Origin of the sequence: Mycolicibacterium tusciae (assembly GCF_002086795.1) — a bacterium.
Classification (GTDB): domain Bacteria; phylum Actinomycetota; class Actinomycetes; order Mycobacteriales; family Mycobacteriaceae; genus Mycobacterium; species Mycobacterium tusciae.
Window position 1 is genome coordinate 57312 of the sequence record NZ_MVIM01000019.1, and the last position, 49731, is coordinate 107042.

The 49731-nt window shown below is 63.4% G+C and carries 51 protein-coding genes and 1 other RNA gene; 43 read left to right on the forward strand and 9 right to left on the reverse strand.

Annotated features, from left to right (window positions below; genetic code table 11):
* Positions 1-24 precede the first annotated feature (24 nt).
* Entirely contained in the window at positions 25-801 is a 777-nt protein-coding gene (gene hisN, locus BST47_RS25670) for a histidinol-phosphatase (protein ID WP_083128588.1), read from the reverse strand.
* Positions 802-839: 38 nt separating this feature from the next.
* On the opposite strand from hisN, the gene BST47_RS25675 reads away from it, so the two are divergent.
* A complete protein-coding gene (locus tag BST47_RS25675) occupies positions 840-1187 on the forward strand; it encodes a hypothetical protein (RefSeq protein WP_083128727.1) in 348 nt (115 codons plus the stop codon).
* Positions 1188-1192: 5 nt separating this feature from the next.
* Here the strand turns inward: BST47_RS25675 and BST47_RS25680 are convergent, their stop codons facing one another.
* Positions 1193-2569 (reverse strand): FAD-dependent oxidoreductase, encoded by a 1377-nt coding sequence (locus tag BST47_RS25680; protein WP_083128590.1) that lies wholly within the window; start codon positions 2567-2569, stop codon positions 1193-1195.
* Between the two features lie 162 nt (positions 2570-2731).
* Here BST47_RS25680 and prfB point away from each other — a divergent pair, with 162 nt between their 5' ends.
* From prfB to BST47_RS25720, 8 genes are read left to right on the forward strand one after another with little or no spacing between them, the layout of a single operon-like run.
* Entirely contained in the window at positions 2732-3847 is a 1116-nt protein-coding gene (prfB, locus tag BST47_RS25685; RefSeq protein WP_083128593.1) for a peptide chain release factor 2, read from the forward strand.
* The gene (locus tag BST47_RS25690) at positions 3837-4814 is read left to right on the forward strand and encodes a mechanosensitive ion channel family protein (protein WP_083128596.1); all 978 of its coding nucleotides are present in this window, start codon (positions 3837-3839) and stop codon (positions 4812-4814) included. Before prfB ends, BST47_RS25690 begins: the two co-directional genes overlap by 11 nt.
* Positions 4811-5275, forward strand: a complete 465-nt coding sequence (locus tag BST47_RS25695; RefSeq protein ID WP_083128598.1) for an Rv3103c family proline-rich protein — start codon at positions 4811-4813, stop codon at positions 5273-5275. The genes BST47_RS25690 and BST47_RS25695 overlap by 4 nt, the downstream gene beginning before the upstream one ends.
* Before the next feature lie 36 nt (positions 5276-5311).
* Entirely contained in the window at positions 5312-6001 is a 690-nt protein-coding gene (ftsE, locus tag BST47_RS25700; RefSeq protein ID WP_083128601.1) for a cell division ATP-binding protein FtsE, read from the forward strand.
* Positions 6001-6897, forward strand: coding sequence for a permease-like cell division protein FtsX (gene ftsX, locus BST47_RS25705; RefSeq protein WP_083128604.1), 897 nt, complete (start codon positions 6001-6003; stop codon positions 6895-6897). The genes ftsE and ftsX overlap by 1 nt, the downstream gene beginning before the upstream one ends.
* Positions 6898-6899: 2 nt before the next feature.
* A complete protein-coding gene (gene smpB, locus BST47_RS25710) occupies positions 6900-7394 on the forward strand; it encodes an SsrA-binding protein SmpB (protein ID WP_083128607.1) in 495 nt (164 codons plus the stop codon).
* A 20-nt stretch (positions 7395-7414) separates the two neighbouring features.
* On the forward strand, positions 7415-8236 hold the full coding sequence (locus tag BST47_RS25715; RefSeq protein ID WP_083128610.1) for an EamA family transporter: 822 nt from the start codon (positions 7415-7417) through the stop codon (positions 8234-8236).
* Positions 8237-8285: 49 nt separating this feature from the next.
* Positions 8286-10568 carry a putative bifunctional diguanylate cyclase/phosphodiesterase gene (locus tag BST47_RS25720; protein WP_234809859.1) on the forward strand — a complete coding sequence of 761 codons (2283 nt, stop codon included), beginning with the start codon at positions 8286-8288 and terminating at the stop codon, positions 10566-10568.
* A gap of 97 nt (positions 10569-10665) precedes the next feature.
* Here BST47_RS25720 and BST47_RS25725 read toward each other — a convergent pair whose 3' ends face one another.
* On the reverse strand, positions 10666-11427 hold the full coding sequence (locus BST47_RS25725; RefSeq protein ID WP_234809865.1) for a MerR family transcriptional regulator: 762 nt from the start codon (positions 11425-11427) through the stop codon (positions 10666-10668).
* 56 nt (positions 11428-11483) lie between these two features.
* Between BST47_RS25725 and BST47_RS25730 the strand changes: the two genes are divergently transcribed.
* The 4 genes from BST47_RS25730 (at position 11484) to BST47_RS25745 (ending at position 16029) form a co-directional block, all read left to right on the forward strand.
* The gene (locus tag BST47_RS25730; protein ID WP_083128612.1) at positions 11484-13376 is read left to right on the forward strand and encodes a S9 family peptidase; all 1893 of its coding nucleotides are present in this window, start codon (positions 11484-11486) and stop codon (positions 13374-13376) included.
* Positions 13373-14032 carry a DUF3159 domain-containing protein gene (locus BST47_RS25735; RefSeq protein WP_083128626.1) on the forward strand — a complete coding sequence of 220 codons (660 nt, stop codon included), beginning with the start codon at positions 13373-13375 and terminating at the stop codon, positions 14030-14032. Before BST47_RS25730 ends, BST47_RS25735 begins: the two co-directional genes overlap by 4 nt.
* A gap of 149 nt (positions 14033-14181) precedes the next feature.
* Entirely contained in the window at positions 14182-15168 is a 987-nt protein-coding gene (locus tag BST47_RS25740; RefSeq protein WP_234809860.1) for an SGNH/GDSL hydrolase family protein, read from the forward strand.
* A gap of 51 nt (positions 15169-15219) precedes the next feature.
* Positions 15220-16029 carry a thioesterase family protein gene (locus tag BST47_RS25745; RefSeq protein WP_083128635.1) on the forward strand — a complete coding sequence of 270 codons (810 nt, stop codon included), beginning with the start codon at positions 15220-15222 and terminating at the stop codon, positions 16027-16029.
* A gap of 48 nt (positions 16030-16077) precedes the next feature.
* Here the strand turns inward: BST47_RS25745 and BST47_RS25750 are convergent, their stop codons facing one another.
* Entirely contained in the window at positions 16078-16545 is a 468-nt protein-coding gene (locus tag BST47_RS25750; protein WP_083128638.1) for a hypothetical protein, read from the reverse strand.
* A gap of 210 nt (positions 16546-16755) precedes the next feature.
* Between BST47_RS25750 and BST47_RS25755 the strand changes: the two genes are divergently transcribed.
* The 8 genes from BST47_RS25755 to ssrA all read left to right on the forward strand — a co-directional run bounded on the left by BST47_RS25755 (position 16756) and on the right by ssrA (position 24352).
* Positions 16756-17949, forward strand: a complete 1194-nt coding sequence (locus BST47_RS25755) for an acyl-CoA dehydrogenase family protein (RefSeq protein ID WP_083128641.1) — start codon at positions 16756-16758, stop codon at positions 17947-17949.
* Complete coding sequence (locus tag BST47_RS25760) at positions 17942-19096, forward strand: acyl-CoA dehydrogenase family protein (protein WP_083128652.1); 1155 nt, start codon at positions 17942-17944, stop codon at positions 19094-19096. The genes BST47_RS25755 and BST47_RS25760 overlap by 8 nt, the downstream gene beginning before the upstream one ends.
* 124 nt (positions 19097-19220) lie before the next feature.
* Complete coding sequence (locus BST47_RS25765) at positions 19221-20072, forward strand: maleylpyruvate isomerase family mycothiol-dependent enzyme (protein WP_083128655.1); 852 nt, start codon at positions 19221-19223, stop codon at positions 20070-20072.
* A 192-nt stretch (positions 20073-20264) separates the two neighbouring features.
* On the forward strand, positions 20265-20912 hold the full coding sequence (locus BST47_RS25770; protein WP_083128657.1) for an ABC transporter permease: 648 nt from the start codon (positions 20265-20267) through the stop codon (positions 20910-20912).
* Positions 20905-22110, forward strand: coding sequence for an ABC transporter ATP-binding protein (locus BST47_RS25775; protein ID WP_272937648.1), 1206 nt, complete (start codon positions 20905-20907; stop codon positions 22108-22110). Before BST47_RS25770 ends, BST47_RS25775 begins: the two co-directional genes overlap by 8 nt.
* A gap of 17 nt (positions 22111-22127) precedes the next feature.
* On the forward strand, positions 22128-22892 hold the full coding sequence (locus BST47_RS25780) for an ABC transporter permease (RefSeq protein ID WP_107529098.1): 765 nt from the start codon (positions 22128-22130) through the stop codon (positions 22890-22892).
* Positions 22893-22897: 5 nt separating this feature from the next.
* Positions 22898-23866 carry a glycine betaine ABC transporter substrate-binding protein gene (locus tag BST47_RS25785; protein WP_083128662.1) on the forward strand — a complete coding sequence of 323 codons (969 nt, stop codon included), beginning with the start codon at positions 22898-22900 and terminating at the stop codon, positions 23864-23866.
* A 117-nt stretch (positions 23867-23983) separates the two neighbouring features.
* Positions 23984-24352, forward strand: a transfer-messenger RNA (tmRNA) gene (gene ssrA, locus BST47_RS25790).
* 90 nt (positions 24353-24442) lie between these two features.
* Here the strand turns inward: ssrA and BST47_RS31290 are convergent.
* Positions 24443-24769 (reverse strand): Arm DNA-binding domain-containing protein, encoded by a 327-nt coding sequence (locus BST47_RS31290; protein WP_234809861.1) that lies wholly within the window; start codon positions 24767-24769, stop codon positions 24443-24445.
* A 245-nt stretch (positions 24770-25014) separates the two neighbouring features.
* Here BST47_RS31290 and BST47_RS31550 point away from each other — a divergent pair, with 245 nt between their 5' ends.
* From BST47_RS31550 to BST47_RS25825, 6 genes are all read left to right on the forward strand, one after another.
* On the forward strand, positions 25015-25419 hold the full coding sequence (locus BST47_RS31550) for a ferredoxin (RefSeq protein ID WP_083128664.1): 405 nt from the start codon (positions 25015-25017) through the stop codon (positions 25417-25419).
* A gap of 16 nt (positions 25420-25435) precedes the next feature.
* Complete coding sequence (locus BST47_RS25805; RefSeq protein WP_207568703.1) at positions 25436-26155, forward strand: SDR family NAD(P)-dependent oxidoreductase; 720 nt, start codon at positions 25436-25438, stop codon at positions 26153-26155.
* Between the two features lie 337 nt (positions 26156-26492).
* Entirely contained in the window at positions 26493-27725 is a 1233-nt protein-coding gene (locus BST47_RS25810; protein WP_234809862.1) for an aromatic ring-hydroxylating dioxygenase subunit alpha, read from the forward strand.
* A 59-nt stretch (positions 27726-27784) separates the two neighbouring features.
* Positions 27785-27979: a hypothetical protein gene (locus BST47_RS25815; protein ID WP_207568704.1), complete on the forward strand. Its 195-nt coding sequence runs from the start codon at positions 27785-27787 to the stop codon at positions 27977-27979.
* Positions 27980-27990: 11 nt separating this feature from the next.
* Entirely contained in the window at positions 27991-28806 is an 816-nt protein-coding gene (locus tag BST47_RS25820) for a 3-methyl-2-oxobutanoate hydroxymethyltransferase (RefSeq protein ID WP_083128670.1), read from the forward strand.
* A gap of 8 nt (positions 28807-28814) precedes the next feature.
* On the forward strand, positions 28815-29669 hold the full coding sequence (locus BST47_RS25825) for an alpha/beta fold hydrolase (protein WP_234809868.1): 855 nt from the start codon (positions 28815-28817) through the stop codon (positions 29667-29669).
* Here the strand turns inward: BST47_RS25825 and BST47_RS25830 are convergent.
* Entirely contained in the window at positions 29655-30401 is a 747-nt protein-coding gene (locus tag BST47_RS25830; protein ID WP_083128675.1) for a FadR/GntR family transcriptional regulator, read from the reverse strand. The genes BST47_RS25825 and BST47_RS25830 overlap by 15 nt on opposite strands.
* A gap of 469 nt (positions 30402-30870) precedes the next feature.
* Between BST47_RS25830 and BST47_RS25835 the strand changes: the two genes are divergently transcribed.
* Together BST47_RS25835 and BST47_RS25840 are read left to right on the forward strand one after the other, a co-directional pair.
* Entirely contained in the window at positions 30871-31194 is a 324-nt protein-coding gene (locus tag BST47_RS25835) for a 2Fe-2S iron-sulfur cluster-binding protein (RefSeq protein WP_083128677.1), read from the forward strand.
* Positions 31195-31196: 2 nt separating this feature from the next.
* Positions 31197-32471, forward strand: coding sequence for an NAD(P)/FAD-dependent oxidoreductase (locus BST47_RS25840; protein WP_083128680.1), 1275 nt, complete (start codon positions 31197-31199; stop codon positions 32469-32471).
* Here BST47_RS25840 and BST47_RS25845 read toward each other — a convergent pair.
* Positions 32446-33369, reverse strand: a complete 924-nt coding sequence (locus BST47_RS25845; RefSeq protein WP_083128682.1) for a substrate-binding domain-containing protein — start codon at positions 33367-33369, stop codon at positions 32446-32448. The genes BST47_RS25840 and BST47_RS25845 overlap by 26 nt on opposite strands.
* 372 nt (positions 33370-33741) lie before the next feature.
* On the opposite strand from BST47_RS25845, the gene BST47_RS25850 reads away from it, so the two are divergent.
* The 6 genes from BST47_RS25850 (at position 33742) to BST47_RS25875 (ending at position 40240) form a co-directional block, all read left to right on the forward strand.
* Complete coding sequence (locus BST47_RS25850) at positions 33742-34866, forward strand: zinc-dependent alcohol dehydrogenase (protein WP_083128685.1); 1125 nt, start codon at positions 33742-33744, stop codon at positions 34864-34866.
* A 2-nt stretch (positions 34867-34868) separates the two neighbouring features.
* The gene (locus BST47_RS25855; protein WP_083128687.1) at positions 34869-35561 is read left to right on the forward strand and encodes a 4-carboxy-4-hydroxy-2-oxoadipate aldolase/oxaloacetate decarboxylase; all 693 of its coding nucleotides are present in this window, start codon (positions 34869-34871) and stop codon (positions 35559-35561) included.
* Positions 35558-36616 (forward strand): amidohydrolase family protein, encoded by a 1059-nt coding sequence (locus tag BST47_RS25860; RefSeq protein WP_083128690.1) that lies wholly within the window; start codon positions 35558-35560, stop codon positions 36614-36616. The genes BST47_RS25855 and BST47_RS25860 overlap by 4 nt, the downstream gene beginning before the upstream one ends.
* A 72-nt stretch (positions 36617-36688) precedes the next feature.
* The gene (locus BST47_RS25865) at positions 36689-37900 is read left to right on the forward strand and encodes a cytochrome P450 (protein ID WP_083128693.1); all 1212 of its coding nucleotides are present in this window, start codon (positions 36689-36691) and stop codon (positions 37898-37900) included.
* A complete protein-coding gene (locus BST47_RS25870; protein WP_083128696.1) occupies positions 37897-39348 on the forward strand; it encodes an aldehyde dehydrogenase family protein in 1452 nt (483 codons plus the stop codon). The genes BST47_RS25865 and BST47_RS25870 overlap by 4 nt, the downstream gene beginning before the upstream one ends.
* A gap of 88 nt (positions 39349-39436) precedes the next feature.
* Positions 39437-40240 carry a 2-keto-4-pentenoate hydratase gene (locus BST47_RS25875; RefSeq protein WP_083128698.1) on the forward strand — a complete coding sequence of 268 codons (804 nt, stop codon included), beginning with the start codon at positions 39437-39439 and terminating at the stop codon, positions 40238-40240.
* A 287-nt stretch (positions 40241-40527) separates the two neighbouring features.
* On the opposite strand, the gene BST47_RS25880 is transcribed toward BST47_RS25875, so the two are convergent.
* Both BST47_RS25880 and BST47_RS25885 read right to left on the reverse strand, forming a co-directional pair.
* Positions 40528-41031 carry a hypothetical protein gene (locus tag BST47_RS25880; RefSeq protein WP_083128701.1) on the reverse strand — a complete coding sequence of 168 codons (504 nt, stop codon included), beginning with the start codon at positions 41029-41031 and terminating at the stop codon, positions 40528-40530.
* Positions 41031-41831, reverse strand: coding sequence for an IclR family transcriptional regulator (locus BST47_RS25885; protein ID WP_083128738.1), 801 nt, complete (start codon positions 41829-41831; stop codon positions 41031-41033). Before BST47_RS25885 ends, BST47_RS25880 begins: the two co-directional genes overlap by 1 nt.
* 532 nt (positions 41832-42363) lie before the next feature.
* On the opposite strand from BST47_RS25885, the gene BST47_RS25890 reads away from it, so the two are divergent.
* The 8 genes from BST47_RS25890 (at position 42364) to BST47_RS25925 (ending at position 49639) form a co-directional block, all read left to right on the forward strand.
* Positions 42364-43818, forward strand: a complete 1455-nt coding sequence (locus BST47_RS25890) for an aromatic ring-hydroxylating dioxygenase subunit alpha (protein WP_083128740.1) — start codon at positions 42364-42366, stop codon at positions 43816-43818.
* A gap of 29 nt (positions 43819-43847) precedes the next feature.
* Positions 43848-44411, forward strand: a complete 564-nt coding sequence (locus BST47_RS25895) for a 3-phenylpropionate/cinnamic acid dioxygenase subunit beta (RefSeq protein WP_276068220.1) — start codon at positions 43848-43850, stop codon at positions 44409-44411.
* A complete protein-coding gene (locus BST47_RS25900) occupies positions 44408-44713 on the forward strand; it encodes a hypothetical protein (RefSeq protein WP_083128705.1) in 306 nt (101 codons plus the stop codon). Before BST47_RS25895 ends, BST47_RS25900 begins: the two co-directional genes overlap by 4 nt.
* The gene (gene hcaB, locus BST47_RS25905) at positions 44710-45513 is read left to right on the forward strand and encodes a 3-(cis-5,6-dihydroxycyclohexa-1,3-dien-1-yl)propanoate dehydrogenase (protein ID WP_083128707.1); all 804 of its coding nucleotides are present in this window, start codon (positions 44710-44712) and stop codon (positions 45511-45513) included. The genes BST47_RS25900 and hcaB overlap by 4 nt, the downstream gene beginning before the upstream one ends.
* Positions 45514-45541: 28 nt before the next feature.
* Positions 45542-45742, forward strand: a complete 201-nt coding sequence (locus BST47_RS25910) for a ferredoxin (protein ID WP_014211439.1) — start codon at positions 45542-45544, stop codon at positions 45740-45742.
* Entirely contained in the window at positions 45739-46980 is a 1242-nt protein-coding gene (locus tag BST47_RS25915; RefSeq protein ID WP_083128709.1) for an NAD(P)/FAD-dependent oxidoreductase, read from the forward strand. Before BST47_RS25910 ends, BST47_RS25915 begins: the two co-directional genes overlap by 4 nt.
* 550 nt (positions 46981-47530) lie before the next feature.
* Positions 47531-48616 carry a cupin domain-containing protein gene (locus BST47_RS25920; RefSeq protein WP_083128712.1) on the forward strand — a complete coding sequence of 362 codons (1086 nt, stop codon included), beginning with the start codon at positions 47531-47533 and terminating at the stop codon, positions 48614-48616.
* Positions 48617-48742: 126 nt separating this feature from the next.
* Positions 48743-49639 carry a dihydrodipicolinate synthase family protein gene (locus tag BST47_RS25925; protein ID WP_234809863.1) on the forward strand — a complete coding sequence of 299 codons (897 nt, stop codon included), beginning with the start codon at positions 48743-48745 and terminating at the stop codon, positions 49637-49639.
* Positions 49640-49731: the final 92 nt, after the last annotated feature.

Consider the following 49731-nt stretch of genomic DNA (forward strand, 5'->3'; position numbering starts at 1 on the left):
CGCCATTCGAACTCAGATATCGGGCTATCGGAGACGCGCGAGCACAGCGTCGTGCAGCTTCCCGTTGGTGGCGATAGCGCTTCCACCGTGAGGGCCCGGCTGCCCCGCGACGCTCGTGAACGTGCCGCCCGCCTCCCGCACCAGAATGTCGAGGGCGGCCAGGTCCCACAGCTTCACCTCCGGTTCGACGGCGATGTCCACGGCGCCCTCGGCGACCAAGCAGTAGGACCAGAAGTCGCCGTAGCCGCGAACCCGCCACACCTCGTCGGTGAGCTCCAGAAACCGTGGGCGCAATCCGTCCCACCCGGTGGTGAGATCGGAGTACGTCAGGCTCGCCGAGGCGATGTCGTCGACGCCGGACACCGAGATGCGCCGCGTCTGCCCGCCGAACGACGCGAACGCGCCCTCGCCGCCGCCGGCCCACCAGCGCCGGTGCAGCGCGGGAGCGCTGACGACACCCACCACGGGCACGCCGTCGTCGAGCAACGCGATCAACGTGGCCCACACCGGAACGCCGCGGACGAAGTTCTTCGTACCGTCGATGGGGTCGACGACCCACTGGCGGCCGCTGAAAACCGCTGTGCCGCCGAACTCTTCACCGAGCACGACGTCGTCCGGCCGGTGCGCCGCCAGCGCCTCGCGGACCAGCTCTTCGACCGAGCGATCGGCATCCGTCACGGGAGTGAGGTCCGGTTTCGTCTCGACCCGCAGATCCAGCGCGCCGAAACGAGCCAGCGTCTGCGCGTCGGCGGCGTCGGCCATCTGCAGCGCGAAGGCAAGGTCATCGCCAACGGTCGTCATGCAACACGTCCTACCATGTCGGTGTGTGGGAAATCGCGATGGTCCTGGTCATGCTCGGGGTGCTCGTCGCCATCGCCGCCCCCTGGATCATGAGACGGCGCGGGGCAGGCAGCGACTGGGTGCACGGCCAGCTGCTGGTCACCGGCGTCAGTCCGCGACCCGAGGACGTCACCGGCGAGCAGTTCGTGACGATCACCGGGGTCATCAACGGCCCGACGGTCAACGAGCATGTGATCTACCAGCGCATGGCGGTCGACGTCGACCAGTGGCCGACGATGTCTACGCTGTTTCCCGTCGTGTACTCGCCCAAGAACCCTGACAACTGGCGATTCGCGCCGACCGCGGCCCCGCCGCAGCCACCCCCGCCGGGGCCCGAGATCTACTAGCGGCTTCAGCCGTGGGCGATGCGCAGTAGCTCCGCGACGCTGGTCAGCTTCACCCGCGGCCGCCCGTGCGGCTCACCGGAGGTGCGCTCGTGTTCGTCGATCAGCTTCCAGTGGTCATCGGTGATCACCTTGGGCTGACGCTCGACCAGCCATTCCGCCAGCTGCTCGGCATGATCGCTGCCGAAGTCTGAGAGCGACGCCGACGACAGGTCGGCGACCAACGTGTCGACGGTTTCCTGCGAGTCGCTCTTGTTGCTCCCTATGACACCGGTGGGGCCGCGCTTGATCCAGCCGACGACGTACTCGTTGCGACGGCCTTCGATCCGGCCACCGGTGTGCGGAATCGTGCCGTTGCGCTCATGGAACGGCAGACCTTCCAGCTTCACCCCGCGGTAGCCGACCGCGCGCACCACCAACTGAGCCGGGACCTCCTCGCGTTCGCCGGTGTCTTTGGCGACGACGCGGCCATCCTCTTCGACCAGTTCGTTGCGGCCCAGCACGATGGACTCGACCTTGTCGGTGCCCTTGATCTCGATCGGCGACGTGCGGAACCGGAACACGATGCGGCGCTTGGCGCCCTTCGGTGTCTGCTCGCCGTATCCGCGCAACACCTTGATGTTGTTCTTGACGGTCTTGCCCGCGGCGTCCAGATCCTCGTCGGAGATATCGGCGAAGTCGGCGGGGTCGATGATCACGTCGACGTCGCCCAGGCCTTCGAGGTGGCCCAGTTCCCGCAGTTCCAGTGTGGTGAACGGGGCCTGCAGCGGACCGCGCCTGCCGATGATGAGGACCTCCTCGACCCCGCGGTCGTGCAGGGACTGCAGCGCATGGTCGGCGATGTCGGTGGCAGCCAGCACATCGGGGTCGGTCACCAAGATGCGCGCCACGTCCAGCGCGACGTTGCCGTTGCCGACCACCACGGCTCGCCCGGTCGACAGATCCGGTGCCATCTCCTCGAAGTGGGGGTGGGCGTTGTACCACCCCACGAAGTCGACGGCGGGCACGCTGCCGGGCAAATCCTCGCCGGGAATACCCAACGATCGATCGGACTGCGCACCGACGGCATAGATCACCGCGTCGTAGCGTTCGGCCAGCTCAGCAGCTTGCACGTGGTCGCCGACCACGATGTTGCCGAAGAACCGGAAACGGGGGTCCAGCGCGGTCTTCTCGAACTGGGCACTGATGGACTTGATCTTCGGGTGGTCGGGTGCGACGCCCGAGCGCACCAGCCCCCACGGCGTGGGCAGCATCTCCAGCATGTCGACGCGGACATCCGCGTCGACTCCCTCTTTTTGCGAGACGTCGGCGAATTTCAGGAGCGAAGCGGCGGCGAAGTAGCCCGAGGGGCCGGAGCCGACGATCGCCACGTGGTAGGGGCGCATGAATACCTTTTGTTGAAGGTTGTCGCTACCCGGCCGCACGCAAAGGGCTGTCGCGTCGCGGCAGGGCTGGTTGCCATCTCCGATGCTAAAGGCGAACCCTGCCGAATTGCCGCCAGTCAGGGATAACAGTGTCGGGATCTCTCACAGGTACCCTGAATTCCCGTGGATCCCGACCGGCAAGCCGATATCGCAGCACTTGACTCCACCCTGACGACAGTGGAGCGGGTGCTCGACGTCGAGGGCCTGCGTGTCCGGATCGAGAAGCTCGAACACGAGGCCTCCGACCCGAACCTGTGGGACGACCAGTCGCGGGCGCAGAAGGTCACCAGCGAGCTGTCCCACACCCAGGGCGAACTGCGCCGCGTCGAGGAACTCCGCCAGCGCCTCGACGACCTGCCCGTGCTCTACGAGATGGCCGCCGAAGAAGAGGGACCGGGCGCCGCGGAAGCCGCAGCCGAGGCCGACACCGAGCTCAAGAAGCTGCGCGAGGACCTCGAGGCCATGGAGGTCCGCACGCTGCTGTCCGGCGAGTACGACGCGCGTGAGGCGCTGGTCAACATCCGGTCCGGCGCGGGCGGGGTGGACGCAGCGGACTGGGCCGAGATGTTGATGCGCATGTACGTCCGCTGGGCCGAGCAGCACAACTACCCGGTCGAGGTGTTCGACACGTCCTATGCCGAAGAGGCGGGCATCAAGAGCGCGACCTTCGCGGTGCACGCGCCGTACGCGTACGGCACGTTGTCGGTGGAGCAGGGCACACACCGGCTGGTGCGGATCAGTCCGTTCGACAACCAGGGCAGGCGTCAAACATCTTTCGCCGAAGTGGAAGTGTTGCCCGTCACCGAAACCACCGACCACATAGACATTCCCGAGGCCGACGTGCGCGTCGACGTCTACCGATCCAGTGGACCGGGCGGTCAGTCGGTGAACACCACCGACTCGGCGGTTCGACTCACGCACATCCCGACCGGTATCGTGGTCACCTGCCAGAACGAGAAGTCGCAGTTGCAGAACAAGGTCTCGGCAATGCGGGTTCTTCAGGCAAAGCTGTTGGAACGCAAGCGTTTAGAGGAGCGCGCCGAAATGGATGCCCTGAAGGGCGACGGCGGAAGCTCGTGGGGAAATCAGATGCGTTCTTACGTTTTGCATCCGTATCAAATGGTAAAGGACTTGCGCACCGAGTATGAGGTCGGCAATCCGACCTCAGTGCTGGACGGAGACATCGACGGGTTCCTCGAGGCCGGAATCCGTTGGCGCAATAGACGAGATGACGAATAGCAACTTGATCGCATTCGCCTTGGGAGACCGGTGGACCGGTTTCTGGCAGGGCACAATCGGTGTCTGGATCCTCGAGCGCGGCGTGCCCATCGCGCTGTACCTGATCGGCGGCCTGCTGGCCGCTCGGTTCATCAATTGGGGCGCACGCCGGGTCGTGAAGCGCATCGACGCCGAATACCAGGAAAGCGACCAGCTGGTGCGCACCGAGAGCGCCAAGCACCGTCAGGCCGTCGCCTCGGTGATCTCCTGGGTGACGGTTGCCCTGCTGTTCGTCATCGTGATCATGCAGGTCACCTCGATCCTGGCGATCCCGGTCGGCTCGTTGGTCGCGCCCGCCGCGGTGCTGGGTGCGGCGCTCGGTTTCGGTGCGCAGCGGCTGGTGCAGGACCTGCTCTCGGGGTTCTTCATCATCACCGAAAAGCAGTACGGCTTCGGCGATCTGGTGTCACTCACCGTGGCCGGTATCGCGCTGCCCGCAGAGGGCACGGTGGAGGACGTCACGCTTCGCGTCACCAAGTTGCGCTCCAGTGAGGGCGAGATGTTCACCATCCCCAACGGTCAGATCGTCAAGACGGTCAACCTCTCCAAGGACTGGGCGCGTGCGGTCATCGACATCCCGGTGCCGACGGCGGCGGATCTCAACGTCGTCAACGATCTGCTGCACGGCGTCGCCGAAAAAGCGATGGAGGACCCCGGGCTGAACGCGCTCCTCCTCGACGCGCCTCAGCTGATGGGTGTGGAGAGCATCGAACTGGACACCGTCAATCTGCGGATGGTGGCCCGCACCCTGCCCGGCAAGCAGTTCGAGGTGGGCCGCCGCATACGTGTCCTCGTCGTGCGTGCGCTGCGGCGTGCCGGCATCGTGTCGCCCACCGATGGGGTACCGACGGTGGAGGCCCTCGTCCATCCGGCGACGTCGGTCGGCGCGGCGGACGAAACGCAAGGCCCGCCGGAGGACCGAAAATGACGTCCTGGCTCAAGTTCAAGCTCGGCGGCCGGATTCGGGTGTCGACGGCGGTGCTGCTCGTCGCTTTCTTCGCCCTGTTCTGGGTGTATCACAACGTCGAACCCGCTCCGAAGCCAGCGCCGCCCGCGCCTGCGGTCGTACCACCGGGCTTCGTGCCCGACCCCAACTACACGTGGGTGCCCCGCACCAACGTGAGACGGCCCAAGGAGACTTTCGAGTCCACGACCCCAACCACGACCACCACGACACCGACCACCACCAGCCCGACGGACACCACCAGTCCGACGTCGCCGACCTCACCGGCAGAAACCACCCCGACCACGCCGACGACCACCGTCGTGGATCCCGACGGATCCGGGCCGCTGCCGCCGACGACGCAGACGATCGTCACGCCGACCCAGGTGTCACCGGCACCGGCCGCGCCGGGTCCGGCACCCGCGACCACGGCTCCGCAGAGCTAGGCCCGAGGACTTCCCCCGCTACACTGGCGCTCCGTGATGATCTCCCTTGACCATGTCTCGAAGATGTATAAGTCGTCGGCGCGGCCCGCGCTCGACAATGTGTCGGTCAAGATCGACAAGGGTGAGTTCGTCTTCCTCATCGGCCCCTCGGGTTCGGGCAAGTCGACGTTCATGCGGCTACTGCTTGCCGAGGAGACACCTTCATCAGGGAACATCCGGGTGTCGAAGTTCCACGTCAACAAGCTGGCCGGTCGTCACATCCCGGGCCTGCGGCAGGTGCTGGGTTGTGTCTTCCAGGACTTCCGGCTGTTGCAGCAGAAGACGGTGTTCGAGAACGTTGCCTTCGCGCTGGAGGTCATCGGGAAGCGCTCAGAGGTGATCAATCGCGTGGTGCCCGACGTGTTGGAGATGGTCGGCCTGTCCGGCAAGGCCAACCGGTTGCCCACCGAACTGTCCGGTGGTGAACAGCAGCGGGTCGCGATCGCCCGGGCGTTCGTCAACCGGCCGCTGGTGCTGCTTGCCGACGAGCCCACCGGCAACCTCGACCCCGAGACCAGCAAGGACATCATGGACCTACTCGAGCGCATCAACCGCACCGGGACGACGGTGGTGATGGCCACTCACGACCACCACATCGTCGACTCGATGCGCCAGCGTGTCGTGGAGTTGGAATTGGGCAGGCTGGTTCGCGATGAGCAGCGCGGCGTCTACGGAATGGATCGCTAGTGCGCTTCGGATTCCTCATCAATGAGGTCCTCACCGGTTTTCGTCGCAATGTGACGATGACGATCGCGATGATTCTCACCACCGCGATCTCGATCGGCCTGTTCGGCGGCGGCCTGTTGGTAGTGCGACTCGCCGACCAGTCACGCGACATCTATCTGGATCGTGTCGAGAGCCAGGTCTTTCTGACCAACGACGTCTCCGCCAATGACCCCACCTGCGACGCCGATCCGTGCAAGGCGCTGCGACAGCAGATCGAGGACCGCGACGATGTGCGCTCGGTGCGGTTCCTCAACCGCGAAGAGGCGTATGCCGACGCCGTGAAAAAGTTCCCGGAGTTCAAGGAATTCGCCGGGCAGGACGCGTTCCCGTCGTCGTTCATCGTCAAACTCGACGACCCGGAACGGCATCAGGCGTTCGACGAGGCCATGGCCGGTCAGCCGGGGGTGCAGCAGGTTCTCAACCAAAAGGTGTTGATCGACCGGCTGTTCGCCGTCCTCGACGGCGTCAGGAACGCGGCGTTCGCCGTGGCGTTCGTTCAGGCGATCGGAGCAATTCTCCTGATCGCCAACATGGTTCAAGTCGCCGCCTACACCCGGCGGACAGAGATCGGCATCATGCGACTGGTCGGCGCCAGCCGGTGGTACACGCAGCTGCCGTTCCTGGTCGAAGCGATGCTGGCGGCGTTCGTCGGTGTGGTGATCGCGATCGTCGGGCTCATTCTGGTGCGCGCCTTGTTTCTGGAAAGCGCTCTCGACCAGTTCTATCGGGCCAATTTGATCGCCAAGGTCGACTATGCGGACGTCCTGTATTTCAGTGCGCCGTGGATGCTGTTTCTCGGTCTGGCAATGTCGGGTGTCACCGCGTACGTGACACTGCGGCTGTACGTCCGAAGATAGCCATGGCCAAAAAAGCTGACCCGACACGGTCTGCCAACAACAAGGTCGTCGCGACGAATCGTCGAGCGCGGCACAACTATTCGGTGCTCGAGACGTTCGAGGCCGGGGTGCAGTTGGTGGGTACCGAGGTGAAGAGCCTACGTGATGGGCAGGCCTCGCTGGCCGACGCGTTCGCCACCATCGATGACGGCGAGGTATGGCTGCGCAACCTGCACATCCCCGAGTATCACCACGGCAGCTGGACCAACCACACGCCGCGGCGCAATCGCAAGTTGTTGCTGCACCGCAGCCAGATTGACAATCTGATCGGCCGGATCCGCGACGGCAACCTCACTCTGGTGCCGCTGTCGCTCTACTTCTCCGACGGTAAGGTCAAGGTCGAGTTGGCGCTGGCACGCGGTAAGGAGGCCCGCGACAAACGGCAGGACCTGGCCAAGCGCGACGCGCAGCGGGAGATCACCCGGGAGCTCGGCCGCCGGGCCAAGGGCATGACCTGATCAGCTTCGTCACCGCGCTGATCGCAGCGTTCGGTTACGGCGTAAGCGATTTCGTGGGAGGTATCGCCTCGCGCCGGGTCGCCGCACTGCGCGTGGTGGTGATCTCCTACCCGGTGGCGCTGATCCTGCTGACGGTGATCGCCGTACCATTCGGAGGAGTGGTCTCGACCCCCGCGGTGGTGTGGGGGCTGGCCTCCGGTGTTGCGCAGGCATTCGGCGTCTGGTGGTTCTACGCCGCGCTGGGCGCAGGCCCGATCTCCGTCGTGTCGCCCCTCACGGCGATTCTGGTCGCGGGCATTCCCGTCGGCGTCGGGCTGGCCCTCGGAGAGCGGCCGGGCCCGCTGGCGATCGTCGGTGTCGTCGTGGCGTTGGTGGCGGTGGTGCTCGTCAGCCGGGATGCCACCGATGAGGACGACACGCGGCACAAGTTCACGGTGAAGGTCGCGTGGCTGACGGTGGGTTCCGGCGTGGCGTTCGGAATGAATTTCGTCCTGCTCGACCAGGTGCCCGTCGAGGCCAAGCTGTGGCCCCTGGTATTCGGCAGGCTCGCCGCGACGGCGATCGTGTTGCTGGCAGCGGTGCTCACCGCCAACCTGGCCATCGAACGGGGGGTGCCGTTGCGGCTTGCGCTCACCGCGGCGGCGCTCGACACCGTCGCCAATGTCGCTACGTTGCTGGCACTGCAGTCCGGAATGCTGTCGCTGGCCGGCGTGCTGATCGCGCTTTATCCTGCGGCGACCGTGGTGCTTGCAATTGTGGTGCTCCATGAGCGGGTATCTCGCTCGCAAACTGTCGGGATGGCGCTAGCGTTGGCGGCAGTCGCGATGATCGCTGCCGGTTAGCGGTCGTGTCCCTGCACTTCGGAACAGAGGTAAAGGGGGGAGGAGGCGCGTGGCAACAACCGCTATAAGGCCGCGTCTCGTCTTCCTCACCGCTATCGTCACAACGCTAGCGGTGCTCAACGCCATGGCCCCGTGGGGCGAGGCGACGGCGCGGCAGGTGCACTTTGCTCTGTTGACGACTGCCGGCATTGCGGTGCTGGTGACCGGTGCGGCGGTGGCGCGCCGGGTGACCGGCATCGCGCGGACGTGGCGGCTGCTGGGTGTTGCAACGATCTTGTGCAACCTGGTCGGCGACGCGATCTGGTGGTCGAATCGCGCAACACCGACCAATACCGCGCCGTGGCAGGCCGTCGCTGCGTACTTCCTGTCCGCGTTGTTGGCTCTGGGGGCACTCGGGCTGCTTGCGTTCGCCGGTGTCGGCACGACCGGCGGGCGCAGGGGCGCCGTGCCGACGACGCGGATTGTCACCGTCATCGACGGACTGGTGGCGGCTCTGGCATTCGCGATTCTGGCGGTATTCGCTGGAGTCGGTGCTTCGACGGGAACGTCGTTACCTCGATCCGGAAACACCGCGGTGGTGGTCGTGTACTCCGCGATCCAACTGCTGGTTGTCGTGGCTGCGGTCCTGATCGCGACGTGGTACCGGCGTGATCGCCCCTATCGTGCGAACTTTCTTCTGCTGGCCGCAGGCACAGTCATGCTGGTGAGTTCAGACAGGCTGGTCGCGTACCTGCGAACCGTGGGCCTCCAACGCGGCGAGCTGTGGGTTGGGATGGGATTCGTCCTCGGGCTTCTGCTGATCGCGTACGGAATGCTGGAGCTGAAACCACCACGGCCGATCGCGGTCAACCGCGACGCCATGGACTGGCTACGGCTCCTGTTGCCGTACGTGGGATTCGTGGGCACCGCGACGTTGTTTGCTTTCCACATCTCGATTGGACAGCGGCTCAACATGTTTCTCGCCTCCGGGGCCGTCGTGATGGTCGCACTCGTCGCTACCCGGCAGCTCATCGAGACGCGCGCGCAGTGGTTGTTGATCAAGCGCCTCTACGACGCGCAGCGTGGACTGGCCCACCAGCTGCATCACGACGCGTTGACCGGGCTGCCCAACCGGCTGTTGTTCACCGAGCGGCTCGACGACGCCATGCGCGGCGGCCGTTTCATGCTGATCTTCATCGACCTCGATGACTTCAAAGAGGTGAACGACCGCTTCGGTCACGCGGCGGGCGACGAATTGCTGTGCGCGATAGGGGAACGCCTCAAACGATGCGTGCGCGACACCGACACGCTGGCACGGATTGGCGGAGACGAGTTCGCGATATTGCTCGACGGCGAGTCCGACCAGCTGGAAGATGCCGCGGAGCGCCTGCGCGTCGCGCTGCGGGATCCCTTCGCGCTGCACGGTTCTGCGGTACGGGTCAAGGCCAGCATGGGGTTGGTCCGCCCGGGCGCCGACGGCGTGCCCCAAACGTCCGACGATCTGCTGAGGCAGGCCGACATCTCGATGTATGCCGGCAAGCGGCTCGGCAAGGACACCGCCGTGGTCTATCAACCGTCTTCCGGTTCGACCATCGATTTCCCGACGGCACTGCGGAATGCCGACGGCGAGGCCCCGCCCGGCTTCCGCCTCGTCTATCAAGTGGTAGTGCAGTTGCCCGAGGGCAACCCGGTCGCCGTCGAAGCTCTGGCCAGGTGGACCACACCGACCGGAATCGAGATATCACCCGAGACGTTCGTTGCCGCGGCGGAGGCGGCGGGGCTGGCGGCAGACCTCGATGCGCTGGTACTCGACACCGCATGTCGTGACGTCCAGCAGGCAGGCCTGGACCTCGACATCCACGTGAACATCGGCGCGGGCCGGCTGGGTAACCCCACCTTCGAGCAGCAGGTGCGACTGGCGCTGACGCGACATCACCTACCGCCGAACCGGCTGGTCGTGGAGATCACCGAGACGCTGCCGATCGTCGACCTCGCCCACGCCGCGGCGCAGATCAAGCGACTGAATGCGCTCGGCGTGAAGGTGGCGCTGGACGACTTCGGTGCGGGCTTCAATTCGTTGATGTACATGCACGCCCTGCCGGTGCAGATCGTCAAGCTCGACCGCGGCCTGGCCACCGCCGATCAGGCCCGGGACCTGACGCTGTATCGCTCGGTCATCGGACTGTGCGACGAGCTCGGATTGACCGTGATCGTCGAGGGCATCGAGTCTGCCGCGCAGTCCGACACGGTGTACCGCGCGGGCGGCCGCCTGGCCCAGGGGCATTTGTACGGGTATCCGGTGCCGATATCCGAACTGAGCTTGGCCCGGCCGGCGCGCGTCGGGCGGGTCTGAATTCGGACGCCGCAGTTTCCGCGAGCGGCCGTGTTTGTCCGCCGACACGCCGCCAATTGCGTGCATTTTGGGGTCGCTCGTCGCGGACCGAGTGTGTTCATTCGCCTGGATGGTCCTCTCGCGCACTGAGATTGCGCACGATCTCGCCCGCTCGGCGCAGCACGTCCAACTGCGCCGGGTTGTACAGGTCGACCATCGCGGCACCGATCGCCTCTTCTGCGAATCGTTCTCCTCGCGGTGCATCCGATCGGAACTCCGCGAGGTTGGGGTGCGCGTCGTTGATCGCCCGAATGTAAGGGGCGAGTCGTTCGGCGAGTTCGCGTCGCGTCGTCTCGTCGGCGTCGGCAGGCAGATTGTCCAACTCGGTCGCCGCGGGATCATCCGGTGTCTCGCGGATCATGTCCGCGTAGGTCGCCCTGCCTCGCGGTCCCAGCACACGGCTCAGTACGACGACGAGTTTGCGATCGGCATCGGTCATCTTGGCCGCGGTATGCGGCGCCACGAAGTCGGGGGGCAGATCCGTCGGCGCCGCGTGCTCCAAGAGCTCGCGCAGTTCCTCGCGGGCGCGCTGCAGACGGTCGATCGTCTCGGCCAGTTCGGCGTCTAGCTCGCGCAGCGCCTGTTCGGGATGATCGTCGGATTCGCCCATCGCGGCGATCTGGGGGAGGGAGAAGCCGAGCTCGGTCAGCCGTTTGATGCGCACCAACCGGACGAGGTGCGCGACGCCGTACTGCTTGTAGCCGTTGCTGCGACGTTCCGGCTCGGGCAGCAGGCCGATCTGGTGGTAGTGCCGCACCGCCCGCAGGCTGGTGCCGGCGAGTTCGGCGACTTCCTTGGTGCTCCACGCCACGACTCCCATCATGGTTGATCAGCGCGAGTTGACTGTGCCGCTACGTCCGAGTGTGCGATGGAGACATGAACAAACCCGAGCTGATCTCCGTCGAAGACTTGTTCAAGTCGCCTGTCCGAGCGGGGGCAGCGATCTCCCCGGACGGCACTCGCGTCGCCTACCTCGCACCGTGGCAGGACCGCCTCAACATCTGGGTGGCATCCCTCGACGGTGACTTCGGTGCCGACGCGCGGCGCGTCACCGCCGACGAGACCCGCAGCATCCTGCACTTCTCGTGGACCGATGACCCGCGCTGGCTGCTGTACCTGCAGGACACCGGCGGCGACGAGAACTGGCACATTTTTCGCGTCGATCTCGACAACCCAGACACTCCCGCCGTCGACCTCACCCCGTTCCCCGGCGTCATGTCAGCCTTCGAGCTGCTGCCCGACAAACCGGGCAAGGCGCTCGTCTACTCCAACAAGCGCGGCCCGACGCAGATGGACGCCTACGAACTCGACATTGCGTCGGGTGACCTGACGATGGTCGGCGAGAATCCGGGCGACGTGATCGGGTGGCTGACGAGCCGCCGCGGCGATCTGTTCGCGACCAAGCTGAACAGGGAAGGTGATCTCGAAGTCCTGCAGTGGGACCCGCGGGCCCAATCGCTGCGCTCCATCGCGCACTACGACGGCAAGGACTACACCATGGGCATGTATCCCATGGTGGTCACGCCCGACGGCACCGGGATCTGGATGGGGTCGAACGAGGGCACCGACCGGACCCGGCTCGTGCGGCTCGACGTGGCCGACGGCAAGCAGTACGCCGTCGACAGTCACCCGACGTTCGACGTCGACACCCGGGCCCAGGTGTGGCCTGGCCTGCCCGAGCCGCTCATCCAGAGCCGGGCCACCGGAGAACTGTTGGGCGTGCGGTATCTCGGTGAGCGACAGGTCATTCAGGCACTTGACCCGCATTTCGCCGATGTGCTCGCGGGTCTGGAGAAACTGTCCGACGGCGATATCGGCGCGCTGTCCTCTGACATCAAGGGACGCAAATGGATAGTCAGCTTCAATCACGACCGCGAACCCGGCGTCACCTTCCTCTACGACCACGAAACCGGCGAAAGCCGCGAGCTGTACCGTCCCTATCCGCATCTTGATCCAGAGCAGCTGGCGCCGATGCTCCCGGTGACGATTCCCTCGCGCGACGGGCTCGACCTGCCTTCGTATCTGACGCTGCCGGTCGGGGTGCCGCCGGAGAACCTGCCGCTCGTCCTCGTGGTGCACGGCGGACCGTGGGCGCGCGACGGATGGATGTACGCGCCTGCCGTCCAGTTGCTCGCCAATCGCGGATACGCGGTGCTGCAGGTCAACTTCCGCGGTTCGGCGGGATACGGCAAGGCCTTCCAGAAGGCGGCGATCGGTCAGTTCGCAGGCAAGATGCACGACGATCTGATCGACGGCGTCAACTGGGCCGTCGAACAGGGTTACGCGGACCCGGATCGGGTCGCCATCTTCGGTGGCTCCTACGGCGGCTACGCGACGCTGGTCGGTGTCACGTTCACCCCAGACGTGTTCGCCGCAGCGATCGATTACGTCGGCATCTCCGACCTGTCCAACTTCATGCGGACGCTGCCCGAGATCGCGCGTCCGCACCTGGCGAACAACTGGCATCTGTTCGTCGGCAACCCCGACGACCCGGAGCAGTTAGCTGACATGCTGGCTCGATCCCCGATCACGAAGGTCGACCAGATCCGCACGCCGCTGCTTGTTGTCCAGGGCGCCAACGATGTTCGCGTCGTCCAGGCCGAATCCGACAACCTCGTCGAGGCGCTGCGTGACCGCGGGGTGGAGGTCGAGTACATGGTCAAGGAGGACGAGGGCCACGGATTCGTCAACCCGGACAACGTGATCGACATGTTCAATGCCGTCGACCGGTTCCTGGCCAGGCACCTCGGCAAGCGGAGGAACGCATGACCGACGCCCACGGCCCGACGGTGCTCGAGCGGATGGGCGGTGTGTCCGGCTTGGTGTACGCCGGCGTGCCGACAATCGCCTACGTGATCGTGAATGCGATCGCTGGGTTGACAGCGGCCGTCGTGGTGGCCGTCGGCACCGGCGCGGGACTGATCGTCATGAGGTTGCTCCGCAAGGAGCCGCTGCAGCCGGCGGTGTCCGGGCTGCCTGGCGTCGTCGTCGCGGCGCTGATCGCGTATTACACCGGTTCCGCCGAAAACTATTTCCTGCCGGGGATTTGGCTCAGCCTGGCCATGACCGCGGTGTTCACCGCGTCCCTCGTCGTACGACGTCCGCTGATAGGAGTGGCCTGGAATCTGATGCGTAGTGCAGGCCCGGATCCGGCGTGGCGGAGCGACAAGACGGTGCTGCACGCATTCGACATGGCGACGCTGGCGTTCGCCGCGGTCTTCGCCGCGCGGTTCGTCGTCCAGGATTCGCTGTACGACGCAGGGTCCGCAGAGTGGCTGGCGTTCGCGCGGATCGCGATGGGCTATCCGCTGCTGGCGCTGGCGCTGCTGGTGATGTACTGGGCGGTGCGCCGCGCCAATCGGCGGCGCGTCGACGATGAGGCCAACGAGCGGATGGTCGGCCAAACAGTGGAGGCGAGAAGCTGATCCAGCACCAGATCGAGGTCGGCCTGCTGCGCGGACTCGCCGAGCTTGAGCGCACCGAGCGAGGCTGGCTGCCGCACCGACTCCCTGCTCGAGCCCGCGCCCAGTGCGACGACCCACAGTTGCACGGTGCTGAATCACAGCCGTCCGGAGTGCGTTTCGCGCTGCGGACGGCCGCGAGGGCGATCGAGCTCGATGTCATCCGTAGGCGCGTGGTGCTGGTCGGGGTACCGGAACGACCTGACGGCACAATCGATCTCGTCGTTAATGGCCGCTTGGCCCGGCAGGCGGCAACCAGCGGCGGCGACGTGGTGCGCGTCGACCCGGCCACCGGGGACACCCGGGTAGAGCCGGGCCCGGTCGCAACAGTCCGATTCAATCTGCCCGCCGGTGACAACGACGTCGAGATCTGGCTGCCGCACTACGAGCGCATCGAGTTGGTGGCGCTGCGTGCCGACGCTCCGATCGGCGCGCTGTCGGAGCGAAGGCGCTGGGTACACCACGGCAGTTCGATCAGCCAGGGGTCGAACGCCTCGAGTCCGACGACGACGTGGCCCGCGCTCGCTGCCGGTTTGGCGGGCGTGGATCTCGTCAACCTGGGATTCTCCGGAAGCGCGCTGCTCGATCCGTTCGTCGCCCGAGCCATCCGGGACCAGCCCGCCGACATCGTGAGTGTCAAGCTGGGCATCAACCTCGTGAACGCGGATCTGATGTCCCAGCGTGCCTTCGGTCCCGCGGTGCACGGTTTCCTGGACACCATCCGCGACGGACATTCCGATACACCCCTGACCGTTGTCGGCCCCCTGTACTGCCCGATCCACGAAACCACCCCGGGGCCAGGTGCTTTCGACGTCGACGCGCTGGCCCGCGGCGAGGTGCGCTTCGTCGCGACGGGTGATCCGGCGCAGGCTGATCGGCCAGGCGGGTTGGGGCGGCTGACGCTCACGTACATCCGCGCTCAATTGGCCGCGATCGTCGCCCGCAGGCAGGTAGACGACCCTGCGATGAGCTACCTCGACGGTCTGGCTCTCTACGGTCCAGCAGATGCCGACACGCATCCGTTGCCCGACAATCTGCATCCCGACGCGGCGACGCATCGGCTGATCGGGGAGCGGTTCGCCAGGGCGTTACTGCGCTAGGTGATACTGGTGGCGATTTAGTTAGATTGCCGAATCGTAGGAGCAGCACCGTTGGCCGAGTCGACGATCACACCGGGCACCGCGTATTTCGAGCGTCGTGGCGGCACCTTCCACCCTCGTGCGTTCGCCAGGGGCGGTTGGGGCGCACTGATCAGCGGACACGTGGTCGGCGGGTTGTTGGGCTGGGCGGTCGAAGAATTCGTTGACGATCCGGAGTTCTTGCCTGCCCGGCTCACCGTCGATCTGCCGAGGCCGGTCGCCATTGAACCTGTGGAGTTGCACACCCGCGAGATTCGCGGCGGCAAGCGGTTACGCCTCGTGGAGGCCGTCATTCGCCAGGAGGGCAAGATCGTCGGCCAGGCGACGGGTCTCTTCCTGCGTCGTGGCGACCAGCCGAGCGGGACCATCTGGTCGCCGCATGTCGAAATGCCATCGCTTCCAACGGACGCGCAGCCGCACGTAAATCCGTTGTTCGTCCGCACCTACGGCTGGGGACTGTCGATTCAGAATCCGGACGAAGACTGGCCGGAGGGCGGTAAGAAGTACACATGGCTACGGTTGACGCAGCCGTTGTTCGACGACGCGCCGCTGACACCCTTCACGCGTGCGGCAATGGCGGCAGATGTGACTGCCTCCCTGGTGAATTGGAGTTCGGAGGGCTTGGAGTTCATCAATGCCGACTACACGCTGACGCTGAGCCGGCTTCCCGAGGGTGTGCATATCGGTATGGCGTCGCACAGTCACTCCACACAGGACGGAATCGCTACCGGATCCGCCATCCTCTTCGACGAGGACGGCCAGATCGGCAGCAGCACATCCGTTTCGGTGGCGCAGTCGGGGTTCGCCCCGCTGCCGCAGTGATCGCGTAGTTCGTCCGCATCGAGTCCGACGTGGTCCTGCTCGTATCGGCTATTGAGCGGAGGCGAATTGGACAGGCGCGGCGGGAACGGGGCGGGCCGCGATGCGGTCGGCTTCGGGACGCTGCTTGCGCGCATCCCGCGCGATGCGGCGGGCGAGAACGCGCGCCTGACGATTGGTGATCGCGCGGTTCTTCGCGGCCAGCAGATCGAGTTGCTGCCAGCTGAGCCCGTCGAGGTCGCCGTCTGAGTCATGCGTGGCGATGACCACGCAGCCACGCAGCAGCGGAACTGTTCTGGCGGAGAAGTTCGTCGTCGCCATCAGTAGTTCAGTGGCGATGGTGTTGGTTTGGCGCTGGCACTTGCGCGGCGACGCGGAGAACCAGAAGTCGAACTGTCGATCCGCACTGCTCAAGCAGTGCAAACCCTGAGTCTGAACGAGCTTGTCGATATCGGCCTTGGTATAGGCCCGGGTTTCATAAACGACGCCGCTGGGGCTGCAGTACAAGACGGTATGCATTCGTATATTCCATTCCACTCTTTCTTGTTTTGGAGTGTGGCGGGGCCACGTCTCCCTTGTTACTCCTGTTACCCGTGTGACAGCTGAGACAAACCTCAATAACAAATATGAAACGAGAGGTTTGGCCCGTCCCCGCGCCTGAAACCGCACAGCGGCCCTATCGGGGGCCGGTGAAACTCGACGGGTGTCGAGTTCCTATCGTGACTGGTTATGAGCAACGACGCTGATGCCGAAAAGGTCGCCGACCTGGCACGGGGAGTGGTCACCGACCACGATCCCAAAACGGCTCCGGTCGAGGAGTATCTGGGCGCCTGCTACGACGCCGGTTTGTCCTGGGTCCACTTTCCTGAGGGCCTCGGCGGACTCGGAGTGTCCCGCGGTCTGCAGGCCGTCGCCGACCGCATCCTGCAGGGCGCCGGCGGACCGGTGCCGCTCGGGCTCAACCCGATGGGCTACGGCATGGCCGCGCCGACGATCCGCGAGCACGCGCAGACCGAAGACGTGAAGCGTCAATGGCTGCGGCCGCTGGCCACCACCGAGGATCTGTGGTGTCAGCTGTTCTCCGAACCCGGCGCCGGATCCGATCTGGCCGGTCTGGCCACGTCCGCGGTGCGCGACGGTGACGACTGGGTGATCAACGGTCAAAAGGTGTGGACGAGCCTGGCCCATCGCGCGCGTTGGGGCCTATTGCTGGCCCGTACCAACCCGGATGTGCCCAAGCACAAGGGACTCACGTACTTCGTCATCGACATGCACGGCGACGGCGTCGAGACCCGTCCGCTGCGTCAGATCACCGGGCAGGCCGAGTTCAACGAGGTCTACTTCACCGACGCGCGCATCCCGGACAAGCATCGCCTCGGCGAGGTGGGCAACGGCTGGAACGTGGCCATGACGACGCTGATGAACGAGCGCACCGCGCTGGGCGGCAGTGGAAGCCGGCGAGGCGCAGGCACCATCGCCGACGCCACCGCGCTGTGGGCGTCACGCCCGGAACGCCACACCCCCGTGTTGCGGGACCGGCTCACGCAGCTGTGGTTGCGCTCGGAGGCCCAGCGCCTCACCTCGGAACGTTCCCGCGCCGCCGCCACGGTCGGAGGGCCGGGCCCGGAAGGTTCGATCGGCAAACTGGTCGGCGCCGAGCTGAACCAGCACATCTACGAATGGTGCATGGATTTCCTTGGGCCAGAAGGACTTCTGTACCGAGGCTACAACCAGGGCACGCCCACTGGCGAGCGGGACTGGCAGGGCCCGATTCAGCAGAAGTATCTGCGCAGCCGTGCCAACACCATCGAGGGCGGCACGTCGGAGGTCATGCGCAACATCCTCGGCGAGCGCATTCTCGGACTGCCCGGCGACCTGCGTGCCGACGCCGGCATGCCCTGGAAGGAGATTCCGCGTGGCTGAGTTCAAGTTCACCGACGAGCAGAATCAGCTGCGCGATGCGGTGAGTAAGTTCAGCGTCGACCATTTCGCCGAGGACAAGATCCGGGCGCTGATGGAGTCCGACCCGCCGTTCGACCCGAAGGTGTGGGCGCGGCTCGGCGGCGAGCTCGGCGTCCTCGGCCTGTCGGTTCCCGAAGCGGACGGGGGAGTCGGGGGAACGCTCGTCGACCAGGCGGTGGCCATCGAGGAGCTCGGCGCGCGGCTGGCGTGCGGCCCGTTCTTCGGCACGGTCTACCTCGCGATCCCCGCATTGGTCGCGGCGGAGTCCGCCGCCGCGCGCGACGAGTTGCTCGGTGATCTCGTCGAGGGTCGCCGTACCGCTGCGGTCGCGGTCGTGGACCGGGTGGGCGTCTTCGACCCTGAGACCGTGTCGGTGACCGCTGAGGGCGACGCGGTGTCGGGCACGGTCAATCAGGTCGTCGACGGCGGTTTCGCCGACGTGCTTTTGGTGGCCGCGCGCGGACCCGACGGGGTCGCGCTGTACGCCGTCGACGCCACGGCAGACGGCGTGGACCGCACCCCCCTGGCGACACTGGACCTCACGCGCTCGGAGGCGAACGTCACCTTCACCAACGCGCCGGCCACGCTGATCGCCGGGCCCGACGCGGCCCAACGGGTGCTTGACCACGCGCTGCAGGTCGGCGCGGCGCTGCTGGCGATCGAACAGGTCGGCGCCGCGCAGCATCTGCTCGACCTGTCGGTCGAATACGCGAAGACCCGGCTGCAGTTCGGTCGGCCCATCGGGTCGTTCCAGGGCGTGAAGCACCGGCTCGCGAATTTGCTCGTCGACGTCGAGCACGCCAGATCGACGGCGTATCACGCGATCTGGGCGCTGAGTGACGGATCCGACGACGCGGAATTGTCGACGAGCATCGCACAAGCCGTCTGCTCGGCGGCCCTCAGCCACGTCGCCACCGACACCATCCAGGTGCACGGCGGCATCGGGTTCACCTGGGAGCATCAGGCACACCTCTACTACAAGCGCGCCACCACCAATGCGGTGCTCTTGGGCAGCGCGGAGGAGCACCGAGACCGCGTCGCGGCGATGGTGCTGGACAGCGCCACCGTCGACAAGGTGCCGTGGGTGGCCGACGGCACCGCCGTCTGACGCGCGGGCCCACCCCGCGAGTGTGCGTGTTTGAGCCCGACACGCCGCCAGCGTGGTGCATTTTGCGCACGCTCGCGCGGAAATTCGCGCACGCTCACCTGCCGCGAGGGCTAGCGTCGGCTCCGTGAGCAGCCCCTCGCGCCCCGTGACCGTGCTCGACAAACCAGCCGTCCTCGCCGGCCTTTTCGAGGTCTGGAGGGACATCGACGCACTCGTCGGCGAACTCGGTGACACCCAATGGCAGACGGCGACGCCGCTACCCGGCTGGAATGTGCACGACGTGATCGCCCACGTCATCGGTGTCGAGTCGATGCTGCAGGGCGTCGCCACCCCGGAGGTCGACATCGACGTGTCGACCCTCGATCATGTGCGCAACGACATCGGCGTCATGAACGAGCGTTGGGTGCGCTCGCTGCGCGACCTCAGTGGGGCGGAATTGCTCGAGACGTTCCGTTCGACGACGGCGCAGCGGCGTCAGGCGTTGTCGGATCTGTCGAATGCGCAGTGGAACGACGTCGGCTTCACCCCGGCCGGACCGGACAGTTACGGCCGGTTCATGCGGGTGCGCGTCTTCGACTGTTGGATGCACGAGCACGACATCCGCGACGCGATCGGCGCGCCGGCGAGTACGGGGGAACTCGTCGGGCCCGCGGGCGACCTCGCGCTGGATGAGATGGCGACCAGCATGGGCTTCGTGATCGGCAAGCGGGCCGGCGCTCCCGACGGGTCGCGGGTCTCGCTGGAGCTCACGGGACCGCTAGGCCGCGCGATCAATGTGGCGGTCGACGGCAGGGCCAAGGTGGTCGACGACTTCGGTGACGACGATCCGACGTCGACGATCCAGCTCGACGGCCTGCTGTTCACTCGCCTGGCGGGCGGGCGGGTGTCGCTGGCCGAGCATGCGGATGCCATCAAGTACGGCGGCGACGAGGCCGTGGGCAGGCGTGTCGTCGAGCACCTGAACTACGTCATCTGACCCGAGTCACGCCCGCGACTGGCCGCCGCAGGCTGCGCGCCGAGGCAGCTGTTTCGGTGAATTCGTCTGTGAGTGGCCCCCGATGGGTAGGTTTGACTGCGATGCAGCAGTTCGTTCGGGTGCTACCTGTCGGCCGGCCTGGAGAAGGGTCTGAACTGCGCGTCGGCAAGCCACGGACATCGGTGGGCTGACTTGGCGTTCTTCGATTTCGTCCGCGAACGCTGGTCAGTGCTGTCGTTCCTGGCTTATCAGCACATGAGCCTCGTTCTGCAGACACTGCTGGTCGCGGCCGCGCTCGCCCTCATCGTGGGTGTGCTGATCTATCGCTCACCGTGGGGTTCGACGGTCGGCAACACCATTACCGCCGTTGGCCTGACGATCCCGTCGTATGCCCTGCTGGGTGTCCTCGTCGGGATCGTCGGCATCGGGGTACTTCCGTCGGTGATCATGCTGGTGTTCTTCGGGTTCTTCCCGATCCTGCGCAATGTCGTGGTGGGCCTCAACGGGGTGGACAAGGCTCTGGTCGAGTCGGCTCGCGGCATGGGCATGAACCGCGTGACCACGTTGTGGCGCCTCGAGTTGCCGCTGGCGTGGCCGGTCATCATGACCGGGGTCCGGGTGTCGGCTCAGATGCTGATGGGTATCGCCGCGATTGCGGCATTCGCCCTCGGCCCGGGGCTGGGCGGCTACATCTTCTCCGGAATCTCGCGGACAGGCGGCGCCAACGCCACGAACTCCATCGTGGCCGGCACCGTCGGCATCCTGATCCTCGCGATCATTCTCGACACCGTGCTCAACGTCATCACTCGACTTACCACCTCAAGGGGGATCCGTGTCTGACTCAGCAGTCGAAGATTCGCCACCTGCGGGGGTCGGCGGTGTACGCAGCGTCGGCGGTGCCCGTATCTTGCTCGACGGTGTGACGAAACGCTACGCAGGTCAGGCGACGGCGGCGGTGGACAACGTCACCCTGGAGATTCCGGCCGGCGAGATCGTCATGCTCGTCGGGCCTTCGGGTTGCGGCAAGACCACCACGATGAAGATGATCAACCGCCTCATCGAACCGACCTCCGGCCGCATCCTGATCGGCGAGGACGACGTAACTCATCGGGACCCTGACCAACTTCGGCGCCACATCGGTTACGTCATCCAGGGTGCGGGGCTCTTTCCGCATCTGACGGTCGGCGACAACATCGCGATCGTCCCGCGGCTGCTGAAGTGGGACAGGAAGCGGGTCACCGACCGCATCGATGAGCTGCTGGATCTCGTCGGTCTCGAGCCCGTAAAGTACCGGGATCGCTACCCCCGTGAGCTTTCCGGCGGTCAGCAACAACGCATCGGCGTTGCCCGCGCCTTGGCTGCCGACCCGCCGGTATTGCTCATGGATGAGCCTTTCGGTGCGGTCGATCCAATCACGCGGCAGCGTCTACAAGACGAATTGCTGCGACTGCAAGAGGAATTGCGCAAAACCATCGTGTTCGTGACGCACGATTTCGACGAGGCCGTCAAGCTGGGCGACCGGATCGCGATCCTGCAGGTCGGCTCGAAGGTCGTGCAGTACGACACTCCCGAACAGATTCTCGCCAACCCCGCCGACAGCTTCGTCAGCGACTTCGTCGGCCACGGTGCGGCGCTCAAACAGCTGACGTTGACCAGAGTCCGCGATGTCCAACTCCACGAGGCCGCGGTCGCGCGGGTCGGTGGTGATGCCCCCGAGGCCGTCAGGGCGGCGCAAGCGATCAACCGTGAGCATGTCATTGTGCTCGACGCCCAGGATCGCCCGCAGCGCTGGATGTCGCTTGCCGACCTCCGCGTGCCGAATTCGCTTGAGCGAGTGGATCGTGACGAAGATCTGGAGTCGGTTAACCTGGCGTCGACCCTGAACGACGCGCTCGACGAGATGCTGACTTCGTCGCACGGTGTCGTGGTGGTGACGGGACGCCGTAATGCCTATCAGGGCGTCATCCGGATCGAGACCATCATGGATGCGATGTCCAAGCTGCACATCGCAGCCGAATCCGCGGAGCCGGTATCGTGACGGTTGTCGTCCCAGCGATCACCGATACCGAAAGTGGTTCGCGGACAGCGCAAGACCGTCGCCGAAGTCTCGCGCGATGGGTGATCCAGCCGCTCGCATGTGTCATCGCCGTCGTGGGCTCCCTGGCCTTTGTCCACGTCGCCGATGTGTCCGATTCGGAGCGCCGATCGCTGGGTGTCTCGAGCCTGGTGACATTGCTGCGCGAGCACATGACGATCAGCCTCGCGGCCACGGTACTGACATGCCTGATGGCCATCCCGATCGGGATCGTGCTGACCCGAGGGAGCATGCGTCGTTATTCCAAGCCGATCATCACCGTCGCGGGTTTTGGTCAGGCCGCACCGGCGATCGGGTTGATCGCGCTGGGGGCGGTCCTCTTCGGTATCGGGCAGGTCGGTGCCGTCGTCGCTTTGACGGTATACGGCGCACTGCCGATCATCGCCAACACAGTGACCGGCCTGGATGGTGTCGACCCGCGTCTTGTCGAAGCTGCCCATGGCATGGGCATGTCTTCGTTCTCCACGCTGCTCCGCGTCGAGTTACCGTTGGCGCTGCCCGTGATCGTGGCCGGCGTGCGAACGGCGTTGGTACTCATCGTCGGCACCGCCGCCCTGGCGTCGTTCACGGGCGGCGGTGGCTTGGGCCAACTGATCACGACGGGGATCAAGCTGCAGCAGAATGTGACATTGGTGGTCGGTGCCATCCTCGTCGCCGCGTTGGCGCTGTTCATCGACTGGCTGGCCCGCGTCGTCGAAATCGTCGCGGCGCCAAAGGGACTCTGATTCATATGGCCGCGGCTGTCCCCACTTGGTCCAAGGTCGTCGCCGCCATTGGCTGCATCGTTGTCGTCGGGGGGTGTGGACTGCGGTCGGCCAGCGGTGCGGTGCTGGAAGCCCGCCCCGGGATTATTCAGCATTACGATTCTCTGGAAGGCGTGCAGATCACCGTTGCAGCGAAAGACTTCACCGAGCAACTGATTCTCGGCAATATGCTCTCGACCATCCTGAGTACCGCGGGGGCCGATGTCACGAACCTGACCAATACGCCCGGAAGCTTCGGTGTGCGTCAAGCCTTGCTCAACGGCGACGCGGACGTCTCGCCTGAGTACACCGGAACCGGGTGGATCAATTACCTGGGCAACGAGGAGCCGATAAAGGACGAGACTGCCCAGTGGCAGGCGGTCAACGAGGCCGACCAGAGCAACGGGTTGACCTGGCTTACGCCGGCTCCGATGAACAACACGTATGCGTTCGCGATCCGTGAAGACGCCGCCGAACGGCTAGGGGTCACTCAGCTCTCCGATCTGAGGAAGCTCGACAAATCCGAGCTGACTTTCTGTGTGGAAAGCGAATTTGCGAATCGCAACGACGGTTTTGTTCCGATGCTGCAGACCTATGGACTGACCCGCGCCGACCTGGGCCGTGTCACGACACTCGACACCGGCGTCGTCTATACCGCGACAGCCAACGGCGACTGCAATTTCGGCGAGGTCTTCACGACCGACGGTCGTATTCCGGCGCTGAACCTGCGGGTACTCGACGATGACAGAGAGTTCTTCCCGCTTTACAACCTGACCGAGGTCGTCGATACCGACCTGCTCAGCAAGCACCCCGAGCTGGCGGAGATTTTCGCCCAGCTCAATCCGCGACTCACGAACGAAGCGATGCTCGCGTTGAACGCCAAGGTCGACAATGACGGCGAGGATCCTGCGCTGGTGGCGCGTGACTGGCTGATCGAACAGGGCCTGGTGTCGTAGCTCAGTCGGATGGTCGGGACCTCGGTCAGGTGATCTGACTGGGATTATTTATCCGCTGGCGCGTGTTGTGTAGCCCGGTAGAATGAAATGTCCTGCTGATGGCCAGCAGGGGTGCGAGGGGCTGAACGGTTTCGACTTCGCGCATCGAATCAAGGGAAGCGTGCCGGTGCAGGCAAGAGACCACCGTAAGCGTCGTTGCAACCAATTAAGCGCCGATTCCAATCAGCGCGACTTCGCACTCGCTGCATAAGCGACTGTGAGTCTGTCAGACCGGGAGCGCCCTCGGCCCGGACCCTGGCATCAGCTAGAGGGACCCACCCACGGGTTCGGTCGCGGAATCCGTGGGGACATCAAACAGCGACTGGGATCGTCATCCTGACTTGTTCGCGTGATCAGGAGATCCGAGTAGAGGCATAGCGAACTGCGCACGGAGAAGCCTCGAGGGAATGCCGTAGGACCCGGGTTCGATTCCCGGCAGCTCCACTCAGAAGAAGCAGGTCAGAGAGAAATCTCTGACCTGTTTTCTTTTCCCATCAACATTCCATCAACATCGGTCGCTATGCTGGAGCCGTGGCCTCACTGCGGGAGATGACACGCAAGGACGGCACCACTTATGTGAACATGGGTCCGCCAGGATGACTCCAGCGTGCGGTAGTGAGACGAGGCCGCGGAGTGCTTCTTTTTTTCCAGCCACGCTGCCGCAAGTTCGTCCACAGTCACACGTCCGGCTGCCGGGGATACGAACGTGCCCATCGCTTTTCGTACTTCGATAGTTGCGGCGAACGCCCGGGCGTCTCGCTTAGTCGCAAACCCGCGCTTATCGGTCTGCCGCCGGTCCGGTGTCCGGTAACGCACGCGCCACCTTCGGCCGGCCTTGGTCTCGTACGCTGTCACCGACGCCATTGACTCGCCTCCAACGTCCCGCCTCCGCAACACAAGTGAAACGCTCGCGCCCACCCAGCTGTTCCAAGAGGCGCAAGGGCGCGAATATAGCCGAACAAATTGCCGCACAAGGACTTAATGGCTCCTCGAATGCTCGTGGTTTGACCAGTCGTTGTCGATTGACCCAGGTAATATCCACTGCTATTTTACAGAACAAAGCTCTGTTTAGCAGAAACAGCCCGTCAGATATTTGAACCAGGATTCCCGTGATCAAGATCCATGCAGACCAGGAACGGCGCGAGGGAAACTTTGTCGCTGCGCCGGATGTGTTTGATTTGGACGATGATGGCATCGTCATGTTGCTACGCGATGAGATCGAGAGCTCCGAGCGTGAGCATGTCGATGAGTCCGCGCGCAGCTATCCGGTTGCAGCGCTTCGCACTCGAGCAGATGTCCGCGGCCGACCACTAGCACGTCTCGAAAACACCGCGCAGACAGAGAAACTGATGAAATATGCGACCTGCGCGCAGCAGGGCATGAGTGGCAATGAAGACAGGGCCCTGTTCGCAGATGCGGTTGTCCTCGGTAACGGACGCTACGCATCTAGCTCGGCGGACCTCACTGATGCCGACCCCTCCCGTCGTTCGCCTTTGATCCGCTGCCGTGGCTGACCGGGACCCGTTCGACGTGGCCGGCACCGTCATCGTGGTAACCGGCGGCGCTAGTGGCATAGGCGATGAAGTGGTTGCAGATCTCGTGGACGCTGGCGCCAACGTGGTGGTTGCCGACCTCGCGCCACCGCCCTGGCGGCCGACGGTGATCTATCACCGTCTCGACGTCACCGACGAAGACGCGCTGGCTGGACTCGTCAAAGACACCGTGGAGCGCTTCGGCCAGATAGACGGCTTGGTCAATTGCGCTGCGATGTATAGGGCGCTTGGAGCCAAGAAGACCTTGGAAGAGTTGACCATCCAAGAATGGGACGACGTTCTACGCATCAATGTGCGGGGTACGTGGCAAGCGATGAAAGCCATTTTGCCGGCGGTGCCAGCGCGGGGCGGTCGCATTGTGAACGTGTCCTCGACGACTGCGCGGACGGGAACACTCGGTTTTCCGCACTACGTCGCCTCCAAGGCTGCGGTCGAGGGCCTCACCCGCGCTGCAGCCCGAGAGCTGGGCGCGCGCGGAATCACCGTCAACGCAGTCGCCCCAGGGCTCGTGGACGACGAGGCCACAAACGAACTCAACGATCCCATCTACGTCGCGCAGGCGGTCAACCGTCGGTCGATCAAGCGGACGCTTTCACCCGGGGATGTCGCGTCCGTGGTGCGATTTCTATGCTGCGGCGGCAGCGGGTTCATCACCGGTCAAGTCCTGATCGTCGATGGCGGGGGGGTATTTGTTTGAGCTCCGCCGTACCGTGAGCTCTTGACTAAGTGAGTCGCCGTCGATGATCCCCTCCACGGCGCAAGTCTGCGCTCACCCACACCGCCGACGGCAAATTCAGGTCCGGGCGTCTTTGGCGGCCCGTCGCGGGACGACCCGTGCACCATCGGCGTGAGGCTCGACCAACGTCCATGATTTCGAGCTTGGCGTCTGGTTGCTCCCGAATGCCTAATGGTATTACAATTAGGACAGTGTGATCGGGGCGTCACCGCCGGATGGTGGGAGAGAACTAGCTGAGGTAACGGTGCTACGCGCAGAGATCAACGAGCTTTTGACGAGGACCGGGCCGGGGACGCCGATGGGTGAGTTGTTCCGCCAGTACTGGATTCCAGCCTTGCTTGCCGAGGAACTGCCGGAGAATGATTGCGCGCCGGTACGCGTAAAGCTGCTGAGCGAGCGGATGATCGCTTTTCGAGACAGCAATGGCGACTTTGGTTTGATCGATGAGTTCTGCGCGCACCGTGGCGCCTCACTGTGGTTTGGGCGTAACGAAGAGGGCGGTCTGCGGTGCTCCTACCATGGCTGGAAGTACGACGTCACGGGACAAGCCGTCGAGGTGCCGTCCGAGCCCGAGGGGTCGACGTTCTGCGCGCACGTCAAACTGACGTCCTACCCGTTGATCAAGATCGGGGACGTGCTGTGGACCTATATGGGTGACCCCGCGAACCAACCGCCGTTACCGGAATTCGAATTTGCTCTCGTGCCAGCCGAGCAGACCTTCACGTCCAAACGATGGCAGGAATGCAACTGGCTGCAAGCCTTCGAGGGCGGCATCGATTCCAGTCATGTGTCGTTCCTGCACTCCGCGGGGCTAAAGTCGGACCCGCTTTTCAAGGGCAGCAAGGGTAACGAGTACAACATGGCGGACCTCAAGCCGTTCTTCGAGGTCGCGGAATCCGAGGGTGGTTTATTCGTTGGAGCCCGCCGCAATGCAGACGCCGACCATTACTACTGGCGCATCACGCCGTGGGTGATGCCGTGCTTCACGATGGTGCCGCCACGAGGAGATCATCCCGTTCACGGCCACTTTTGGAGTCCCATTGACGATGAGAATTGTTGGGCGTACTCGTTTGACTACCACCCTGTGAGACCGTTGACTTCGCAGGAAGTTCAGGCGATGAAGGACGGGCACGGCGTGCATAGTTCGAACACCCCTGGGACGTACCGCCCGCAGGCGAACAAAGACAACGACTATTTGATGGATCGTGCGGCGCAGAAGCGCGGAGACACGTACTCGGGCGTGCGGGGTATCGCGATCCAAGACTCATCGCTGCAGGAGAGTATGGGGCCGATCGTAGATCGGACCAAGGAGCGGTTGGTGTCTGCCGACAGTGGCATCATCAAAGCGCGGCAGAAGTTGAAGCGGGCGGCTGAAGCGTTGCGCGACAAGGGTATGACTCCACCAGGTGTCGACCCAGAGCATCATCGTGTTCGGTCTGCCGCCGTCGTCCTCCCGCGTGACGCATCGTTCAGCGAATCGTGCCGAGAAGATCTCAGGGTGCGCGAAGGCGTGCGGCAGACATCGGTATGACCAGTCCGCTCCAGCCAATTCTCGGTCGTAGTTGTGCGCGGCCGACATCTGCTGCCGAGATGAGATATCGGATCAACCGTCCGATCGCCGGGCGGAAGGGCGTGCGCGTCATTGCGCTCGACGGTGGTGCACGAGCGATCATCGAGCGGGTTTCACCTCAGTCGCGGGCACATGCACGCTTCCTGTCGGTAGTACTCGTCGTCAGCGCTCACGAAGAAGACGTTTCCGATCTGCCCTCAGCGCTGCGAGCCTGAAAGGATCCGTCGTGGGCACGAACGTTAAACTCACTGACCTGCAGGACATGAAACTGCGAGGGCAGAAGATCGTCGGTGTGGTGGCGTGGGACTACCAGATGGCACGGATAGTCGATCGTGCCGGCGTCGACTTGGTGTCGGTTGGTGACACTGTGGGAATCAACCTGTGGGGTCAGCCGAATCCGCTTGAAATCACCATGGATCAGATGGTCGTGGTGTGTCAGGCAGTGCGCCGCGGTGTCCGGCGCGCCTTGCTGTCCTGTGATTTCCCGTTCGGTCCGCTGCAGGACGGGCGAAAGAGTGCTGTGCGGGCGGCAATTCGTCTCGCCAAGGAAGCCGGCGTCGACATGGTGAAGCTAGACGGGGCATGCGATCATCTAGATGCCGTGACGGCGGTGGCGCGTGCAGGGATTCCCGTGTTTGCTCAGTTCGGGATCACACCGCAGACTTCTCTCAAATACGGTGTGATGTATAGCGCCACACCGAGCGCCAAGGATGCGGTTTCAGACGAACTTCTCGACGAGATGGTTTGTGAGGCTCGTCGTCTCGCTGATGCGGGCGCGGTGCTGCTGAACTTCACGAATTCGGGACCCGTCGTTGGAGCGGCAGTGGCCGAGGCGGTGTCCATCCCGGTGCTCGGTGGGTTCGGTGGCGGCCCGTGGCTGGACGGCCGGATCCGGATGGCCACGGCCGCCATCGGTTACAGCGTCGATGGTCTCGACAGCCCACCAGATACCTATGCCAACGTCGCCCAGATCGCGCTGGACGCCATCACGGCGTATGCAGATGACGTGCGGGCTGCTCGCCAGATCAAGGGAGGTCTTTGACGTTGAGCGTGGCTTCGGCGAAGATCGATGGCATTGAAACCCGTTATGCGGTAGCGGGTTCGGGGCCACCGCTGCTGATGTTCTCGCCTGGCGGCTTCGCCGCCTCGATGGACGCGTGGGAGAAGCACGGCCTCTATCGTCGAACGCGGATGCTGTCACAGTTGCAGGAGCGGTTCCAATGCATCACGTTCGACAAGCGTGAGGCCGGTGAGTCTGGCGGGCGCGTCGAGCGTGTCTCATGGGCTCATTACGTGAGACAGGGTGTCGGCCTGTTGGACCATCTCGGGCTGGGCCGAGTGCATATCATGGGTGCCTGCGTTGGTTGTTCGATCGCGGCGTGCATCGCGAGCGCTCATCGCGAGCGCGTGGGAGGGATGGTGCTGTATTCGCCGGCCGGCGGCGTACAGTACCGGCGAAAGCAGCTCGAACGGTTCCGCGCCCACCTTGCCTACGCCGCGGAGCAGGGGCTGGCCGGTGTTGCCGACCTTGCGGCGACGACCCACGGCAACTTCACCTCAGACGCCAGACTGGGTCCGTGGGTCAGCGTGTTGCGCTCCGACCCTGATTTCGCCGCGCAGTACCGTGATCTCGGCAGCCTTCAATACCAGATCACTGTCGCGGCGATGGCGGCTCTGTTGTTCGACCGTGACACCGTGCCTGGCCCTGAACCCGATGACCTACTGGTATCGGACGTGCCCGCGCTCATCGTGCCGGGTGAAGATGCATCGCATGCGCCCTCGGCGGCGCGTTATCTACAGGAGTGCCTTCCCATCAACGAGTATTGGGACGTTCCGGTCGCAGCCCAGACCGCCGAAACTGCGCCGGCGCGGGTCATGAGTTTTCTGGGCTCAGTTGCCCTTTGAGACGTGCTTTGCCGTTCGGCCGATATGGGTACGCATCACGGAAGTCGCTTTGTCGACATCGCGCTTCTTGATCGCCGCCACAAACTGGCGGTGCTCCCGAATGCCTCGGATACCCATCTCCGGGTGTGACTGCTGGACGTGGCGCATCGAGAGCAGAGTGGGTCCGTGGAAAGAGTCAGCCAGCATCGCGATTGCCTTGTTATGGCTGGCCTGGGCGACGCGTGTATGGAACTCCGCTGACAGTTCCATCGGATAGAAACCTTCTTTCAAAGCCGCGTCGCCCCGGTTGCAGATCTCTGTCAGTTCGTCGATGTCCTGTTCAGTCGCACGCTCGCACACGAGCGGGATGATTCCGATCTCGAAAACCTGCCGCGCTTCGGTCACATCTTTGTCGGTCAGGCCCGACAAGCTGAGCAGATCCTCGATGCCTTCACCAATACGCTGGCTCGTTGGCGCCGTCACAAACGCGCCGCCGTGGGCGCCGACCTTGATGCGCACCATGCCGTTCGCCTCGAGGCCGCGCAGTGCTTCGCGCACCGTAACCCGGCTCACCCCGAGCTTGTCACCAAGTTCACGTTCGGCAGGCAGGCGGTCGCCCGGCCGCAGCTGACCTTCCCGAATCAACACACGTATCTGGTCGACAATCATCGCCGAGGCCCGGCCCGGACTGACCGGGCTGAACATCGAATCAGCCGGCGGTGGGGTCGTCGCGGGACTCTCGGATGCAGGCATGGACCAATGATAAGGCCAAGATCGCCCCGGCAGTACGGCGGCCATCCGCCACTTGAGCGCCGGCGTGGCGGGGGGCTTAGAGGTAGACGCCTCCTCGTAACAGTGGCACTAGCTTATCGCCTGTGTCATGACGCAGCGCCGCTCCGGTCGGTATGTCCAGGGCACGTACCTGCGCGGGCATCATCTGTTCCACGATCGTACGAATCATTCGCAGTCGATTCCCATGTGCCACAACTAATGTGACTGGCTGGTCCGCCATTCCACTGCTATAGCGGAATTCTAATAGGGCAGAACCCGTGTCATCAGTCGATCCGCCGCGAGCAGCGGCGGAAATCCCTGTGGCAGCTCGCCACGATTGCGTGCGATTCACAGCCGTTCGCGTCGATGGGCATCCTTTTCCGTCCCGTACCCCGTAGGTGCCAACGCAAGGTATTATGGTCAGTCCTTAATCTTTTGACTGGAGCATTAGATGCCGAAGGTTGTCTTCATCGCTTTGGACGGTGTGCAGCGCGTGGTGGACGCGCATCCCGGCGAGTCGGTCATGGCCGCCGCAGTACGCAGCGGCGTCCCCGGCATCGTCGGCGAGTGTGGCGGAAACTGCAGCTGTGCCACCTGCCACATCTATGTCGACGAAGAGTTCGCTGTGTACGTTGGTGGGCCTGAGGAAATGGAAGAGGACGTGCTCGAACTCGGTGCTGCCGCCGAGCGGCGTGAGTCCAGCCGATTGTCTTGTCAGATCACGATGATCGAGTCGCTCGACGGCCTGATCGTTCACATCCCTGAGGAGCAGTGAGGGTGAGCGCAGGGACGTTGATCGTCGGTGCCAGTCAAGCAGGAATGCAACTGGCCCTTTCGCTTCGTGAAGCAGGAGAAGGCGGACCAATAACACTAGTGGGCGAGGAGCCGCACGCGCCGTACCAACGGCCCCCATTGTCGAAGTCCTACTTGCAAGGCGGCATCGGCTTCGAACAGCTACTACTCCGTGCCCCGAAGTATCTGGCCGACCAGGACATTTCGGTACTCACGGGTGAGCTTGTCAATTGGCTTGAACTCGAGGGCGAGGGGCCGTCAGGAGTCGCCCTTACAGCGTCAGGAGAAACGCTGTGGTTCGACAAGTTGGCGTTGACTGTTGGCGCCAGTCCGCGACGACTGGCCGTGCCGGGCGCCGATCTCGATGGGGTGATCTATCTCCGGACAGCGAATGACGCCGCGAAGCTGCGACAGCTCCAGGGCGAAGCAGAATCCGTCGTCGTGGTCGGCGGCGGGTTCATCGGACTCGAAGCCGCGGCGGTTGCGCGTGCCCAAGGTAAAACGGTGACCGTTGTTGAGGCCGCCGATCGGTTGATGGGGCGAGCCGTGGCACCCGTGGTCTCCGACTTCTACCTCGATGCGCACGCGCGCCGCGGCGTCACCATACGTCTGAACGCGGAAGTAATGTCGCTGACCGGGCAGGATGCGCGCGTGCAGTCGGTGGAATTATCAGACGGCAGCAGCCTTCCCGCAGATCTTGTAATTATCGGTATCGGAGTCGTGCCACGGACCGAACTGGCGGACCAACTGGATCTTGTTTGTGACGGTGGCATTGTTGTCGACCGCTTCGCACGTACCAGCAATCCGAACGTCGTAGCGGCGGGCGATTGCACTGTTCAACCCGATTGGCGTACCGGCAGCGGCAAAGTGCGCTTGGAGTCGGTTCAAAACGCCATAATTCAGGCCAAAGCGGCTGCCGCGACATTGACGGGCAGGGTGGAGTCAGACCTGCCGGTGCCGCGGTTCTGGTCCGAACAGTTCGATCTCAAGCTTCGTATCGCCGGCTTGTCGAGGGGACACGACTATTACTTGGTTCGCGGCGCTCCCGAACGTGAGTCATTCTCCGTGCTCTATTACCACGACGACGCTTTGATGGCGGTTGACTCCGTCAACGCGCCAGGTGACTACATGGCAGTACAAAAGGTGCTCACCCAAGGATCCACAATCCGGGCCCAGGATGCCCGCGATGTCTCGGTTTCGCTTCGCGAACTGATCCGTCCCGCACCCGCGGAAGCTAGACGAATACGTCATCGATCTTGATCGGTCGGCTCAAAATGTGTTGCGCCAGTGCGAAGTCCAACAATTGCTCGAGCATTGGCCGGTTGAGCTCGACACCATAGGGCAGCGGGTCTGCGCCCGTCGTCTTCATCACCTCGGCGTACATCCGATCGGTTGGGCTGGTCACCTGTCCGTCGGCGAGCCGAGCGACATAGCGCTCCTTAGCTTTACTGAATGCTGCGTACACTGCAGCCGCAGCGTCCGGGTAGCGCTGCAGCACCTCGTCCTTGAGGACTATGAGGTGATTGATGGGGTAAAACGAACGATCACGCAGGGCGGTGATTGCGGCACCGTGGGGGTCGGCGATCAACGGCGCGATATCAGGATGGTCGACGTCGACGCCGATGACCGCATCGATTTCGCCTGCGATCAACATATCGGCCATGTCTGCGCTGGGGCCGGCGGAGACCACGTTGGACGGAGGGACGTACGACTCCACGTGTTCATCGCCGGAAAGCAGCCAAGTCACTCGGTCGAGGTCGACGTCGTATTCCGAGGCGAGAATGCCGCGCGCCCACACACCGGTGGTGACGGTATACCCGCGGTTGACGCCGACCCGCCGGCCTTCGAGGTCTTTCGGGTGTCGGATCGTCGAGTGCCGGTTGTACAGGATGGCCCCGTGGTGAAACCCCCGCACGAGAAAGACTGGTAAGGCGGTGAAGGCGACACCGTGTTCACGTGCGGTCAGGTAGGTCGTGAGCGCCATCTCGCTGACGTCGAACTCCAGGTGCCGAACCATTCGGCGGAACCCCTTGACCAACACGGGTATTTCCTCGAACTTCAGCTGAAATCCTGCAGGAGCTACCGAGCCGTCCTTGACGGCTTGGTTGGCTCCTTGAGAGCGCGTCAGCGTGGTCAGCACGCGGCGGTTTTCGGGCATCAGTCTCCGGGCACTGGCGGCTTGGATAGCATATTGGTAAATTGGCATGACCATTGTGTCACGGTCGCTGTGGGCAGTAGCAAGTCATGCCATTATTCGGAATCATCACCGCGGCAGAACAGGCGATTTGCGGATCGCCCTGCGGCGAGCGCGGCAGTCTGAGGCGCCGGGTTTGAGCACATCGCGCTGATGCTGAGGCACCGTATCCGGATCGTGTCGCGGAGTGTGTTGCCGAAACGATCATTCCCGAGGGTCGAAGGACTGGCGGCGTGGCAACGCCTTGGAAAACGGGCAGTTACCGGCAATGGCGGCCGACGCTGCAGATGGTAAATTGGCATGACCATCGTGCCATAAGGTGATTGCGAGGATGAGTTGGTCGAGCGCGTTCTGGCTGCTGTACGTACGGCGCCGAACACCACAGAGTTGCGGGAGTTGCCCCGGCCGGAACTGTCCGATGATTCCGCGCTGCTGAAGGTCGAGGTCGCGGGGATATGCGGCACGGATGTCAAGATGTATTCCAAACCGCCGTTCGACGAGCCGGTGATTATGGGCCACGAGAACGTCGGCATCATCGCCGCGGCGGGAAAGAAGTTCACGCGGTTGCACGGTGTGGGCGAAGGCGACCGAATCTTCGTCGAGCATTACGTTGGTTGCTATCAGTGCGAATGGTGCCGAATCGGCGAGTACCGCCACTGCGAGGCAACGGACTGGCGAACGAACGCCGATGCGCGCAGATACGGTTACACCTCAGCCAACAACGCCGGAACGCTGTGGGGTGGCTTCTCCGAATACATGTACTTGCCGTGGAATGCCGTGGTACACAAGGTGCCCGAAAGTGTCGATGCTGAACTGGCCGGTCTCGTTACTCCCTTGTCGAACGGCATCGAGTGGGCACTGATCGCCGCGGGTGTCGGTTACGCCGACACTGTTCTGATTCAAGGGCCGGGCCAGCAGGGACTGTCGCAAGTCGTGGCTTGCAAGCAAGCCGGCGCGTCCCAAATCATCGTTACGGGCGCTTCTCGGGACAAAGCTCGCCTGGACCTCGCGTTGGAGCTCGGTGCAGACGAGGTCATCGACATCGACGCCGAAGCTCCCTACGACCGGATCGTGGATCTGACCAACGGGCGCGGCGTCGACTTCGTGCTCGACTGCACCTCGCGGGCTGGTGTGGAACCGGTGTTGCTCGGTATCGACGCCTTGAAACGCCGTGAGGGCACAATGCTCATCCAGGGGGAACTTGCCGCGTTCCCTGATTTCCCGGTGAAAAAGCTCACGGAGAAGGCCATCACGATCAGAAGCGCACGCGGCCATAGTTACCGCGCGTGTGAGCTTGCACTCAAACAGCTTGCGTCGCACAGGTTTCCGCTGGAGCGGCTGTCGACGCACAAATTCCCGCTCGATCAGGTCGACAGGGCTATCCGAGCGCTGGCTGGTGACACAGAGGACGCCGACGTGATCCACATTTCGCTGATGCCTTGGCTGGGAAGGGAGTCTTGACGGTGTCTGTCGTCATCCGCAATCCGCCTCGCGCCCATCCCGCGGTGCGGGATGAACTCGCCCAGTTCGGAGTTGCGACCATTCATGAAGCACAGGGCCGCACCGGGCTGCTCGCTGCGTACATGAGGCCGATCTACACCGGTGCACGGGTCTGCGGATCGGCGGTGACTGTCAGTGTCCCGTCAGATGACAACTGGATGGTCCATGTGGCGGTGGAGCAGTGTCAGGCAGGCGATGTCTTGGTGATCGCTCCCGAAGAGCCCTCGGAGTATGGGTATTTCGGTGAACTGCTGGCCACGGCACTCGCGGCCCGGGGTGTCGGTGGTCTGATGATCGACGCCGGATGCCGGGACGTCGCTGAACTCGCCGCCATGAAGTTTCCGGTCTGGTCAAAATGTGTCTCAGCACAGGGGACGGTTAAAAAACGCCTTGGTTCGGTCAATATTGGGATCACGTGCGCCGGCGCATGGGTCGAACCGGGTGACGTCGTGGTCGGCGACGACGACGGTGTCGTAGTCGTCCCCCGCACGGAGGCCGCTGCCGTCGCAGCGGCATCCAAGCTGCGCGAGACCAAGGAAGCCGCGAACCGGAAGCGTTACATGCGTGGTGAACTCAGCCTCGACGTCAACAACATGCGTGGCGACCTTGCCCGCGCGGGGTTGCGCTATGTCGACTACGAGGACGCCGTGCGGTGATCATTGACATCCACGGTCACTACACCACGGCACCGCCGGCGCATCAGGCGTTTCGTGACCAACAGCTCGCGGCGTTGGAAAATCCCAGCGTGCCGGCACCGGCAGCGCCGAGGATCGGTGAAGACGAGCTCCGAGAGAGCGTCGAGAACAATCAGCTGCGCGTGCTTCGCGAGCGAGGTGGTGATCTGATGCTGTTCTCGCCGAAAGCTTCCGGGATGGAGCACCACATAGCGGACCAGGCCACCGCCACCGCGTGGGCCCGTGCGTCCAACGACCTGGTCCACCGTGTGGCGCAACTTTATCCCGACGCTTTCGCGCCAGTGGCTCAGTTGCCACAGACACCTTGTGGAGACCTGCGTCCGGTGGTCGACGAGCTACGACGTTGCGTGGATGAACTCGGTTTCGTCGGGTGCAACGTCAACCCGGATCCGACGGCCGGGTACTGGACGTCGCCCCCGATGACGGACGAATACTGGTACCCGCTGTACGAGGCCATGATCGAGTTGGAAGTGCCTGCGATGGTGCATGTTTCGATCTCGTGTAATCCAAACTTCCACACGCTCGGCGCGCACTACCTCAACGCTGACACGAGCGTTTTCATGCAGTTCGTGCAGTCGGACTTGTTCCAGCGATATCCGAAGCTGACCTTTGTGATCCCGCACGGAGGTGGCGCCGTCCCGTACCACTGGGGCCGTTACCGCGGCTTGGCGGCTCGGCTGGGCCGACCAGACCCAAGCGAACTCCTGGGAAATATGTACTTCGACACTTGCGTCTATCACCAGGCTGGAATCGATCTGCTGCACCGGGTTATCGGTCCGGCTAACCTGCTCTTCGCTTCCGAAATGCTCGGCGCGGTTCGAGGAGTTGACCCGGACACCGGAGTCGCATGGGACGACACGCTGGTCTACATCAACGAACTCGATTTGAGTGAGGAAGAACACCACGCAGTGGTGGAGGGTAACGCGCGCCGAGTGTATCCCCGGCTGGACCGGCATTTGGCCAGTAAAGATCTCGCCGGCAACGGATCCGCCGCAGTCGACGTCCGCTTCGGATGAGTTGACGGGCGATAAGGATACGTCTCGCACGGCAACCGGGGAACAACCAACAACAGAAGGAGCCGAGAGTCGGTGAGCACGATCCCAGAGCTCGACGTCGATATCTTCTCCGACGAGGTGTTGCGTGATCCGTTTCCCACGTACGCGCGCATGCGTGAGCTAGGGCCGGTCGTCCGTCTGACCGCTAATGGCGTGCTCGCGGTCGCGCGGTATGCCGAAGTGCGGGCAGTCCTCATGGACCACACGCGATTCATCTCGGGCAAAGGTGTCGGCTTCAACAATCAGTTCAACGAGGTCCGTAGACACAGCGTCATCGCGTCCGACCCGCCACGCCACGAGATGCTGCGCGGTGTTCTCCAGGATCGTTTGGGGCCTCGTTCGATTCGCAGTGTGGAGCAGATCATTCGGCCCAGAGCTCAATCGCTTGTCGACGAGATGACCAGAAGAGAGTCCTTTGATGCGGTGACCGACTTCAGTCAGGTCTTTCCCGTAGAGGTCGTCGGAGAGCTGATCGGCCTCCCCGTTGATGCTCGCTCGGAGTTGCTGCGCTGGGCCAGCGGTGCGTTCAACGCCTTTGGCCCGCCGGGTGATCGCACCTCGGCAGGCCTGGCCGACATCGCCGAGCAGTTCGAGTACATCCGCAACGTCGCAACGAGGGACCAACTGGCCCCGGGCAGCATGGGTGCCGCGGTATACGAAGCGGCCGACGCTGGGGTCATCCCCGAGGAGTACTGCCTGCACCTACTTTCGGCGTACCTTACGGCGGGGATGGACACGACCGTCAATGCGCTTGGGGCGATGGTGTGGCTGCTCGGGACGCATCCTGAGCAGTGGCAGGAACTCCGCGGGTTACCCCACCGGGTCAACGCCGTCGTGAATGAGGTGTTGAGGATCGAAGCACCTGCGCAGCTCTTCTCCCGTGTCGCAGCGGTGGACGCCGAGGTGAGCGGAATTGAGATCGCCGCGGGTGAGCGGGTTGCTGTCATCTATGGAAGCGGCAATCGCGATGAGCGCCAGTATCCCGAGCCAGACAAATTCGACATTCACCGAAACGCCGCGGGTCATCTGACCTTTGGAACCGGTCTTCATGCCTGCGCGGGTCAGGTTTTGGCCCGGATCGAGCTCCAGGCGGTATTGGAATCGATGATCGAGCGCGTCGAGACGATCACGATTGGCGAGCCCACCCGCAAGCTCAACAACGTGTTGCGTGGATTCCGTAATGTCCCTGCGACCTTCACGCCCGCTCCGATCAAGAATCCAGTACTTTCCGGAGAAACGGCGTGATCGGCAGTCGCCACAGCCATATCTATGTCGATGGTGTCTGGCGGGAGTCCGATTCCGATGCCTTCATCGACCTCACCGATCCGGCCACCGAGGACTGGGTCGGGAGCGTCCCAGACGGGAGCTCCGCCGATGTAGCGTCGGCGGCGATCGCGGCACGCGCCGCGCTGCGGGGGTGGGCCGAAGCGCCATCCAAAGATCGTGCAGCCCTGATCGCCGCGCTGGCCGACAGTTTCGATGAACGATGCGAGGAGATCGCGCGCCTCGTGACGGCCCAGAATGGAGCCGTAATCTCGAGGTCGCGTCGTACCAATGGCACTCGTCCCATAGCTCTCTACCGCCACTGTGCCGAGATAGCCGGATCCTTCGAGCCCGAAGTCGCCAGTGCCGACGGGAAGGGCATCGTCAGACGTGAACCGGTGGGTGTCGTCGGGATCATCATCCCGTGGAACGCGCCCCAGTCCTTATTAGCCCACAAGCTGGCTCCGGCTCTCGCCGCAGGGTGCACGGTCGTCGTGAAACCTGCGCCGGAAACACCTTTGGACTCATTGCTCATCGGGGAGCTCGCTGCGGCAGTCGGATTCCCTCCCGGGGTGATCAACGTCGTCACCGGTGGCCGTACGACAGGGTCCGCGGTGATTGACGATCCGAACATAGACATGGTGTCCTTCACCGGCTCCACGGATGCTGGTCGCGCAATCGCCTCGCGTGCAGGCCATTTGTTGAAGCCGGTCGTAGCGGAGCTGGGTGGAAAGTCGGCGGCCGTGTTGCTCGACGATGCGGACCTCGAGCTCTTCGCCGACAACTTGGTCACCACCTGCCTGCCGAATACGGGGCAGGTCTGCTACTCGTGCACGCGTGTCATCGCGCCTCGCGCACGCTTCAGCGATGTACTCGAGGTCGTCACATCATGCTTGGCCAGTGCTCAGTTGGGTGACCCGCTGGATCCAGGGACAGTCTTCGGTCCGCTCGTCAGCGCGGCGCAGCGTGCACGTGTCGAGGACTACATCGACTCGGCTGGTGCCGAAGGAGCTCGGGTGATCCTCGGGGGTGGCCGTCCGTCCATTGCGACCGGCTTCTACGTCGAGCCCACGGTGATCGTCGACGTCGACCGTACGATGCGCGTGTTCCGCGAAGAGATATTCGGGCCCGTGCTGGTCGTGGTTCCTCATGACGGAGATGAGGACGCGACACGAATGGCCAATGATTCGTCATATGGGCTTGGCGGTGCGGTGTTCAGTCGTGACGTCGAGCGTGCGACGGCGGTGGCGCGCAATATGCATACCGGGCGCATCTCGATTAACGCGCGGAGCCACGGTGTCTCCGCCCCAGCCGAGGGATACAAAGACAGCGGAGTCGGCGGCTCGCTCGATATCTCCTCCCACCTTCGACTCAAGTCCATTGCCGGGGTGGTCGACGTCGACCGGCATGCGAAAAGCGCTCGGCAGTAAGAAGGGCTTGCTTGGCAACACTTGCGCGAACCCCATTAACCCTGTCCATAACGTCGATGACGTTGCCGCCCAAAAAGGAAGGTCACACATGACAACCACAGTTCGCGACATCAGCATCATCCGAGCTGCCGTCGACCGTATCCAAACCGCTTTCGTGACAGGGCAACCAGCACCACCGGTGCGCACGCTGATCGGCGCGGAGGACATCGATTCGGCGTATGCGGTTCAGCAGGAGCTCAACGCTCGCCGGGTGGCGGCGGGAGGAGTGGTAATCGGTCGAAAGATCGGCCTGACTGCTCCTTCAGTACAGCAACAACTCGGCGTCGACCAACCGGATTTCGGTGTCCTATTTGCGGACATGGACGCATCCGGCGAGACGCTCGTTCCTTATCGAAAGTTGTTGCAGCCCAAGGTCGAAGCCGAAGTCGCCTTCGTACTCGCGGAAGATATCGACAGAGATGTGTCAAGCGAAGATCAAATTCGAGGATCGATTCGCTACGCCGTTGCGGCACTGGAGATCGTGGATAGCCGCATAGCGAATTGGGACCTGAGTATCGCTGACACCGTGGCGGACAACGCCTCCAGCGGGCTGTTCGTTCTGGGGGAGAACCGGCTCGAAATCGACGAATTCGAGCCCCGGGACGTCGTCATGCGAATGTCGGCCGATGGCGTTCCGGTATCAGCGGGCTCTGGGGCGGCCTGTCTGGGTGACCCGATCCTTGCATTGATGTGGTTGGCCAGGACAGCTGCTGCGTACGGGCAGCCACTTCGCGCTGGCCAGATCGTTCTTTCGGGAGCGCTTGGACCCATGGCCGCGGTCAGGCCCGGCGTTCATGTCGAAGCGGAGATCGAGCCTCTGGGATCGGTTTCCGCCACGTTCTCAGAGGCATGATGGCAATGACGAAAGTCGCCATCATCGGTTCGGGGCACATGGCACCGACCTCATGCAGAAGATCATGCGAATTACCGCGGTACTGGACGTCGCCGGGATGGTGGGCATCGATCGCGCTGCCCGGCGTCGCACGGGGAGAGGTCGAGTGTTCCGATAACCCGTGAGGGCCTGCAGCGCCTGATTGCGATGTCTCATTTCGACGAGATCGACATCGTGCTATGGAGAAGCGAGGTTTGATCGTGCGCCTCGGCGTCGGTGGACGTCTACCGCCTTCGTCGCTGTAGCGCTTATTCGTCGAACCCTTCACCTGGGATGGCAAACACCGCCCGTGCGTTTTCGTTGAGATTGGCAAATCCATCGATAATCACCTGCTTCACGCGCATCTCGTTGTCAGCTATGCGAATCAGCCACGTGCGAAAGGCCGACCCGGTGAATTCTTCGCTGACCAACGAGGGTGCTTTCCAGCGTCGAAAGTAGAACTCAAGATGGGTCGTCAGCTCGACCACACCCTCCTTCGCCGGGATGTAGGAAAGTACGTGGCGCAGTTCCAGGCGTTCGTCGAAGATCCCGGCCCGTTGGTCAAGGTACGTCTGCAGACCATCGCGGCCTTTCCACTGGTAACCACCACGAAAACCGATCTGAAAGTCGTCGGTGAGGACCGCCGCGAACATCGGTTCGGCATTCCGTTGCTTCTCCATGCTTAGGAACGCGTCGAGGGTGGCAATGAAGCCAGGCAAATCTGGGGCGCCGCTGAGCATTTCACTGTCGGCTTCCACTTTTTTGGACGTCATCAGCCGAGATTGCGGGCTAGCTCGGCGGCGGCGTCTGTTAGGGCAGTGCGAGCTTTGCGGATATCTGAGGGCCCGAATCGATAACTGGGCGCTGACGCATTGAGTGCCAGCCTCATCTGGGAACCTCCTACGGGTACGGCCACGGCAACAGACGCGACGCCTTCCTCACTTTCCTGGTTGCTGGTCGCAAACCCACTCTTTCTGACCTCTGCCAATTGAGCGCGCAGTTCGGTGAGGGTACGCACGGAATGCTCGGTGAGTGGCTCCAAATGTGGGTCGGGATACAACTGGTCAAGCTCGTCATCGGATAGTCCGGCGAGTAGGACTTTACCTGTCGACGTGCAATGGGCAGCACGTGTAGTACCCAAACGCGAAATCACTCGAACAGCAGAAGGGCTTTCGAGTGCCGCGATGAAGCGAACGAGTCTGCCGTCCAACGTTCCTACGTGCACGGTTTCTTGCAACGTCTCCGCGAGGTGGCGCAGAATCGGCGCGGCGGTGCGCGGTATGTCCATCCTGGAGTGCACAGCGAACGCCACGTTCGTCAAGGACGGTCCGGGCTGGTATGCCCTGCTGATCGGATCTTGGCGGACAAAACCGCGGTACTGAAGCATGGATAACAGGCGATGCGCGGTCGACGAAGCGACCTGCAGGTACTCGCTGGCGTCAGTGAGCCGGATCTGAGAGCGGTCTCCGAGGAGGAGGATTAGGCGAAGAGCATTGTCGACAGACTCGATCGGATATTGCGGGAGCTTTCCGGTGCTGTCATGCTCCATGCCCGCGACAGGAGGTTTCTGCATGACAGAGACCTTACCGCGGTGAAAGCCGAATGCAGCTCGAAGAATCGCGACGCTCAGGCATCGGCGGCGTAATGTCGCCTCACCGCACAACATCTGGCACCGCCGTCGGCCCGGGCGGTCCGCAGACTTGCTTCCCGCGGCGTCGTCGTCGGTGACCAGTCCAATCCGTAGGCGGCGCAAAATCTCCGACGAAATCTGCTCGGCCAGTACCGCTGACAGCTGCTGGCATCCCACGCATGCCTGCCCGTGCGCAGCAGTACCGGGCCGGTCGTTTTCGTTACGGGCCCTGTGCCCACTCGTCGCAAATCGCGTGGGCAAGGAAGACATACTGCCTCGGGCGGTGAATGCCGTTGTGGACGTTTCGTCGAAGGCAACGAAGCGGGCTGCGCGACAGTTCGACAGCTCAGCGAGGCCGGTTGACTACACCGGCAAATTGACGGCATACTCTCTGCTAGACAGAGTCGTGTTCTACATAACAGTGAAGGCGCCTCAGTCGAGGATTGGGTCCCGTCGCTGAGTCATGGAGTTGAAGATGCAGGATCACGGTGAGGTGTTGGCGGCAGTACGCACTGGCATGATTCCGGCGCACGTGTACAACGACAAGCAGATTTTCTCGCTCGAAAAGGAGCGGCTGTTCAGTCGGGCGTGGTTGTTCGTCGCGCACGAGTCCGAAATTCCGCAGCCGGGCGACTACGTGGTCAGGCAAGTGCTACAGGATTCGTTCATCGTCGCTCGTGATTCTGCAGGCGAGGTCCGGGTGATGTTCAATATGTGCCTCCATCGCGGTATGCAGATTTGTCGGGCGGAGATGGGGAACGCGTCGAATTTCAGATGCCCTTACCACGGGTGGTCTTACCGCAACGACGGCCGCATTATCGGACTGCCTTTTCACCAAGAGGCCTACGGAGGGGAGGCGGGGTTCAACAAGGCGGGTCAGACCCTGTTGCCAGCGCCGAGTGTGGCCAGTTACAACGGGTTGATCTTCCTGTCGATGGATCCTGACGCAGAATCGCTTGAAGATTACCTGGGTGATTTCAGGTTCTATCTCGATTTCTACACCAAGCAGGGCCCCAACGGTCTCGAGGTGCAGGGTCCCCAGCGTTGGCGGGTAAAAGCGAACTGGAAGATCGCAGCTGAGAATTTCGCCGGGGACATGTACCACACGCCGCAGACGCACACGTCGGTGGTCGAGATCGGCCTGTTCCGAGAGCCGAAGGCTCACAAGCGCAAAGACGGCGCAACCTATTGGGCGGGCAGAGGTGGGGGGACCACATACAAGCTGCCTGAGGGGAGTTTCGAAGACCGGATGAGCTATGTCGGCTACCCGGCGGAAATGATCAGTCGTGCCAAGGCGACCTGGACCGAGCAGCAGCGACAGGTGGTGGGCGCCGATGGGTTCATGATCTCGGCGGCGACGTGCTTTCCGAACATCAGCTTCGTGCACAACTGGCCGAAAGTCGAGGACGGCGAGCACGTCTTGCCGTTCATTTCGATTCGAGTATGGCAGCCCATTAGCGAGAACGAGACTGAAGTGCTGTCCTGGTTTGCGGTGGATTCTGATGCCCCGGAAGCGTTTAAGGCGGCCTCATACAAGGCTTATTTGATGTGTTTCGGCTCGACGGGAATGTTCGAACAAGACGATGTCGAGAATTGGGTGTCGCTGACCAACACCGCGGGGGGTTCGATGGCCCGCCGACTGCGGCTGAACAGCCGGATGGGGCTGCTCGCAGACGATGCCCGGGTGGTCGACACCCTAAGCAGCGCTCAGTTTCACGGGCCTGGATACGCTCAGCTCGGTTACAACGAGAACAATCAACGGCAATTATTGAGGCTCTGGGCTGACTACCTCGACATGCCGCCGCTGCGAGTCGACCCGGCTACTGTGCTCACCGACAACCCGCAAGGTATTGAGCCAATGGTGCAGACCAATGGCCGGGCCGTTGCCGGTATCGACTCGGAGTCGGCTCCGACGTCGGTGATGCTGTGACCGTCGAGGATCAGCGCACTGGTCGACCCATGGCCCCATCGGTACTTGGTGCGCACGCAGCCCGCGCCCAACGTGTGGGGGAAGCCTTGCCGTTCGACGATTCTCGCCATCTGGAGGCGCATCGCTTCCTCATCAACGAGGCGTACCTTCTCGATGCCCAAGACTACGACAGGTGGCTGGGTGTTCTTACCGAGGACATTCACTATTACATGCCGGTGCGGATCACCACCGCCGCCGGCGCCGGATTCGATAGCTCAGCAGGAATGGCGCATTTCGACGAGAACAAATACTCACTCAGTCGTCGGGTTGCGCGATTCGCCACCGAGCACGCCTGGACTGAGGATCCGCCGTCGCGCCTGCGTCACTTCATCACCAACGTGCGCACATTCCTCACCGACGACGCCGACTACCTCGCGGTCGACAGCGCTGAGTTGTTGTTCCGCAGCCGCGGCGACGTCAATGAGTCCACGCTCCTTTCATGCGGTCGTGAGGATCTCCTACGTCGCGATGGCAACGCCCTCAAACTCGCCCGGCGCACAATCGCCGTCGATGAATCAGTGCTTCGAATGCAGAATCTGGCGGTATTCCTATGAGCTCGAATCGACCCGGCGAGGGCGCGCAGTCACCACCACAATCGGCGTGCGAGGAACTGGCTACGCTGCTGGCCGGGGCGACCGGCGATGCACTTAACATCGCCAACGAGTTCGCAGAGGTCGTCGTGCGCCGAGTGACCACTCGCAACGGAGCTCGGCTGTTGATTCAGGCGCCAAAATCGGCGCAGTGGGTGTCGCTGGATGCCTTGGAGATCGAGGCGTTGACCTGGCAGAACCCAGCCACCTTAGCGGCCATGGTGGGGAACGCAGGGACTCCCTTGATTCTGGGCGACGAGGTATGACTGGCTGGCTGGCGGGCAAACGCGCATTGATCGTCGGCGGAGGTTCGGGTATCGGTCGGGCCACCGTCGACGCGTTCCTGAACGAGGATGCCCAGGTCGCCGTGCTCGAGTACGACAGCGATAAGTGCTCGGCGCTGCGCCATCAGCTGCCCGACATCCCGGTAATCGAGGGTGATGGGACCACCCACACCGCCAACGACGAAGCTGTGCAGGTCGCTGCCGACGCGTTCGGCGGACTCGACACATTGGTGAACTGCGTGGGGATCTTCGATTTCTACCGTCGTCTTCAGGACATCCCCCCCGAGCGAATCGACAAGGCGTTCGACGAGATGTTTCGTATCAACGTCCTGAGTCATATCCACTCAGTCAAGGCTGCAGTGCCGGCATTGATGGGCCAGGACGGCGCCTCGATCATCCTCACCGAGTCCGCTTCATCATTTTATCCAGGACGTGGCGGCCTGCTGTATGTCGCGTCGAAGTTCGCGGTGCGTGGCCTCGTCACCGCACTGGCTCACGAACTCGCGCCGAGGATCCGTGTGAACGGTGTTGCCCCAGGGGGAACGTTGAACACCGACCTGCGCGGACTCGACAGTCTCGACCTTGGCGCCCGCCGTCTGGATGCTGCACCCGACCGGGCCCGCGAATTGGCTGCTCGCACACCGCTCAACGTGGCCCTATCGGGTCACGACCACGCGTGGAGTTACGTCTTTCTCGCTTCGCACCGCTCCCGCGGGCTTACCGGCGAAACGATCCGCCCCGACGGCGGTTTCGGCCTCGGACCTGCACCCCAGCGCAATTGAACCCGACGAACATAGGGAAGGAAAGCACATGGACGGAGTCATAAAGGCTAACCACGCGGTATGTCAGGGATACGCGAACTGTGTCGTAGCCGCCGAGGACTACTTCGACATCGACGACCGGGGACTCGTGTTGGTCCGGAAGACGGAGGTCCCTTCCGCGGACAGGACCCGGGTCGAGGAGGCTGCGCGCAGCTGTCCGGTGGCAGCGTTGGAAGTCGTAGACGAATGACGTCACGGGTCGTCATCGTCGGCAGTTCTGTCGGCGGGGTCCGCACGGCCCAGGCGCTGCGATCGGAAGGCTACGACGGCGACATCGTCCTCGTGGGCGAGGAAACTGCACTGCCCTACGACAAACCGCCGCTATCCAAAGCGTTGCTTGCGGGTACGAGTGACATCGCGGCTGCGACGTTACTCACCAGAGACGCTGCCGCCGCCGACGCCATCGAGCTTCGCCTCGGCCGCCGCGCGATCGGAGTGGATGTCGCAGCGTGCGAGGTTGAGTTCGCCGATGATGAGCCCCTGCACTACGACCACCTGGTGGTGGCCACCGGAGCGAGCGCGCGACCATCCCCGTGGGGCCAGGGACCGGGCGTTCATGTGCTACGCACCCTAGAGGACTGTCTGCGGCTAAGGGCCGACCTCGTTGCCGGTGCCCGCCTCGTGGTGATCGGGGCAGGATTTATTGGGGCCGAGGTCGCGTCAACCGCGCGGTCACTGGGGCTGCAAGTGACGGTTGTCGACCCGGTGCCGGTGCCGATGAGCCGGGTGCTTACCGAAGAGATCGGTGGGTGGTTCGTCGATTTGCACCGAGACCACGGAGTGCACACGCGATTCGGCGTCGGTGTCGAGAATATTGAGGGGGAGCGCGGCAACTTGGAGGTCGGCCTCACGGACGGGACCGTCGTGGAAGCCGACACGGTGGTGGTGGGCATCGGCGCCGTGCCGAACGACGGCTGGCTGATGCCGTCCGGACTGGTCGTCGATGACGGCCTGGTCTGCGACGAGTTCTGTCGTGCCGTCACGTCAGAAAACGTCTACGCAGTCGGCGACGTGTCGCGTTGGTTTCATCGCGCCCGCGGCGTGATGATGCGCATCGAACACTGGACAAACGCGGTCGACCAGGCGTCTTGCGTCGCGCACAATATCTCGCACCCCGACCATCTGCGCTGCTACGAGCCCGTCGAGTACGTATGGAGCGACCAGTACGACTGGAAGATCCAGTTTTGCGGCCAAACAACTCACCTAAGTGAGCCACTCGTCGTCGGAGATCGATTGTCCGACAATCGATTCACAGCGCTCTACCCCGATGGCGAGCAACGTTTGAGCGGCGCCGCGATCGTGAACTGGCCTCGAGCACTGATCGAGTGCAGGCGTGCACTGAAGGCCGGCAGCGATCTCGAAACTGTGCGGGGGAGGCTCGAACTGTTGACGAACCCACCCGACACTGCCGCGACGCGATCACCATAGTGCGGCCACACGTGGTTGCCCGCCCCATTGGACGTGGCACTGTACGTGCACCGAAGACGCTCGCAGCGGCGTCGCAATCTTAATTCGACAACGTCTCACCAGCGGGGAAAACGGCCCTCAAGATCAACGCCTTGCCGTTATCTCGCCTCACCCGATCTCGAGTTGCTCCCCAGCGGCAACAGTGTCGTCATTGTGTTGTGCGCCGATCCGAGATGACTAGCGGAGCTGGCGCGAGTCGGCACGGGGGGCCGCCGACGTGTTGGCTGAAGATAGATAGTCTTTCCGCAGATCGGCGCGCGAGCAGCTCAACGAACACGCTCGCAAGTCCATCCGGGAGCACCCGCGACACCACGAATTGCGGCACCGGATGACCTGGATGGCGGCGGAGTCGAATTCGTCTAGCGTGCTGCATAACTCGACCTTTCGCCCCGTTAGGGGTACTGACCCAAGAGGTCAGCTCAGTGCTGCCCGTGCGCTATTGACGCGACCGGCGGGTGCCGATAATCTCTAATTGACAGAGTGTCATTCTGCCAACCAGAGAAGGTAGCCAATGTCCACCGCCGAGAGTTCAGAGCTCCGCGAATTCGACGTCGAGCTCGAGGCTGCCAACTTACGTGGGCAATGGATATACGACGAAATGCTGGAAAGCGTCGTCGGCGGCCCCAAGCCCGCCGGTGTTCCCTTTCTGTGGCGATGGCACGATGTTCACGCGAAGCTTCTGAAGTCGTGCGACGTGATGCCCGAAAGTTTGACGGCGCGACGCAATCTCTCGTTCATCAATCCGGATGCCCGGGGAACCACGCACACCATGAACATGGGCATGCAGATGCTCAAGCCCGGCGAGATTGCCTATGCGCACCGCCACACCATGGCAGCGCTGCGGTTCGCTATTCAAGGCGGCCCCGGCCTGATTACTGTGGTGGACGGCGAGCCGTGCCAAATGGAGGACTACGACCTCGTCTTAACCCCTCGCTGGACGTGGCACGACCACGAGAATGCCACTTCGGAGAACGTCGTTTGGCTCGACGTGCTCGATATCGGATTGGTGCTCGGGCTCAATGTTCCCTTCTATGAGTCCTACGGCGAGAAGCGCCAACCTCAACGCGAAGAGCCTGGAGAGCATCTCGCCGACCGCGGGGGCCTACTCCGCCCTGCGTGGGAGCAGGTCAAGACGGCGAACTTTCCATTCCGCTATCCCTGGCGCGACGTCGAGCGGCAGCTCCAGCGGATGGCGGGCCTTGCGGGCAGTCCCTACGACGGCGTCGTCCTGCGGTATGCCAACCCCGTCACAGGCGGATCGACCATGCCAACGCTCGATTGCTGGGTGCAATTGCTGCGGCCCGGCCAGCGGACCGACGCCCATCGCCACACGTCGAGTGCCGTGTATTTCGTCGTGCGTGGCGAAGGGACGACGGTCGTCGACGACGTGGAGCTTGACTGGGGGCCCCACGACAGTTTCGCGGTGCCTAACTGGAGCACCCATCACTTCGTCAACCGGTCGACAGAAGATGCCGTGCTGTTCTCGGTCAACGACATCCCCACACTCAAGGCGCTCAATCTCTACTACGAAGAGCCCGAGCTGTCATTGGGGGCGCACCCGTTTCCCCCAGTACCCGCCAACCTCCGAGCCCGCTGACGTTTCACCAGAAAGGCAATGCCTGTGCCTGACACGAAGTTGACCGTTGATGACATCACCGGGGTCGTCGGCATCATTCCTACGCCCTCCATCCCGACGGCCGACCAGCCCGACACAACATTCTCCGTGGACCTCGACGAGGCGGCGACGCTTGCCGACTCGATGGTCCGCGGCGGGGTCGACGTGCTTATGACCACAGGCACCTTCGGCGAGTGTGCTTCGCTGACATGGGACGAGTTGCAAAGCTTCGTCGCCACCGTCGTCGATGCCGTCGCGGGGCGAATCCCGGTTTTCGCTGGAGCGACGACGCTCAACACCCGCGATACGATCACTCGAGGTCGTCGGCTCGGCGAGCTCGGTGCCGACGGTTTGTTCGTCGGTCGTCCGATGTGGCTGCCCCTCGACGACGCCGGGATTGTGCGCTTCTATCGCGATGTGGCCGAGGCAGTGCCGAACCTGGCAATGGTTGTCTACGACAACCCAGGCGCCTTCAAGGGAAAGATCGGGACCCCCGCATACGAGGCGCTTAGCCAGATACCGCAGGTTGTCGCTGCCAAGCATCTCGGACTGCTCAGTGGCTCCGCCTTCCTCTCCGACCTCCGCGCCGTCGGCGGTCGTGTGCGGCTACTGCCGCTTGAGACCGACTGGTACTACTTTGCCCGGCTATTCCCAGAGGAGGTCACCGCCTGTTGGTCGGGCAATGTGGCCTGCGGCCCTGCGCCGGTAACCCACTTGCGCGACTTAATCCGAGCCCGCCGCTGGGACGACTGTCAAACGCTCACCGACGAACTCGAGGCCGCTCTCGAGACGCTCTACCCGGGCGGCAACTTCGCCGAATTCCTCAAATACAGCATCCAGATCGACAACGCCCAATTCCAAGCAGCCGGTTTTATGCGCACCGGGCCCACCCGGCCGCCGTACACCGAAGTGCCGGAGTCCTACTTGGCTGGAGGGCGCGAGGCCGGCAAGAACTGGGCCGCACTCCAGCAGCGCTATGCGTCACTTACCGTCTCGAACCACTGAATCGCCCGAGGACAGCACATGTTGGTGAAGGCGTTGGGTTATGTGGGTGTGGAGTCTCCGGATGCGAAGGAGTGGTTGGAGTTCGGTCCGGA

Excerpts from the sequence above, each read along its gene's own strand:
- BST47_RS25915 (WP_083128709.1), top strand. The coding sequence starts at position 45,739 with ATGACGTCACGGGTCGTCATCGTCGGCAGTTCTGTCGGCGGGGTCCGC.
- BST47_RS25830 (WP_083128675.1), bottom strand. The coding sequence starts at position 30,401 with ATGCCTGCATCCGAGAGTCCCGCGACGACCCCACCGCCGGCTGATTCG.
- BST47_RS25755 (WP_083128641.1), top strand. The coding sequence starts at position 16,756 with ATGAGCAACGACGCTGATGCCGAAAAGGTCGCCGACCTGGCACGGGGA.
- BST47_RS25725 (WP_234809865.1), bottom strand. The coding sequence starts at position 11,427 with ATGGGAGTCGTGGCGTGGAGCACCAAGGAAGTCGCCGAACTCGCCGGC.
- BST47_RS25680 (WP_083128590.1), bottom strand. The coding sequence starts at position 2,569 with ATGCGCCCCTACCACGTGGCGATCGTCGGCTCCGGCCCCTCGGGCTAC.
- BST47_RS25695 (WP_083128598.1), top strand. The coding sequence starts at position 4,811 with ATGACGTCCTGGCTCAAGTTCAAGCTCGGCGGCCGGATTCGGGTGTCG.
- BST47_RS25920 (WP_083128712.1), top strand. The coding sequence starts at position 47,531 with ATGTCCACCGCCGAGAGTTCAGAGCTCCGCGAATTCGACGTCGAGCTC.
- BST47_RS25810 (WP_234809862.1), top strand. The coding sequence starts at position 26,493 with ATGGGTGAGTTGTTCCGCCAGTACTGGATTCCAGCCTTGCTTGCCGAG.
- BST47_RS25690 (WP_083128596.1), top strand. The coding sequence starts at position 3,837 with ATGACGAATAGCAACTTGATCGCATTCGCCTTGGGAGACCGGTGGACC.
- ftsE (WP_083128601.1), top strand. The coding sequence starts at position 5,312 with ATGATCTCCCTTGACCATGTCTCGAAGATGTATAAGTCGTCGGCGCGG.
- hcaB (WP_083128707.1), top strand. The coding sequence starts at position 44,710 with ATGACTGGCTGGCTGGCGGGCAAACGCGCATTGATCGTCGGCGGAGGT.
- BST47_RS25880 (WP_083128701.1), bottom strand. The coding sequence starts at position 41,031 with ATGACGTCCAAAAAAGTGGAAGCCGACAGTGAAATGCTCAGCGGCGCC.
- BST47_RS25910 (WP_014211439.1), top strand. The coding sequence starts at position 45,542 with ATGGACGGAGTCATAAAGGCTAACCACGCGGTATGTCAGGGATACGCG.
- BST47_RS25875 (WP_083128698.1), top strand. The coding sequence starts at position 39,437 with ATGACAACCACAGTTCGCGACATCAGCATCATCCGAGCTGCCGTCGAC.
- BST47_RS25785 (WP_083128662.1), top strand. The coding sequence starts at position 22,898 with ATGGCCGCGGCTGTCCCCACTTGGTCCAAGGTCGTCGCCGCCATTGGC.
- BST47_RS25900 (WP_083128705.1), top strand. The coding sequence starts at position 44,408 with ATGAGCTCGAATCGACCCGGCGAGGGCGCGCAGTCACCACCACAATCG.
- BST47_RS25735 (WP_083128626.1), top strand. The coding sequence starts at position 13,373 with ATGACCGACGCCCACGGCCCGACGGTGCTCGAGCGGATGGGCGGTGTG.
- BST47_RS31290 (WP_234809861.1), bottom strand. The coding sequence starts at position 24,769 with ATGGCGTCGGTGACAGCGTACGAGACCAAGGCCGGCCGAAGGTGGCGC.
- BST47_RS25845 (WP_083128682.1), bottom strand. The coding sequence starts at position 33,369 with ATGCCCGAAAACCGCCGCGTGCTGACCACGCTGACGCGCTCTCAAGGA.
- BST47_RS25675 (WP_083128727.1), top strand. The coding sequence starts at position 840 with ATGGTCCTGGTCATGCTCGGGGTGCTCGTCGCCATCGCCGCCCCCTGG.
- BST47_RS25835 (WP_083128677.1), top strand. The coding sequence starts at position 30,871 with ATGCCGAAGGTTGTCTTCATCGCTTTGGACGGTGTGCAGCGCGTGGTG.
- hisN (WP_083128588.1), bottom strand. The coding sequence starts at position 801 with ATGACGACCGTTGGCGATGACCTTGCCTTCGCGCTGCAGATGGCCGAC.
- BST47_RS25890 (WP_083128740.1), top strand. The coding sequence starts at position 42,364 with ATGCAGGATCACGGTGAGGTGTTGGCGGCAGTACGCACTGGCATGATT.
- BST47_RS25815 (WP_207568704.1), top strand. The coding sequence starts at position 27,785 with ATGAGATATCGGATCAACCGTCCGATCGCCGGGCGGAAGGGCGTGCGC.
- BST47_RS25885 (WP_083128738.1), bottom strand. The coding sequence starts at position 41,831 with ATGCAGAAACCTCCTGTCGCGGGCATGGAGCATGACAGCACCGGAAAG.
- BST47_RS25895 (WP_276068220.1), top strand. The coding sequence starts at position 43,848 with ATGGCCCCATCGGTACTTGGTGCGCACGCAGCCCGCGCCCAACGTGTG.
- BST47_RS25750 (WP_083128638.1), bottom strand. The coding sequence starts at position 16,545 with ATGCATACCGTCTTGTACTGCAGCCCCAGCGGCGTCGTTTATGAAACC.
- smpB (WP_083128607.1), top strand. The coding sequence starts at position 6,900 with ATGGCCAAAAAAGCTGACCCGACACGGTCTGCCAACAACAAGGTCGTC.
- BST47_RS25730 (WP_083128612.1), top strand. The coding sequence starts at position 11,484 with ATGAACAAACCCGAGCTGATCTCCGTCGAAGACTTGTTCAAGTCGCCT.